This window comes from Bacillus sp. AFS041924, from assembly GCF_002577195.1.
GTDB lineage: Bacteria > Bacillota > Bacilli > Bacillales > Bacillaceae_G > Gottfriedia.
In genome coordinates, this window is sequence record NZ_NULG01000098.1 from 1 (window position 1) to 57,671 (window position 57,671).

The following is a 57,671-nucleotide window of genomic DNA, read 5'->3' on the forward strand; positions in this document are numbered from 1 at the left end:
ACTCCCTCCTACTCGATTTATTAATTCATAACGATACTTTCGCTTTTTAAAGTTATGAAAATCCCAGTCGAAAATAGGGAATGACAACAAATCCGTAAGACCTACTTTTTCCGGACTGTATTTACTTTCTCTAATTAATATAGATGCCATAGACCCACGAAGACCAATAAGGAACGAATATTCCGAAAGTGAAAAAGAGCACCCAAAAACGTAAAGGCATCCATCTATGATTGGTTATTGAGCTTCCTTTTGTTTCGTTTTTTATGATTTTGTTTCAAAATAAAATCAAACATCTCTTGATAACAGTATTCAGAAGAGGCTTGATCATAATAAGGAGTTGATTGATCCGTAAAGCCGTGAACTCCTTCCACTTGAATGATTTGTGTCATATTTTTTGTATTCAATTTATTTATGATAATGTCAGGATCAAATGATTTTTCTTTCATTGGAAAAAATAATAAGGTTTCACATTGAGGAATAACCTCTAAGTAGTCCCTAATTCGCGAACCATAAAATCCAATTACTCCATCAAATAACCTATTATATTTACTGCATAACCATGCGATTGTTGCACCTATACTAAAACCCAGAATATAGAAATTAGAACTACTTGATCGTAGTTCTTTCGCAAGGGTAATTATTTGATCAGCTGCAAACTCGAATCCAATCATATCAACAAAATGCCTATAAGCCTTGTTTTCATCTTCATAGCAAAAGTTCTCAGTTTTACCTAGTAAATTTGGACATATGACCGTAAAACCCGACTCTTTCAAATTGTTGCAAATATCTTTTATATGATTGTTAATTCCATAAATTTCGTGAATAACTAGAATAGTAGTATTTTGAACTTCGCAATTGTTCAATTTTTAATCATCCTTAACTTATTTTTTTAAATAGTTAATGGTGTTTTATGGTAAAATTGGTAATAATAACCTGCATAAATTATCACTACATATATTACATTAAAAATCAACTGTATATCCATGAGGATAAAGTATGAAGTTTTTTTGTTAATATCGCACTATACATGGAAGAAAGCTCCTAGGTCGCTTAGTCTACCAGTTGAACTATGATTCATTTTCGATGTTGACAGTAGCTTTAGTGTGTAATAGTATAGTAGTTAATTTTTAAATATTAAGTATTTTCGGATAATAGTTTTTGAACATTATATCCCTGATTTCGATAAGAAAGATTGATCAGTTGTTTTCATTAAAAGGCTGTAGCTATACATATAACTGTTTACTTAAAAATAGTTTGCTAGTTTAGGAGGAATAAAAATGAAAGCGGTTACTGAAGGTGCTTTATTATGGGAACCAACTAGTCGGCAAATTGAAAATGCTGGAGTTAGCCATTTTATGAATTGGCTCGAAAATGAAAAAAGACTATATTTTAATTCTCAAAGTGAACTATGGGAATGGTCAGTCGAGGAATTAGAATCTTTTTGGGAAAGTGTTTGGAAATATTGCAATGTAATTTCTCATGCACCATATGAACAAGTTTTGGAAGCACGAAAAATGCCAGGTGCGAAATGGTTTACTGGATCAAAAATTAATTATGCTGAACATGTATTTCGTAACAATAAAGGAAATCAACCTGCATTATTTTTTCAATCAGAAATCAATTTAAAAACTGAAATAAGTTGGCAAGAGCTTAAGGAAGAAACGGGCCAAGTTGCAAATTATTTAAGAAAATTAGGTGTTAAATCTGGGGATCGAGTGGTAGCATATATGCCAAATATCCCTGAAACTATTATTGCTTTCTTAGCATGCGCAAGTATCGGAGCAATTTGGTCAAGCTGTTCACCAGATTTTGGAACGAATAGTGTCATCGACCGATTTAAACAAATTGAACCGACTATTTTATTTGCTGTTGATGGATATTCATATAATGGTAAAGTTCAAAACAAGTTATCTAGCGTTGAAGAGCTTCAGTCTGAATTATCTACATTAAAGAAAACTATTTTAATACCATATATGAATTTTGATCATTACAAAATAGAAAACGAAATAATTTTTTGGAATGAATTATTAGTAGGAAGCAGTGAGCTTACGTATGAAAGTGTTTCATTTGATCATCCACTATGGATTTTATTTTCTTCAGGGACTACAGGGTTACCTAAACCAATTGTACAAAGTCAGGGCGGAATATTAATTGAACAACTAAAGACAATAGTGATTGAACAAGGAATTAATCATGATGATGTAATTTTTTGGTTCACTACTACAGGCTGGATGATGTGGAATCAATTAGTTGGAGGATTGTTATCGGGTAGTACGATTTTAGTGTACGATGGAAGTCCTTCTTATCCTAATTTAAATGTATTGTGGGATCTTGCAGAAGAAGTAGGTGTAACATTTTTTGGAACAAGTGCAGGCTTCTTAAGCGTGTGCGAGAAGTATGAAATAAAACCTAAAGAAAAAAATAGTTTTTCTAAATTAAAAGCTATTTGTTCGACTGGTTCACCATTATCAGTAGAAGGCTTTTCATGGGTATATGAAAATATAAGAGACGACATCTGGCTTGTTTCAACTAGTGGAGGTACCGATGTTTGTACTGCATTTGTTGGAGGGTCACCGATTCTTCCTGTTTATGCCGGAGAGATACAAGCCCGTTCATTAGGTGCGCATGTACAATCCTTTGATGATGAGGGGAATGCAATCATTAATGAAGTAGGTGAATTAGTCATAACAGCTCCGATGCCATCAATGCCGCTTTATTTCTGGGGAGACAAGAATAATGAACGATATCTTGAAAGCTATTTTGAAGTTTATCCAGGAATTTGGAGACATGGAGATTGGATTAAAATTGATGAAAAAGGTAGCTGTGTTATTTATGGACGGTCTGATTCAACGATCAATCGATTTGGAGTACGTCTAGGAACAAGTGAAATCTATCGAGTAGTTGAATCACTTGATGAAGTAATGGAAGGTTTTGTAATTGATTTGGAACTACTTGGTCGTCAATCATTTATGCCATTATTTGTTGTACTTAAACACGGGATTGCTCTGACGAATGAATTAAAGGAAAAAATTAAATCAGAAATAAAGCATAAGGTTTCTCCTCGTTTTGTCCCTAATGAAATTTATGAAGTAGAGCAAATTCCAAAAACATTGAGTGGAAAAAAATTAGAAGTTCCAATACGTAAAATATTATTAGGTTTTTCTCCTGAAAAAGTAGTTAACCAAGGTTCAATGACAAATCCAGATTCATTAAAGTTTTTTATCGAGTTGGCACAAGATTTAAATGAGCAAGCATGAAAATCGATTTTCTAAAGCGCTATCTTTTTTATGAGATGGCGTTTTATTTTTTTACTAAAATTATGCGATTTCATCATAATAGTTTTAGTATGTTGATTTTTGATTCTTTCAATCAATTTATGAGTGATACGTGAACTTATTTGCAGCTTTATTGATTTGGATTGCAGATTAACAAAAATTAATTGCAGTTAATGTTTTTTAATTGCAATTCCACAGACAGCCTATTATAAGAACGTCAATAACGATGTTCTCTATCTTCATTTAATATGAATTTTAAACAACAAAAACCCTTAATGTAGACGTTTTGGTACAATGCAACATCTACTTTAAAGGTAAAAAAATATATAAAGGGGGTTTTTAACAATTATTACTGCTGCAAGTGTTTTCAATTTGAATTAACACTCGTTGTTAATAACTTTTCCTTGATCAGTTAGTTTAACGAGTGCAGCATATCCGATACCTTTTTTTATAACTGTCGCCATACCTTCACTGACAAGTAAATTTAATGTTTTAAGTTCATCTTTGTTCAATTTTGTATAGCGATAATAACCATCGCCAATTTTGTGCATTAATTTGCCTTCTTTAGTCATTCCTAAAACAGTAGTCATGATGTTCCCTTCTTTCGAAAGTTGTTTGATTAATGTTTACATAATCATCGTATAACGTTAGTGGAAATTTGTCTGTGGATAATTTGTGAAAAGTTTAACAAATCTACTTGTAAGAAATTGGAAGAATAAACAGAATTTCGTATGCCATACTATTTTTGTGTCTAAAAAATGGAGGTATTGGTATGTCATTTCAAAATCGCGGTATCGGACATCCAGAACATCAAGATGATCCAAATAAATTACACATTGTCGCAGTGAGAAAAAATGGCGATGGTGATATTACAGATGTGAAATTTCAAAATGGTGAAATCGTTGGTATTGAGCAAGCCATTGCAATGGCAGAACTTGAACAAATTGAAGATGTAAACACAGGATTAACTCGTGGAGAAAATCCACATAAAACACTTCGTTCGTATCCTGACGGAGATCCTACGAATAACTTGAGTAATTTACCTACGTTTTAACAGTAAAGATGTATGGGTTTTCCCGTACATCTTTTTTGTGGAAATGAAAACCCTAGGCTAGGTCTAGAGTTCCAAAAAACTTACAGCGTGGTATTAAAAAAATTCCCCCGAGGTGCTAAACTATTTTTGGTTCGCCAACCAAAATAGCAGCATACGGAGGAATTTTTATGTCAAAAGACAGAATAATTTAGCACATACAACATGGAATTGTAAGTATCACATTGTATTCGCCGGAGAAGGATGTTTCATGATTTTCAGTTGATGGACAAAGCTTCAATTATAAGTAAGCAGGCAAACGCTAAAATTGCACAATTTATAAAACAACAATTAATAGATATCTGAATTAGAAAAACAGTTCAGACTATAAAGTAAAAAGTAAGGCCGATTATTGTGCCTTACTTTTTTATGAGGGAATTGAACTAATAAAATTTGAAATTTGATTTATATCTCTGTCCGTTAGTACTGGATCAATGGTAATTACAGGGTGGATGATTTCCTCTTCAAGCTGGAAATCAGAAATAATAAAATCTATTTTTAGTTCATTAATGCTTTCTGATTCAAGTTCAATTTGATAAGGATGAATAAAATCAACTTTATGACCAAGAGCTTCTTTTAATTTAGTTTCTACATATCGTTGAACGGCTGGTCCATTACTCGTTAGTAACAATACTTTTTTCTTTGAAAATGAGTAGTTAATTTTAGAAGATTGGACATTTAATGTAAGTTTCGCGATCCTATCTTTCGTCATAACTGGATATGAATATTTTTTGGCCCAAATTTGTAAAGCATTTTTTACTTTATTAAATAACTCAGGATAATGCTCTATTACGTACCGATCTAAAGAATATGATGGTTCCTTTTTATCGATTGAATTGATTAAAGAATATCTTTTATATTGATCTTGAAGGGTATAAAGAAATTCCTCGTCTTCATTTAATGGAAGGCCAGTCTTTTCCTCTAGTATCTCAACTAAGTGATAGAGTTTCTTGTAATTTGATGTGGTAGGATTTCGATATAATGAAGAAAATTCATTTTTGTCCATTTCGTCAAAAGCATAATAAGGAAGAGTTGAAATTAATAAGGTAAATGCAACTCGTTCATTTACATAGATATGTTGTTGATATAGTTCCTCTAATTTTTCACAAATTTCGTTAGCGATACTATAAAAATCGGAATGTAATATTTTCGTTATACTTTGTTCATTTAAGTCTAATTGAATCTTTTTATTGATTCGGTACAACATTGTTCCGAGCAAATACACGTAATTTTTAGTAGTTGAAGGATATAGGAATAATTTATATTTCTTTGTAGTTGAAACAACAATGTTTTTTATGTCCGTAAATGAAAATTCACTAATTGGCCAGTCTTCATTTGAATGGGAGTATAAAGCATCTAGAATATCGCTACATAATAATCGAATTTCAAATTCTCTTCCTACGATTTCAAGCGGACCTCGTTTTAATGTTAAATGATAAGAATTTAATAAATCTTCAACCCGATCAAGAATTGTATAAACAGCAGGTTGTTGTGTATAAAGAGCTTTTGCAAGCTCTGCTATGCTTTTAATTTGTTTGAATTGTATGAGCATAATAGCCTGAAATCTCAATGAATTTTTCACAAATATAGAGCGAATTTCATTAATTGATGAAGAAATTGGTTTATTTATATAGATTCCTTTACCCTTTATTGTTTCAATTTGCCAACCTTCAGGTAAGTTTGAATTAATTGTTTGTAAATCATTTCGAATTGTTTTTTCCGTACACAATAACTCGCTTGCTAATTCTTCAGTTTTAAACCACTTATCTTGTTTACTTAAAATATCAATTATTTGAAGTTTCCTCTTAGTTGATTTATCCATCGAAATCCCCACAAACTTTTTTCTTATTATTGCTTTTAAGTATAGTTCTTAATGCAGAAATAAATCTATCCGAGAAACATCTTATTTATATTTTGGCCAAATGTGAATTTTTTTTGAAACAAAGATATTTTTTTTACCTAAATCAAAGGTAAAAAACATCATGGGCAATCACTTTACTTCAACGATATAATGACAACGTTGAAACAAAAAAATAATTTTTTTAGGAGTAAAGTGAAATGAAATTTACTAAAATCGCACTTGTTAGTGTAATTGGAATGACATCATTAGTAGGTGCTACACACTCAACGTTTGCGGAGGTATCAACTGTCGGAAATTCGAAAGCAGCAATAACATTTCTAGCTGGATCAGGTCCAGTTACACCTGTCGATCCTACAAATCCAACCAAACCACTAGTTCCCTCAGGACCTACTGATCCAACAGATCCCCCTACAGGAAATGCTGGTTCATTAACACTAGATTATGTTTCATCAGTAGAGTTTGGGGCAAATGAGATTTCAAATAAAACAGAAGTTTATTCAGCTAAATCCAAAAAGCCATTTATCCAAGTTACAGATCGCCGAGGTACTGGGGAAGGTTGGTCTATAGTTGCTAAATCAAGTAAATTTACAAATGGAACAGTGGACACTTTACCAGGTGCAATCATTTCTTTTAAAAATGGTACGACTGTATCTTTGAGCACAGGGGGGTCACCAGTAATCAATAAAACAATCTCATTAAATACAGATGGAAGCATAGCATCAACAGTAGTAGCTGCATCAGCTGGTACCGGTTTTGGTACATGGGTAACTAGATGGCTTGGTCCAACTCCAGAAGAAAACGATGGAGCACTTAATGATAATGTCACTTTGACAATCCCAGCAGGTTCAGCAACGGTCGGTAATCATGAAGCAACAATTACATGGACATTAACGGATGCTCCTGGTTTATAGAACATAATCCATAATAAAGAACAGTGTATAAATAGAGACTTTATATTATTTGGGACTGCTTAGTACAGTGAAATTGATATAAAGTCTCTAAATTTAAAGGGGGAAATAGTAATGGCTATCAAATTTCAAAAAGTATTATTATTTTTTTCGGCAATATTGTTAACATTATCGTTCATCCCTTTTTCAGTAAAGGCTGAGAATACTATCGATTTTTCAGTAAGAGCAATCATTCCAACTAATCAAATCGATCATTTGAAATCTTACTTTGATTTAAAAATGAACCCTAGTCAAAAACAAGACCTTAAAATCGAAGTGTTTAACAATAGTAAAAAAGAAGAAACAATTGAAGCGAATATCACATTTGCTACAACAAACGACAATGGACTGATTGATTACTCAAAAACGAATAGTAAAGAAGCAGACAATAGCTTAAAGTATCCATTAACGGAACTTATTCATGAGCCTCGAAAAGAGGTTGTTATTCCTGCTGGTAAATCAAAGGTAGTTTCATTTTCAATAACAATGCCTAAAAGTGAATATGATGGTGTCATTTTAGGGGCTGTACACGTTAAGAAAAAGATGGATGGGTCTGAAAAAGATTCAACAAGCAAGAGTATTCAAATAAAGAATGAATACGCATACGTTGTTGGGATCAAATTGACTGAAAATATGAAGGTAGTCAATCCAGATTTACACTTGAACGCTATTAAACCAAAATTAGTAAATTATCATACTGCAATTGCGGCTACTATTCAAAATAGTGAATCCTCCATTGTGAAAGATATGAGTATAGATGCCCAAATCTTTAAAAAAGGATCAAATGACATCCTATATAGTTCAAAAAAATCTGATATGAGCATGGCACCTAACTCAAATTTTGATTATGCAATTGATTTAAATAATAATCCAATCGAGCCTGGAACATATCGATTAAAGATGAAAGCGATCATAGGAGCTCAAGTTTGGGAATGGGACGAATTATTTACAATTGGAAAAGAAGCAAAAGAATTGAATAATAAAGCAGTTGAATTAAAACAAAATTATAATTGGATGTATTTAGTGAGTGGTTTATTGCTTTTGATTGGATTTATAAGTTTTATTTTTTTCAAAAAAAGAAAGAAAAGTACAATTGATAAATAATAAAAGTTTGAAAGGGTGAAAAGTAATGGTCCGTTGCCTAAAGAAACTAATCTTAGTCATTTCTATAACAGTTATATTATCTAATCAATTTAGCCTAATTACGCTTGCTGAAGACAACGGAAATGACACGCCTGTCATTACTTCAAATGAGTTAACAATAAATGATGCTCAAACTCCTACTGATGAATCTTCTGATCAAAGCACTTCAAGTCAATCAGAAACACGGGCTTTTGCGGTAGATGTTTCTAGTTTTGCTCAATTTAGAGATGCAATTCGGAACGTAAATATTTCAGAAATAAATATTGTGAAGGATATTACAGATGCTCCTGAAGGCCATGAAATTCTAGTACCAGGACATGATATTAAAATTTACGGAAATAATTATAAAATTGATTTAAATAAAAGTTGGATTCGCCTTCAAAATATTACGAATGCAACTCAATATAAATTTTCTGTAGAAGATGCTACCTTAATTAATAAAACAGCATTTGCTTTTGTTCAAACACATTTCAACGATTATAGGAGTGAATATTGGTCACTCTCTTTTAAAAACATTACGACGAATCCTGAAATGGTCCGATTAGCTGCTGCTTCAAGAAGTAATTTTACATTCGATGGAACGAATAAAATTTATACGAGAGCAGAAAATGTTTACACTGGTGGTATGACATTTTTACCAAACTCCACTTACGAGGGCTTTATTAGTTATTTCGATTATTCGATCATTTGGTTTCAAGATCGAGTGAGTTCAACTGGAATAACTAGTCATCAATTTAATGTAAAAGAAAATGCTAGAGTTATATTAAGAGGTACAACAAATGGTGCCACTTACCCTGGGATCTTTCAATATTATGATTCGATTAATATTGCACCTGGTGGAGTGTTAGATGTCGAAAAACAAGGCGTATCAGTTGCATTTCATCAAGATAATTCTTCTTTAAACATTGAAAAAGGAGCGACATTTAAAGCTTCAACTTTAAGTACTGGAACAAATGTCATCGGAATCGATGCAAGACGTGTAGCTAAAGATATATTAATCAATGTGAAGGAAGGATCGAACTTTTTTGTAGTAGGTAATAGCACCTCTCCGATTGTAAATTTAGCAACTACTGGATCAAAATTATTATTATCGAAACCAGCTAATTACGATATTCGAAATAACAATAATTTATCTAGTAATAACGGCTACGCAGTACAACTCGGAACAGGAGCAACTTTTGAAATAGTCAATTCAAAAGTAAATACTTGGACAAAAGGAATGGATTTGGATGGTACATCTGCATATAGCTGGGACAATGCAAGCTTAATTACTAATTCAAGTGGTATACCAATATATGCTAGTAATGCTACAATTCAATCAAACTACAATGGGAAAACTTTTTCTAGAATTTCAGGAACAAATATGAATCCGATGATCATGTTAAATGAACTGACAAATGCAGATATGAAGATATCGGGTAAAATAACTGTGGATGGTATTACAGCATGGGATAAACAAGCTGTCTTGAAAATCTCGAATAATGAAGATGATCAAACATGGAATGCTACAACGAATCAAAATGGTGAATTTGGTATTAACTTAGAAAAATTCTATAAAGAGAATACTGTATTTACAGCTGTATTACTTAAGGATGATGCTCCAATTGAAGGTACTCAAACTTTAGTCACAGTCAAAGACGTTACTCCACCTACTCCTGTAACAATAAATGAACCAGTTACCGTTAATAGTCAAAAAATAACAGGGTTAAGTGATGAACCGGGTTCAAAAGTAACTGCTACACTGAATGGTCTGGTGTTAGTATTATTTGAAGAAATAAACGTAGATCAAGAAGGAAAGTGGGAAATTCCTTTAAATAGTTCACTTGAAGAAGGGGATATTATACAAGTCTTCTTAACAGATAATAATCATAATAAGAATCCAGAATCCGATACTGTTTATCATGATGCTACATTTAAAGAGGCAACAAAAACTAAAATTGTAAAGCAAGAAAGCCCGATTTTAAAATTTGATAAAATCCCAAAATCGATTAATTTTAAAACGACTTCAATTTCTAGTTCGGAAACTTATGTATTAAGAAATGATACTAGTTTAGGATTGTCGGTATTTGATTCAAGAGGAACTGGAAGTGAATGGACTATTAGAGCATCGATTGACGAACCGCTAACATCTACAACAAATCCCGATCATAAAATGATAGATGCTTTAGTTTTTGTAGATCGTTTAGGCAATTCAACACCTTTAAATAATAATGAGCTTTTAATTTTTCAACAGACGACTCAGAATGATCCAATTACTCATGTAAATTGGGCTGATGATAGAGGAATATTAGTAAAAACAGACTTTGGTGATGTATATTCAGAGAGCTACTCAACGACAATAAACTGGACACTTTCAGATGCTCCATAAAACTCTATATTTTATATCAACCACTCTTAAAAAGTGGTTTTTTATTTTGTGATTCAGGAAATTACTATATGAAACTAAAACAATTAGTATATAAGAAAAATAAAAAAGGCTTATTTCTTCACTTGAAATTTGCCTTTTCTTATTAAAATGATGTTATTTGAAATCTTAAAAAATTGATAAATTGTTTTTCAATCTTTGATAAAATCTTCTTTTTTGAAGTGATCACGCCAAGAGTTGAGTTTACTGGTTCGTAATTTACGATATCGACTTCAACGAGTTCACCGTTTATTAGATATGGATGATTTTTTAAAGAAAAATTTGGTCCCAAAGTGATTGCACTACCATTTAATATAGCTCGTAATAATTCCTCTGTATGATTGGAGGAAAATAAAATAGTTAATTCTCCAATGTTACGTTGGAAGTTACTTGTAAACCATCGTATATAATCTCCGTTATACAGTACAAATTTTTGCTGAAGTAATTCTTCAGGCGTTATTTTTTTCGAAATAGCAAAAGGCGAGTCTTTTTTTACATAGACTTTCATCTTACCGTCTTCTAATACTTCACAATTAAAATCGTCTAACTCTTTTGATATCCCTTCGTAAAAACAGATAATCCCAATATCTGCTTGATTTTTTTTTACAATTTCAATTGTACGCTCAGTAGTGCTTTCTAAAATGTCAATATGCAAATTTGAGTGTTGGTCCTTAAATTCTACTAATGGTGTTAATAGGTAATTAACAAATGCAGGCACCATTGAAACTCTAAGTTCACTAATTTGAGTATCTAAACTTTTCTGGGCTATTTCTTTTATCTCTGTGTATTTTAGGAGGATTTCTTGTGATTTTTCCACAATTTTCGCCCCATCTACTGTTAAACTAGCGCCTAATCTAGAGCGGTTGAAGATTTTGATTCCAAGTTCTTCCTCTATTTTAGTGATTGCTTGACTTATACCGGACTGACTTACATGCAGATTTTCTGCAGTGATTGAAATCGACCCTGTTTTCGCCACTTCTACTAAAATCTCTAGTTTTTCTATATGCATTAACTTGACCACCTTTATCCTTTCATACACGAATAGAACTTTTCTAATATAGAAATTTTGTTTCTTATTTATACTTCACAAATCGTGAAGTTATATTTAAAAAATGTAAATTTACTTAATCATTTTACAATTATAGAATTGGTTTTAATAAATAGTATTCTTCTAAATTTTCAATTGAGTACATGTGATTTGCAAAATTAATATGTACTAATGTTGAATCAATTCATTCGATTTATCAAGCGCTTTCTTACAATTTAGAAAAATTTCTCACTAAACAATATTTTATTGTTCAATTTAAACGTTGTCTTAACTAAGGAGGCAAAACATGTTAGTAGGGGAAATCATCAAATATTATCGAGAGAAAAAAGGGATCAGTCAATCTAAATTGGGTGAAGGTATTTGTGGTAAAGCGTATATTAGTAGGTTTGAAAGTGGAAAAGTTACATTATCACCTGAAATTATATACAAATTAGCCAATAAATTAGAAATTGATATAAATAAAGAAATAGAATCTTTATATCTTATTGAAAAGCACTTATATGATTGGAATCAGGCAATCGTTATGCAAAGAACAGTGCAGATTGAAGGAATAAAATTGGAATTAGATCAAAATCCGTTTATTATGGCCTCTAAACATGCGGCAAACTATATGCTGTTAACTGGGAGATATTATCTTCACAAAAATATGTTTAAAGAAGCCAAAAATATCATCGAATACGTAGAAAAAGAGTTTCAAGCATTATCTAGTTATGAAAAAAATCTTCTTCTCCACATTAAAGGAATGTATTGTATTAGTACGTTTAGAACGATAGAGAGTGAAGAATGTCAAACGGCTGTGAGCCTTTTAAAACAAATTAACATAGCTGATTATAACAACGAAGAGTACTACTATCACTTAGCTATAGCATATCACCATGCAAGGGCAAAGGTATCCGCATTTACATATGCCAAGAAGGCACTTCAATTCTTTAATAGATCCTATAATCATGTGAGTGCTATGAATGCTCAAATCTTAATGCTAATGCAATTCGATAGTGAAAGAGATATTGAATTTTTAGAGTTAGTCGAAAACTATAAGAATTTAATTCATAATTGTACGATTTTAGGTGCTCAAGAAAGTAAAATAAATATTTTATATAATCTTGGAAAAGAGTTCTATAAAAGAGGTAAATATGATCAAGCTGTTAAATATTTTGAAGAAGCATTTTTACTAACTGATAAATCGTCAATAAAGTATTTAAGACGATTGTTCCATTTTACAGAGGCATGTTTAGATGGAAAGTTATTAAAAAAAGAACATATTCTAGAAAAAATAGAAACTGGTACGAAATTAGCTAAAAAGGCATGCCCACTCTATTTTAATCTTTATAAACTCTTAGCATTGAAATGTAAAAAAGATCAAGGTCAGTATTATCAATTTTTAGCTGATATAGTGATCCCGCAGCTTATTGCAACAAATAATACTTCATTTTTCGAGCAATATGGAAGAATCTTATATAATTACTATATCGAGCAAAAAAAATATGAAAAGGCTATTGAAGTAGATCAAAACTTCAAATTGATGCATAAAGCTTTAATTTAAAAGTCTATAGATAACGAGTACTCGTTATTTATAGACTTTTTTATTTGAAGAGAATGATATTTCTTTTAAAATATCAAAATTTAGAACAAATGTTTATAAACTTTAGTCGAGAAATTTGTCGAACTTTGCTCTGGTTATTCTATAATCCCTTTGATATAGGTTCTCTATAACCCGATTGATTAAAGATTGAAAATTCTCAATAATAGGGTTGAATAAACAGACAAATTGTTTGTGTATTTTTTGGGAAATAATCCATATTTTTGTCAAAGTAAGAATATTTTTGTACTTCAATGTAGAAATCTACCTTGTCGTAAATTGTCTGGAGGAAGAGAAATGGGGAAAAAGGCAGAGAAAAAGTTTTTAAAAAGCTTTACCGTTTTAGCTTTAACGTCGAGTTTTATTTTGGGCTCACTTGGACAAGTAACCAATAATACTAAAGCAGCAAGTCCAAGGAATGTGGAAGATATTCTAGCGAATTTATCTTCAGAGCAAAGAGCAGCACTTGAACAACTTTCGACTAATGAAGAATCAGGTCTTAAAATTTCTTCAGATATTAATTTAAACTCTACTGACCAAACTAGTGTCATTGTAGAGTTTGCAAATAAACCTGCAAAAGTTGCTCAAATTGAAGCGAGTGTTGAGGGGAAATCATTAACTGCATCAGAGGCAGCAAACTTAGTCGATCAAGATCATGAGACATTTGCTAAAGATATTGGTCAAGTATTAGAAAGTGGAAAAACGAAAAAAGTAGATTATACGATTAATCGTTCATATAAAAATGCCTTTAATGGTGTTTCAATGAGACTACCAGCAAACCAAATTAAAAACCTATTAAAATCAAAAGCTGTAAAAACAGTTTGGAGTAACGAATCATTTTCAATTGATCCTCCTAAGGAAAACGATCAATTAAAAGCAGACGAAGTAAATGTTGGAAACTATACACCTTATGACGCTTTAGATCGATTACATGCAGAAGGCTTGACCGGTAAAGGAATTAAAATAGGGATCTTAGATACAGGGATTGACTATAACCACCCAGATTTGAAAGATGCATATAAAGGTGGATATGATTTTGTAAACAATGATAATGATCCAATGGAGACAACGTATGCAGATTGGAAAAAATCTGGCCAAGCAGAAATTGTGAGTGGCAGTGCGTACTATACTGAGCATGGAACACATGTAGCGGGAATCATTGGCGGTCGTGGGAAAGCGAATAGTGAATATAAAACTGTTGGTGCGGCACCAGAGTCAGATATTTATTCTTACAAAGTACTTGGTCCATATGGTGGTGGAACAACTGATGCAATTCTTGCCGGGATTGACAGAGCTGTAAAAGACGGTATGAATGTTATTAATATGTCATTAGGTGCAACGTTAAATGATCCATTATATGCGACTTCAATTGCGGTAAACAATGCAGTATTAAGTGGAGTAACGACAGTTATTGCAGCGGGTAATAGCGGGGATAAAATGTACACGGTTGGTTCACCTGGTACAGCAGCATTAGCTTTAACAGTTGGTGCATCATCTATTGCACTTGATATCTATCAATACGCAGGTGTACAAGAAGGTAAAAATTATTCATTAAGACAATTAGCAAGAAATTATAAAGATGACTTAACAACATTAAAAGGACAAACATATCAACTTGTTGATGTAGGCCTAGCTAATCCAGCAGATTTTAATGGAAAGGATTTAAACGGTAAGATTGCGTTCATTAAACGTGGTTCAATTGCATTCATTGACAAAATCAAAAATGCAAAAGCAAAAGGCGCAGCTGGCGTGTTAATGTATAACGATGAAGCGAATAAAGCAGAAGGTGCAATTCAATCATTCCTTGGTGAATCAGTCGATGCGATTCCTGCATTCTCTGTTTCAAATGATGAAGGTAATACAATCTTAGCAGCAATTAAAGCTGGTAAAACTGACTTCACATTCGGTGATTTCACAAAACTAAAAACTGCTTCTGATGAATTAGCGTCATTCAGTTCTAGAGGGCCATCTCGAGTGAATTACGATATTAAACCTGAAGTAACAGCACCTGGCGTCTCAATTCTTTCAACAGTACCATTTTATGTAAACGATAAAACCGTTGATGGATCAAAACCAGAAGACTATAAATATGCATATGAAAGATTATCTGGAACTTCAATGGCAACACCTTATGTAGCTGGTGTATCTGCTTTATTACTTCAATCAAATAAAGATTTAAAACCAGAAGATATCAAATCAATCCTAATGAACACAGCAGACCCACTTTCAAAAGCATATAGTGTATTTGAAGCAGGAAGTGGCCGAGTAGATGCTTATGAAGCAATTCACTCAAATGTAGAATTAGAGGTAGTAGACAAGACACCTACGATTATTAATGGACAGCAAAAATCAATTCAAGAATTAACTGGTGGAATGAGCTTTGGTTCATTTGGATTTGATGATCAAGATATCGCTGATTCACGTACTGTTACATTAAAGAACCGTAGTGAGAAAGCAAAAACATTTAGTGTAGATGTGAAATTCCAAACTGGATTAAGAGGATCTTTAGATGCAGCTAAAAACAATGTAACGCTAACAGGCCCTACATCTGTAAAATTAAATGGAATTGGTCAAAAATCAATCAAATTTAACTTAAACATTCCAAAAACAGCAGATAAAGGAACATATGAAGGATTTATCACTTTTACGAATACTAAAGATTCAACTGAAACCTATCAAATTCCATTTGGTGGACGTGTAATAAATGAAGGCATTGATTCAGTTGACGCCTTACCGATGTTTTCAATGGATACAGCATGGCCGGAAAATGCATGGCCTTTCGAATCATTTACATTCTCATTAAAATCACATATGAAAACATTGGATGTTATTTTACAAGATGCGATTACAGGTGAAGACCTAGGATTATTAGGATCATTAAGTCCAATATTATTGAATGAAAACCAAACTTACTATGTTACAAAAGGATTTACAGGAACCTATTATCCATTTACTGGTGACACAAAGAATCCGGTTAGCTATCAACCAGAATTTGCACAACCAGGACGATATAAAATAAAGATGGTTGGAACAAATGAACAAGGTAAAACATTTACAAAATCTTCTGAGTTCATTTATGATCAAGGTGCACCAACTATGACTTCTAGCTTTGATTCATTAGATCAAAAAGTAATTGAAACGAATGATAGTCAATTTGATTCAAATGGACAATTCTTATATGATTTTAACATTAACTTAAATGATCCTGAAACAGAGGAAGCAAATAAACTAGGCTTCCCAGTTAATCAATCAAACAATTCAGTAGTTACATTTTTTAATAGTCCATGGCCAAAAGCACCAATTTATACAGATAAAAATGGAAATTACACTGATAAACTTGTCGTTAGAAAACAAGCTGCACCTTTACAAGTACAGTTTTATGGAATGGATTATGCAAGAAACACTATAGGAAATGCTTTTAATATGTTAAGAGTTGTTTTTGTGGATCACAATTTACCTTACTACTATTTAAAGGCAAATAAACAAATCGTATCAAATGGAGACACAGTAAATTATAGTGTTCGTTCAAATAATGTTATAAACTTAAAAACATCTAAAATTACAATACCAGTTGATTCTAACATTGCTTCAATTGAGAATGTAGTAGTAAGTGATGCAGTTAAGCAGTATGGTGATGCGCAAGTTTCTGTAGCTGATGTTCAAACAAGTCCGTCTAATACGAACTATACATTTACATTTACTTATTTAGGGGATAAAGCATTACCAGAAGACTTACAATTATTTAATTTCGACCTTAAAACGGCTAAAAAGTTTACGGATGGACTTTATGGAGGATCTGCTTTTGGATGGAATTTAATTACAGCATCTTCGACCGACCAATCAAATGTAGTAACTAATAATGTCTACTCATACATGGAAAGTATCAAATATAAACTAACGTATTCAAGATTAGATGGGACAGTACAAGTTGAAGGGGCAAAAGATTCCTCAGGTCAACCTATTTACGCAATGGATCTAAGTAAAGTTGGAGCAAATGTAACGGTTACCTCTTATGACGGCAAAACAACTGCTACTCCGTCAAGTTTAAACAAGAGTGGTCAATATATCATTGAAGGCCTAAAAGCTGACGTAACTCCTTATACGCTAAAAGTGGATGTGCCAGGTCATTTCACTATGAACAAACAAGTTGTACTATCCAATAATGTACGTGGTGAAATAGTTGGAAAAAGATTGGCGTTTAATTTACCAACTGCAGCAGCAGGAGATGTAAACAAAGATAATGTCATCGATATTCTAGATGCATTAGCAGTACAAACATATTGGGGTACAAATAAAGCAACTGCCGATTTTAATTTTGATAAAGTAGTAGATAAAAAGGATATGGATTATATTGTTGAAAACTTTGGATTGAAAAACCCAACTGTATCCAATACACCAAAAGCGAAAACTGCTTATAAAGGCGTTACGTTAGGTGATGTATTAAGTCAGTTAGGATTACAATAATCATAGAAAAAGAGAAGTCGTTTATCGACTTCTCTTTTTCTATGTGTCCCAAGCATAAACACAATCTATAAGGTGCAAGTCCTGAACTAAGAAAGATAATAGAAAGGGTTAGGTTAAGATAAGGGTGTCTGTGGTGATGCAGAAACTGAAGGAAGTCGGCGGCAAATTTCCAACATTGCCGAAAAGATGAGAGCAATGATAATGGATATAATGGTCGAATTAAATTTTAGGTCAAAAACTGTTGAAGATTATTAAGTATTTTATGAAAAGATATTCAAAAGTATATAAGAAATTCCATGGGATTTTTATAATATAAGAATTTCTTATTTAGTTATCAATATTTCGAATTTCATTAGAATATTCTGATTATGTATACTGTATATAACAAATGGGGAAGGAGTTCGAATAGGGTCGAAATTTGATAAATTATCCGTATCTAGAGCACATCTTGTAATAGGACCTGATCGAATTCTATCAAAATATTATATTTTGTTTTCGGGATAACTGGATAAATGGGGAAGAAGTATTTAAAGAAAAAAATAGTGAAAAATGCGGTAAGGTTGACCTAATTCAAAGAAGGGGCAATATTTTAAGTAAACCTTACAGTGTGTTTGAAGTCGGTGCGGGAGTAGCTGATCTATACAATGCGCCCAACAATTGTTTAACAAAAAAAAATTAGTGAAAGAAAATACTGAACTAATCAGCTTTGGAAATAAAGCTTTTGATTGAAAATTGTAGGTTGATTAAAACACACAGCAACAGAGGCTTAGAGTAGTAAAAACAAACAATACAAAACAACAATGGATGAGGAGAACTAGAGAATGAAGAAAAAGCAAACAAGCAAACTGCTAGTAGGCGCACTAACTGCTAGTTTCGTATTTTCACAAACTCAAATGCTTAATGTATTTGCACAAGGCCCAACTAAATTAGATCGTGCTGTAGAAAACCTTAAATCTAATGTAGAAAGCAAATTGAATCTAACTGCAGAACAACGTCAAGCTCTTAAGAACATTGACAAGTTCAATGCACGAGGACTCCATTTAACGGACGACGTGGACTTAGATAGTTCAAAAACTGTATCAGTTATCGTTGAGTTCAACAACAAACCAAAGAAAGTCGCTATGATTGAAGCGGCTGTAAATGGACAAGCCTTATCTTCTTCAAAAGCACAAAGCGATGTAGACAACGACCATGCAACATTTAAAACTGATTTAGAAAATGCATTTACATCAAAATCTGACGGAACATACAAAGTGAAACGTGAATTCAAAACTGCATTCAACGGGGTATCATTACAAGTTCCTGCAAACAAACTACAAGCGTTAGTTCAATCAGGAGCTGTTAAAGCAATCTATAGTAACCAAACTGTACAGTTAGACGAGCCTAAGTCTCCTAAGTCAGAATCACTTAATACTGAAGGAAGCACACATGGAATGGCAGCTGAGCGTTCTTACCTTAAAATAGACCAACTTCACAAAGAAGGTTTTACTGGTAAAGGCGTTAAAGTCGGTGTCCTTGATACAGGAATTGATTACAATCATCCAGACTTAAAAGACGCATACAAAGGTGGTTATGACTTTGTTGATAATGACAACGATCCAATGGAAACAACATACGCTGATTGGGTAAAAGCTGGTAAACCACTTATTAATGGTGGCGCAACACCTTACTACACTGAACATGGAACTCACGTAGCTGGTACAATTGCAGGTCGTGCAAAAGCTGACAATAACCTTTCTACTCTAGGGGTTGCTCCTGACGCAGATATCTATGCTTATCGTGTACTTGGCCCAGGCGGTGGCGGTACGTTTGAAGGGATTATCGCTGGTATTGATCGAGCTGTATCAGATGGCATGGATGTTATCAACCTATCTTTAGGTGCAGTTTACAATGATCCATTAACACCTCAAAGTATGGCACTTAACTATGCTGTATTAAGTGGTGTAACATCTATCGTTGCTGCAGGTAACTCTGGCGATGCAATGTACACTGTAGGAAATCCTGGTAATGCAGCTTTAGCACTAACAGTAGGTGCAAGTGATGTCCCAACAGCGATTCCAACAATGAAAGGTCATGATGATACTGTAAATTTCGATATGCAATTATTAGCAAGAGGATTCGATGACAATATCGCATCATTAGCAAATAAGACATATCAAATTGTACGTATTCCTGGATTTGGTGCATCTTACAACTATACTAACTTAGATGTTACTGGCAAAGTAGTACTAGTTGCTCGTGGTTCAACTACAATCAACGATAAAATCTTACAAGCTAAATTAAAAGGTGCAGCGGCAATCCTGATCTACAATAATGACACAAATGGTTTAATGCCATTCTATTTTGCAGAAGGTGCAGACTTTATCCCTTCATTTAACTTAACAAATGCTGATGGTCTTGCATTACAATCTAAAATCTTAAGCGGCAAAACAGAATTTACTTTTAGCGACTTAGCTCAAATCACAACAAAAGGCGATGAGTTAGCATCTTTCAGTTCACGTGGACCATCTCGAGTAACTTATGATATCAAACCAGAAGTTACAGCTCCAGGTGTAAGCGTACTATCAACTGTTCCTGGATTTATTCATAGCCCAGATAATCCAACTGACTATAAATACGCATATGATCATATGTCAGGAACATCAATGGCAACTCCGTTTGTAGCAGGTGTTGCAGCATTATTAAAAGAAGCTAATCCTAACTTACAACCAGAAGATATCAAAGCGCTATTAATGAATACAGCTGATCCATTAAGCAAGACTTACTCTGTATATGAAGTTGGTGCAGGACGAGTTGATCCTTTCCAAGCATTACATTCTTCAATTGAGATTAAGGTGAAAGACACAACACCAGTTGTTGTTAATGGAGAAACAACTGATATCAAAGAAATTACAAGTGCACTAAGTTTTGGTAACGTAGCTTTCACTGGTAAGGATTTAAGTGAATCTCGTTCTATAAAATTTGAGAACAACGGTACTAAATCTAAAACGTTTGATGTAAAAGTTTCTTATCAAACAAACGCAAGAGGCTCAAAGGATGCAGAAAAGAATGGAGTAACAGTAACGACAGACAAAACTGTTAAGGTTCCTGTAAATAGTAATGTAACAAGAAAAGTAGACCTTTCAATTCCAACGACAGCTGAAAAAGGTATTTACGAAGGATATGTAACTTACACCAACCAAGATGATCCAACTGAAACATATCGTGTTCCGTTCGGAGTCCATTATGTTGAAGAAGGAATTACAGACTTTACTCTTTCTCGTAACTCAATCACGAATGACCGTACTGCATTAACAAGTCCGATCATGGATCCAAATTTACTTGCAACATTCACATTAAATTCTCATATGAGGTATGTTTACTCAATTCTTTCTGATGCAAAAACTGGTGAAGATTTAGGTATGGCGAATTCGTTTGATGGAATGAGTTTCGAAGAAGGTAAACAAAATTTATTCCAACCATTCAGCGGATATATCTATCCATTCACAGATAGTACACACCAATCTATTAAGAAAGTAGCAACTTTACCTAGAGAAGGTCATTACAAACTAAAACTTGTCGGCGTGAATGATGCTGGTAAAGAATTTGTTAATACACAAGACTTATTTATCGACAATACTTCTCCTAATAAGTTCGATGTGAAAGTACAAGGGGAAAGAGAAGGAAGTCCTTTCGTTGAATTCAAGAAAGGCGAAACTTCAATTCCTGTAACTGCTTCAATCCACGACCAAACGGTTGAACAAATGAAAGCAGCTGGTATCAACATTAATCAAGGTACAAACGGAATTCCTTATTCTTGGAACAGCAATAAAATCACTGGAAAGCTTAAAGCAGATGAAAACGGAAACGCTTCAGACAGAGTTGCAGTATCTGGACCAATAACACAAGTGTTCTTCGTTGGTGGTGACCAAGCAACTAATGCAAATGCTCAAAAGACGTACTACCTTGTTCAAGATGATTACTCATATGTATATGGCGAACCACAAGGTCCGACTCGTTACAATCAAATGGTATCACATATTGGAGACACAAAAACAAACACATTAACTGCTAATAATGTAAAGAATGTAAAATCAGCTCTTTTCAAGTTCTCAGCTAATTCACTTGATACAAGCATTGAAAGTGTTAAGTTAAACCCTGCAGCTGCGGCTTTAGGTGGAACATTATCTACAACAACAACTACAACACAAACATCAAATGGTCCTGTCGTTACAGTACAAGCAACAGTTACATTTGATGGTTCTCAAGATGTATCAGGTGACATTCAAATGGTTGATGTAACAGTTAAGATTCCGGATATGAAAAAACCTGTATCAGGATCTTCTTTAAATCTTGCATCTACTAAGATTACAAATGTTAACGGAACAGTAACAAGTCCTTGGGGAACTTTCTCGGGAATCGTTATTTTACCGAAGTTCGCTGCTTTAGGTGGATATGTTTATGCTCAAGGCTTATTAACAGCTAATGGAAACTTCAATGACAGTCCTACTAGAGATTACACAACAATGGGAATTAAGGCTTACGTTCAAGATAAAGATGGCAAAACATACGATGGAACAATGGCTAAGAACGGTCAATATTATGTAACTGGATTACCTGTTACTCATGATGATATGTCAATTGTGTTTGATGTTCCTGGACATTTTAATACGTACACTAATTTCCATGGTGCATACGGAAATCTAGATGGTGAAGATTATGGAAAGTATTTTTACATTGGCGCTGATGTTTCAACAGCAGTTGGTGGCGACGTAAACAAAGACAACGTAATCGATATCATGGATGCAATTGAAATGCAAAAATATTGGGGAACAAACAACCGTAGTACAGACATCAACTTTGACGGCACAACAGATGTAAATGACTTGGCATATGTTTACTACAACTTTGGAATGGGTAACCCAACAAATCCAAATGCAAATCCAAAAGCTAAGAAAACTTATAAAGGTCAAACGTTAGACAGCATCATCGCAGAATTAGGTTTAAATTAATTTAACTGGTAACCTAAACAGCTTCAGAGTTGTTTAGGTTACTCATTTTTTTAACGAATGGAGCTAAGAACTAAAAAGTATCGGTGAAATTATATCAGCACAATCTAGAGAATAGTAAACCCTGAAAAAATATATTTTTAGAACTTTGTCTTCAATATGTTAGCCTGTTCTCAATACGCGAGAACAGGCTTTTTAAATTTATACCAAACATTTTGTAAAGTGTTAAAGTACCTAATATAGAAAAATATAGTTTGTAGTATACTAATAACGTTGATAGAAGGAGAAGAAGATGAATATCGAAAAATTAGTATATCTTATCGAAGTGGCCAAAACAGGTTCCTTTTCGATTGCTTCACAAAATCTTTTTGTGAGTCAGTCTGCCATTAGTCAATCGATTATTAGTATCGAAAAGAAATTTGGTATAAAATTATTCGAGCGTAAAAGAGGTAATCGTGCTGTTCTAACGAGCGATGGAGAAGAAATTATTACGAATGTGAAAGAGATTTTTATAAAATATCAAGAACTTATGGAAAAAGTACAAATTATTAATAATAATGTGAATGGTAAGTTAAAAATATCTACCACACCAGGTTTTTTTGCAGTCCTTTTAAGCCCAATTTCAGCGATTAGAGATGACTATCCTAAAATCAATATCGAGATTTTTCAAAAGCCTGGACAGGATATTATTGAAGATATTTTGGAAGAACGAAGTGATATAGGTGTGTTACCATTAATAAAACATTTACTTGAAAATGATGATCGCCTAGTCTATCATAATTTATTTGAAGCAAAAATGAAATTAATGGTAAATAAAAACTCTCCATTAGCAGAAAAAACATTTGTTACACCGCAACAAATCGTCAATGAAACACTGATTACCTATGATGGGGAATTCATTCATTCGTTTAAAAAACTGTTCTATACGGAGTTTGGCATAATGAATGAGTTATTTACCACTACAAATACGGATACATTAAAAAAAGCGGTCGAAGAGAACTTAGGTGTGTCATTTGTACCTGCCTTCAACGGAGTTAATTACAATTTGAGTGATGCTGTTATATTACTAGATATTGTTGATTACGATGCTGTCAATCTTCAATATGTATGGATCATGTCTAGTAAAAAGCATTGTTCAAGTATGATAACTGATTATATATTGAAATTAAAGGAAGAATTAAATTCTTAATTTAAAAAAGGGGCTGTCCCATAAGTTAGAGTAACTAGCTTATGGGTGGCTCTTTTTAATTTTAAACTGTTTTATTTAGATTGTTTGAAGTTCGAACGCTTCGTGAATGTGCACACTGTTTCTTAAAATATATTCAAAATGACATAGTAGTATTTAATATAGTTCGGCAGCATTCGATGGATCGCTGTATTGGTTGGGGGTGTTTTTGTATTAGCACTAGGATTACAATAAACTAAGAAGGAAGAGAAGCTGAATTTCGGCTTCTCTTTTTCTATAAATCTATAAGGTAAAGGAAATATTGAGACCTTAATGAGTAAGTAGTAACAAATAGTTTTTTATGTTTTTGAGTGATTTAATTTAATAAATATAAGAAAAACTTATAAAGTTATTAGAAGTTTATAAACTTTACACTCGAATATTGTCGAAATAGATCAATTTAGTGAGTGAACATTGGATTAATCCACTATATATAACCCGATTGAGTATTTTTAGAATATTTTCAATAATTAGATTAAGGGAGTGGCAATGAAGAGCGATGAATGAACGAATTTAAAGACTCATAGTATTTTAGATTCAAAATTCCTCTACTATTCAAACATCATTTTCTGTGTATCTTACTACAATGGGGGAAGAGTATGTTAAAGAGAACGAGTAAAAGTAAAATTGCAAAAGGTCTTACAGTAGCTGCTTTATCAACTAGTTTTATCTTAAGTTCTTTAAGTCATGTTTCAAATGTAACAAAGGCTGAGAATGCTTCAACTGCAGAAGCAATTTTAGCAAAACTAACTCAACAGCAAAGAGAGGCGTTACAAAAGCTTTCAACAACTGATCAATCAGGGCTTTTTCTTGATTCAAAAGTGAATATAAACAGTGCAGAAACTGTTTCAGTAATCGTTTCTTTCAAACAGAAGCCTAAGAAGATTGCTGTATTAGAAGCGGCATTAAAAGGACAAGCTTTATCGGGTGAAAAAGCAGCAAGCAATGCAAATGCAGATCATGTAAAGTTTAAATCAGATTTAGGTTCATTATTTAAATCAAAATCTAATGGTGTTTATAAAATCAAACGCGAATATAAACATGCATTTAACGGGGTAGCGATAGAAGTCCCCGCAAATAAATTACAAGAACTGATGAGATCAACAGCTGTACAAGCGATCTATAGCGATGTAACTGTTAAATCTGAGCTTCCTGTAGAGGGGAAGGAAACATCTACAGCTTCAGCGGGTAAAGGAATGGCAGATGAGCGTTCATACCTACAAATTGATAAATTACACCAAGAAGGTTATACAGGTAAAGGTGTAAAGGTTGCGGTACTAGATACAGGTGTTGATTACAATCATCCAGATATTAAAGGTGCATTTAAAGGCGGATACGATTTTGTAAATAATGACAACGATCCGATGGAAACAACTTATGCTGATTGGGTAAAAGCTGGTAAACCAGGTGGAACATCAGGAGCTGGAAACTATGTTACAGAGCATGGAACTCACGTATCAGGGACAATAGTAGGACAAGGAAAAAATGAAAGTGAAGACGCAACAACTGGTATTGCACCAGATGCGGACCTTTACGTATACCGTGTATTAGGACCAGGTGGAAGTGGAAGGACTGACAATATCATCGCCGGTATTGATCAAGCAGTTGCAGACGGTGTGGATGTTATGAACCTTTCATTAGGTGCTAATTATAATGACCCGCTAATTCCTGAAAGTATCGCAATTAATAATGCGGTTTTAAATGGTGTAACAGCAGTAGTTGCTGCTGGAAACGCAGGAAATAAGATGTACACACTAGGATCACCAGGAACGGCAGCTTTAGCATTAACAGTAGGCGCTAGCAGTGTTCCAATTACGACACTTGGAGGAAAAGGATCAATCGACAATGTAACGGCATCTTTACTTTTGATGGCAAAGAGCGCAGGGGATGATGTTTCTAGATTAAAAGGTGTAACGAATTCGGTTGTAGATGTAAATCTAGGAGAGGCATATTCTGGTAAAGATGTAAAAGGTAAAATTGTTCTAATGAGTCGTGGAACATATACATTAGATTCTAAAATAGCGGTTGCTAAATCACAAGGCGCTGCAGCAGTTCTTATGTATAATGACAATCCAACTGAAGGACAAATCCCAACCTTTTTAGGGGATGGTGTAAATTTCATCCCAACGTTTTCGTTATCTAACGCAGATGGACTTGTTTTGAAGCAAAAGCTACAATCAGGATCTGTTAACTTTACATTTACTGACATAGGTGAAGCGAAAACACAGGGCGATACATTAGCTGACTTCAGTTCAAGAGGACCTGCTAGATTAACATATGATATTAAACCAGAAATTACAGCTCCAGGTGTAAGTGTATTATCAACGGTACCAGGTTTTATTAACAACCCAGATAATCCAACTGATTATAAAAATGCATATCAGCGTATGTCAGGTACATCAATGGCTACTCCATTTACAACAGGTGTTGCAGCATTATTAAAACAAGCTAATCATAATTTACAACCGGAAGATATCAAAGCGATTTTAATGAATACTGCAGATTCTTTAAGTAAGTCATACAGTGTATTTGAACAAGGTGCAGGTCGTATTGATCCATATAGTGCTATCCATTCAACGATTGAAATTAAAGTGCAAGAAAAAACACCAATGATTGTTAATGGAAGAGAAAAACAAATTAATGAAGAAACAGGGGCACTAAGCTTTGGTAACGTATCATTTAATGGAAATGACTATTCAGATAACCGCACAATCACTTTAATGAACAGAGGAGAAAAGTCAAAAACATTTAATGTAAAAGTTAATTTCCAATCAAACTTACGTGGTTCAAAAGATGCTCAAGCAAATGGGGTAACTGTTCAAACTCCATCATCCGTTACATTAAAAGGAATTAGCCAAAAGAAAACAACTATTACATTAAACATTCCAAAAACAGCCGAAAAAGGAATTTACGAAGGGTATGTTGTTTATACAAACAAAGATAATCCTTCTGAAACATATCGAGTACCATTTGGTGTACATTTTGTAGAAAAAGGATTCCAAAGTATGAATCTTGTTCGTCAGTCATTTTCAACTGACCGAAATAACTTAAATAGCGGATTATTTTATCCATACTTGCTAGCTAATTTCTCACTAAAATCACATATGAAATCAATCGATGTCGTATTGACTGATGCGGTGACAGGTCAAGATTTGGGCGTAATGAATTCATTCGATGGTGTCGCTTATGATGAAGGCACAGAGTACCAAATCGCAGCTACTGTAGGAGCGTATTATCCTTTTACAAATGACCCAACAAACCCGGTGAGCAAAAAGCCTCTATTACCAAAAGAAGGTTTATACAAAGTTAAATTAATTGGATATGATGATCAAGGTAAATCATATTCAATCTCTCAAGATATGTTAGTAGATAATACAATGCCAAATAAATTTGACGTTCAAGTTGAAGGTGAAAAAGAAGGAAATCCGTTTATAGAGTATAAGGCAGACCAACAGACAGTTCCGTTTACTGCTTCGATCAATGATAAGTCAGTTGAGCTTATGAAAGCAGCAGGTATGAAAGCAGATCAGTCTCAAAACATATTGGCATATTACTATAATAGCCCATGGTTATCAGGAACAATTAAATTAGATGAAAACGGGTTTGTTAAAGATGAAATTGAAATGAGTCCAACTACACAATTCCTATCATTTAGATTCCTAGGAGGAGACCAAGCAACAAATGCATTTGGTGATAAGCAATATATTTTCACAAAAGAAGGAACTCCATATGTATACGGTCAACCACAAGCAAAAACAAGAAATAATCGACTTATTACACATCCAGGTGATACAAATACAATTACATTAACTGCTAATAACGTTGCTAAACTGAAACAAGCAGGATACAGTTTTACAACGAACACAGCTGATACGAATATCGTGAATATTGCATTAAATCCAGCGGCCGTAAAACTAGGTGGACAATTAAACGTAACAACAACAAATCCAACGAGTACAACTGTTAAATCAGACGTGAATGTAACATTTGATGGATCTACAGAGGTATCTGGTGATATCCCAATGGTAGATGTAACATTTAAAATTCCACAATTAAATGATATTGTAAACTCAAGCTTTTACAATGTAACGACTACTCTTACAAGTGTAGATAATTCAGTAACAAAACCATTGACTTATATCGTACCAATTGCGATTCTACCGGATATTTCAGCGGTGGCTAGTTACATTCATCCAGAAAGTTTCCAAAATGCAGATGGCACTTTGAAATCGATTGATTTTACAAAACTTGGAGCAAATGTAACGATTGTAGACAGCAAAGGAAAATCATACACAGGAACAATGAATACAAAAGGACAATTCCGTATTACTGGATTACCGGTTACTAAGGATGAATTTACTGTGATTACAGATATTCCAGGTCACTTTACAACATCAGGTAAGTTCGACAATGTATTTAATACAATTGATGGTTTCATGAGTGGTATTAATAAAACAATCGGTACAGAAGCTGTTGATGTTGCAACTGCGGGAGATATTAATAAAGATAATGTAATTGATCTAAATGATGCATTAGCAGTTGAGACATACTGGGGAACAAACAAACGTTCAGCTGATATCAACTTTGATGGCACAGTTGATGCAAAAGATTTTGCATATGTAGAGAAGAACTTCTTAATGCAAAATCCAGCTGTAGACAACGCTCCAAAACCAGTGAAGAAATCACAGGGTAAGACACTTGCTGATATTAAGAGTGATTTAGGTATCCAATAATCGAGCAAGTTATGAGTAGAGTAAGAAATTTATAGAATAATTGATAAAGGTTGTCTCATTAGTCATAGTACTTTTGAGGCGGCCTTTTTTATTTAATATGAAAGCCTAAGAGGCGAACACTGAGTGAACTTTANNTAAAGTTCACTCAGTGTTCGTTATTTTCCCAACCAATAGCTTTCTTGGAGCGTCCAGTTTGCCCAAAAGGAAAAATAAAGGGATGTCCACAAGTTAGAAACATAACTTATGGGACATCCCTTTTATTTGTTAATTAATAATTAAAAGGCGAAGGAAAAAACAAATACTGTAGTTAATCAATCGTTGTCCAATCTTGAGACCATTTCATTAATTCTTTAATAACTGGTTCTAAAGCCATCCCTTTTTCTGTCAATGAGTATTCGATTCGAACCGGAGTTTCAGGATATACATCTCGTTTAACAATACCTGCTTGTTCTAAATCCTTTAATCTTTCTGAAAGGACACGGCCACTGATTGGTAAAGTTGATTCGATTGTACAAAATCGTTGTGATCCAGAAAGAAGTTGAAAAATAATTAGAATTGCCCAGCGTTTACTAATTATTTCTACGCTTTTTTCAAACCGAGGGCATAATAAAGAAAAATTCATATAAAACCACCTCACCTATAACCATATTATAACGAAATTAATATGAATAACAAGATTACCATACATAATTTTATTACTTGACGTAAATAGTTTACTAAATTAAACTTACTTACATAAAGTAACTGAATAATTTTTTACTAAAACAATATTAGGTGAAAAAACATGATAATGAATACAGAAGTATGTATTGTAGGTGCTGGACCTGGGGGTGCACTATTAGCATATTTACTTGCAAAAAATAATATTTCCACAGTTCTAGTAGAACGCCATAGTGGAATCGATAAGGAATTTAGAGGTGAACATCTAAATTCTGAAGGTGAACAACTATTAAAAAAGCACAACCTTTATGAAAAGGTAAAAGAATACGGTCTACTGCTTATGGAGCGCGTTGAATATTGGAGTGGAAACAAGATAATTAAAAGTATTTTACCACAACCAGATTCTGAGCATGTTGGTATTCACGTTCCACAAAATCATTTATTAAATGTAATTTTAAAAGAAGCAAATAAATATGATAACTTTAAACTTTTAATGGGGACACGTGTTTCCAATTTAATTGAAGATCAAAAAGGTCGCTATGTAGGTGTTAAGGCAATACAGGATCGTACTGAAATCACAATTCATAGCTCGATTATCATAGGTGCAGATGGTCGATTTTCAACGATTCGCAAATTAGCAAATATACCGACGGATATAATCAAACACGGCTATGATTTACTTTGGGCTAAAGTACCGAAACCAATTAGTTGGGATCCTACAGTTAGGCTAACATTAATAAATAAACAACAGCTAGCTTTATTTACTCAAGCTGGTGGATTTATTCAAATTGGCTGGAACATTGAAGAAGGTTCATTTTCAAAATTAAGAAGTAAATCTTTTAAACCATTTGTAAACCAGTTAATTGGAGCATTTCCAGAACTGACTGAGACTGTACAGCAAAATATAAAATCTTGGAGTGATTTTGTATTATTAAATGTCCAAAGTAGCCGTAGCAAAACATGGGTTAAGGATGGCTTAATTATTATGGGAGACGCAGCCCATACGATGAGTCCAACAGCTGCACTCGGTGTAAACATTGCAATGAAAGATGCTGATGTGTTAGCAGAAGTCATACAAGAAGCTATTTATAATCGTGATTCTAGTATAGTAATGTTAAAGAAATTTGAAAATGCTAGGCGTGAAGAAGTTGAGAACTTACAAGAGCACCAGCTAATTCAGGAAACCTCTTTTAAACATCATTTCGATGTGACTTTATAAAGTAATATGTGAGTAAATAGAAAATTGGACAAGCAAGAATCAGTAAATGTATTATCAAATAAGATGAAGCGTAAGAATTCAGGAGGACCTTTGCATGATCAACGAAAAAGTAGTTTCTTTATTAAAAGAGAAAATTAATGTCATAAAAAATAACGATAAATCAATTTATTTAGTTGGACCAATTAAACTGCCAGTAAACTTAGATGGAGAAACAGTCATTTTTCAATGGTATTGTTGGCTTCGCTGCGAGGATATTGAAGGAGATTTTTGTAGCGATGGTTCATACAACACAGAGAAAATTATTAGTAAATTAGCTTCTTCAAATTTAGCAGAAATGCAACAATCAAGTGTATTAGTTTACGGTGATTTTGAGAATTCTGAGGATGCGCTAATTCGAATGCATAGCATATGTCATACAGGTGATATTTTTGGAAGTAAACGTTGTGATTGTGGATTCCAATTAAAAGAAGCGATGAAAATGATTTCTTCAAATGAATCCGGTGCATTATTTTATTTAGCAAATCATGAAGGAAGAGGAATCGGTTTATTTAGTAAAGCAATGGCATATGTTCTTCAAGAGCAAGGATTTGACACTGTTGAAGCAAATGAAGAACTTGGGTTTGTAGATGATGCGCGAAACTACGAGGATGCTATTCGAGTGCTAAAAACACTTCGTTCAAAACCAGTTACATTAATTACTAACAACCCAAGAAAATTGGATGCACTTCAAACCTCTGGAGCTAATGTGTCTGGAAGAATTCAATTATGGGGAGACAAATCAAAGTATAACGAAAAATACTTAGAAACTAAAATTGTTCGTTCGGGTCATTTTAAGGGAGGTCGTTCACATGAGTAATCATGAATTTTATATGAATCTAGCTATTCAAAATGCATTGGCGACGAAAGGTCAGACTGATCCGAACCCATTAGTTGGTTCTGTTATTGTAAACGATAATCGAATAGTTGGAATTGGAACTCACTTAAAAGCTGGTGAACCACATGCTGAAATTCATGCACTTAGAATGGCAGGAGATAAAGCTGAAGGTGGAACAATTTATGTAACACTTGAGCCTTGCTCTCATCATGGACGAACGGGTCCTTGTGCCGAAGCAATTGTAAAAGCTGGTTTAAAAAAAGTTGTTGTCGCAACACTTGACCCGAATCCACTAGTAGCGGGAAGAGGAATAAAAATCCTTCAAGATGCTGGAATCGAAGTAATCGTCGGAGTTTGCCAAGAGCAATCGATAAAAATGAATGAAGTATTTAATAAATATATATCTGAAAATATTCCTTTTGTTGTAATGAAATCTGCTTCTACATTAGATGGGAAAATTGCTACACATTCATCTGATAGTAAATGGATTACTTCCCCAGAAGCTCGAAATGATGTACATCAATTAAGAAATGAAATTGGCGCGATATTAGTCGGTGTTAACACAGTATTAAAAGATAATCCTGAATTAACAACTAGAATTCCAAACGGACGTAATCCAGTTCGAGTGATACTAGATTCAACTTTAAAAATTCCTTTAGATTCAAAAGTTGTTATCGATCAACAAGCTGAAACATGGATCTTTACAAGTCAAAAGCATTCTGAACAGAAAAAAATAGAATTAGAACACTTAGGTGTAAAAGTATTTGTTACGAATGATTTAAGTCGAGTTGATTTACACGAAATGCTTAAAATTCTAGGCGAACTTTCAATATCTTCACTATTAGTAGAAGGTGGCGGAGAAGTGAATGCTTCCTTTATAAATCAAAAATTAGTTGATAAAGTGATCGTCTACTTAGCTCCTAAATTAATAGGTGGAAAAAATGCACCTACTTTTTTAGAAGGTACTGGGATCGATAAAATGGGACAAGCAATTGAACTTGAAAATATTGAATTAACGAAAATTGGTCCTGATTATAAATTTATCGGCTATCCAAAATTTGTAACAACATGAGGAAGGACTTTTAGAATGAGATTTGGATTTGATATTGACGATACTTTAATTGACTTAAGGCAACATGCTTTTCATATTTACAATAAAAAACTAAATAAAAATGTTCCGATAGTAGTTTACAATGAATTAAAGACAGTTGAAATTCATGAAGCTTTTGGCTTAACGGCAGAAGAAGGAAGCCATATGTGGAATAGTAACCTAGAAGAAACATACTTTACTACTTGTCCTCCATTTCCTTATGCAGTCGAAACGCTACAAGAATTAGAAAAGCAAGGACACGAAATCTATTACGTGACAGCTAGAAATAAAGAATATGGTGAACGAACAAAAGAATGGTTAATAAAAAATGGATTTCCAGTTCATCAAGATCGCTTTTACTGTGGAATGAAAGATTCTGAAAAAATTCACATTATAAAAGAATTAGATTTAGATTACTATTTTGATGATAAACCAGCAATTTTGAATACACTTTCCGAACTCACTTTGAAAGTATATTTAAAAGATACATCTTATAATCGAGGATTGGACATTCCTCGTATTACTTGCTGGTCTGAGTTAAAAGATATTGTTGAAAATGATTAATGGAAGAGGGGTTCCTATTTTTTGGGCCTCTTTTTTTATGCGTAAATAAAGTCAGAAGAGTTGTAATTAAAAGAAGAGTAGTATCAGTCCAGAGTTGGACATAAAATCGGAGCACCTCAAATAGGGGCTGTATTAGTGCAAATAAAAGTGTAGAAGTAGCAAATAAACAGTGCGGTTTGCAAATAAAATCGGAGAGCACCGCAAATAAGGAGTGTATTTGTGCAAAGAAAGGTGCAGAAGCAGCAAATAAACAGTGGATTGCAAATAAAATTCCAGAATCGCAAATAAAATTGCAAAATAGCAATTAAAATTAGAGAATCGCAAATAAAATTAGCAAAATAGCAATTAAAACTGCATGAATCGCAAATAAGATAATATAATACCCATACCTGTTTGGGTATTGAAGCCTTAAATTGTACAATAATAGTTAGATTTAAAAGGAAAACTAATTGGTTTGCTCAGATACATACTGAATCGAATAAAAAAATGATTTAAATCTGCTAATTGTCTAATAAAATCATATTTGATAACCACAAATGAAATACTCCGTTTAGAAACCCAACGATATACATTATTAGATGAAAAATAATAGATTGATATATACTCTTTACTATAAGAAAATTGTTATTAAGAACACTAATATAATAAATGATAGAGTTTACGTATTCTTTCATACAACTCTTACATTGGAGGTGCTAACCAAATTGACACATTTTGAATTTGAGATTCAAAATCCACACATTTCAAAGCATACTGATTACAAAGGTTATAAAATTAGATTTTCGATCAATCAGCAGAACTATGTACTTTTAGTTGGTAAAACAAATAGTTTATTTCCTTTGAATTTAATTCACGTCTTTAATGAAAGAGGAACATGTGAGCTTTGTGGTAAATTAGTTTTTCCATCAAATATTAGTCAACAAGTTTGTCCAACACTATTTAATAGAAGGAAAGAATTATTAGCTTACTTCCAAGAAAAGTATTCTGAACAATTTTAAAGTTGTATTTGACAATCATCGACTAAGTGAAAATAATAAATTTTATAAGGAAATCGTAATAAAAAACTACTTTTTAGGTAGTTTTTATTTTTTTATGAAAATATTTAAGGATAATTAGACATAAAAATAGCATTTCATCATATATTTTGTTGAAAACGGAGGTGCTATTTTACATGAAAATTCAAGATTTAGATGTTCAAAACGTGGAAATTAGTAGGCTTGGAGGGTACGATGGTTTTAAAGTATGCTTCTCCATTAATCAACAAGGCTATATTTTATTAGCGGGTAAACAAGAAACTGTATTCCCTTTGTCTATTAAACATGCATTTATTGAAAAGGAAAAATGTCAGTTTTGCAATAAACTTGTATTTAAATCTGCTATTAGCCAACAAATTTGTTTAAATCTACTTCTTAAAAAGAGCGATTTTTTAGCTTATTTTCAGCAAAAGTATCCAGAACGGTTTGAGTAAATATTTATATATTATTTAAGGAAACTGTATAGGGAAATCCACTCAGAAGTGGTTTTTTGTTTGAAAAAATGTATACATAAAATAGGTAAACCCTCGATTATTGTAATAGTTAATGTCTTTTATGAATTATTAATGGAACTACGTTTATAATTGTTGTACTATTCTTATAATTCGATTTTTATTGGGGGATTTATCCATGACAAATTCTTTATTGCTAACTAATACAGTTTCTTTGGAATTTTATGATTCCAGATATGATGATCAATTAAAAAACTATTATCTTGCAGATGAGCACTTAAAATTTACTGGATTGCCTATAGAAAATATAGAACTATGTAAGTTAGAGGAAAATCGAAATGCAATTTTGATCTTAAGTAACAATGAAGTTGCTGGTTTTTTTGTATTACATGGATGGGAAGGCGTTCAGCAATATAGCGATAATGTAGATGCGATTCTATTAAGAGCCTATTCGATTGATTCAAAATTTCAAGGAAAAGGGATCGCTAAACAATCCTTAAAATTATTGCCTCCTTTTGTAAAAACACATTTCCCAAAGCGAAATGAAATTATACTTGGTGTGAATCATAAAAATATAGCTGCACAGCATGTTTATTTAAAAAGTGGATTTGTTGATAAAGGTCATAGAGTAATGGGGAGAAAAGGTGAACTTTTTATTATGCATATGGACCTAATAGAAGTTTAGAAAGAGGAAGAATTCTATGTACGGAGTTGTAGCATTATTTGATGAAAGAACTGAACAGATTATTAAAAACATTTGGACAGAACTAAGAGAAAAATCGATTTCTTTCTATGCTGATGAAGTAGTGGATCGTAAACCGCATCTTACTTTAGCTAGTTATCATAAATTAGATAAAGTAAGATTTACCGATCAATTAAATGAATTTTATGAGAATAAACCGGAAATAGATATTATGTTTAATTCAATTGGATCGTTCTTTAATACCGGGATATTGTTTTTTACACCAAATGTTACAAAAGAATTGATTGAGTTTCATGAGAATTTTCATCGTCACTTTAAACAATTTAATGATAATCCAAAATCTATGTATTTGCCTGGTAAGTGGGTACCACATTGTACTCTAGCAAATCGCTTGTCACCTGATAAGTTAGTGGAAGCATATAAACACTGTTTATATCGATATGATACGATTGTTGGGAAAATAAAGGAGATTGGTGTAATTGAAATAGTTAGTAAAAATAATGCACCTATGATCTATTCGAAGTCTTTAAAACCGAACCAATAAATAGAAAAAACGACAAAATGAATCGCATATGACTACTAATCAGTTTAAAAAAGTTCAAGTATTTAAGCCCTTGAACTTTTTAGTGTCTATTCCGATCTCGTTTAATTAACTGAATCAATTGCCTTTAATTCATAACCTAGATATGTAGTTTTATTTTTCCATTCGAGTTTCTGAATGATGGCAACGCCAAAAGGTTTTTCATCATTTTTTCTAGAGACATTGATTGGTGTGTCAATAGGATATAAGTGGTATCCGTTAAGTTCTAAAGAGAATAGATTGTTTTCTTGTCTGACTGCTTTTTCGTTCGTTACAATTAACCAATTAAATTCAAATGGCATACTCATATTTTGGAAACTCCTTAAGTTGAATTTAGTTTATATTAAAAGCACTTATAAATATCTTAATATATTTTTGTTGTGAACACAAAATAGAGCTAGGGAGGAACGTAAAATTTCCTGGTGAATGGAATAATACAATTTTATGGATCTGCTATTTTCATCCTTTCGTTTCTTTCCTTACTCTTGAACCCTCTATGGGTTAAAAACCTTCTTGATTTTGTTGTTATCTTAACTCATGGCCCCCTTATGAGTTAAAAAACTTCATAATTTTGCGTTTTCCATACTCATGAACCATTCTTTAGCGAGTAATGATTGATCTCATTCAATATTAACTATGTAATATAGTAACTTTTACATATACACATAAACGTATGGTCATTGATTCAGGAATTCGACTATATAATAAAATAAACGGTATTTTTTGTAGTTGTTTTTTCTGAAAGGGGCTGATGTTTATGCGAAGAAATAAAAATGCGGCTCTTATTGTAATATTATGGTTATTCATGGTGATTTTTATAGTTGTAAATGCAATTCGTCATATTCGAGTATATATGGTTTACAGTTCAGGGTTAATGCCTTTTATTGTTTGTGGAATGATTATTTTTGCGATTATTATTCTTTATGTAAGTGGTTCGAAACAGCGGAGATAATAGGATAAAAGCCTAAGATGAATTTATTGAAACATAACCTTTTGGGTTATGTTTTTTTCATTTTTTGCTAGTTACGTTTAAGTGTTGAACTGGGTGAGGCCGTTTAAGAATGAAAATCGAAACCACTACCTTATGAACAAAGTACATATTTTGTTCGCATTTTCTTCAGAGCTAAATACTCTAAAAGGGGCTAATCCACAAGGCGTTAAACAAATTTAAAGTAGCGTAAAGCAAATTAATTAAAAATATAATTGACACTGATAATCATTATCATATAAAATTACAATTGAAAATGATTATCAGTATCAAATTTCTAATTGATTCTCTTAATTAAAATAAAAGCTCGAGAAGGTAAAAAAGAGCCATTAAGGAGGCCATTGATGGATAAACATTTTATTATTTTAGAGCCATTTCATCAGCAAGTAACATGTTGTTGTCCAGGTCAAAAACATCAACACATGATTGAATTTAGTGAAGGTGATTTATGGACAATGACGAGTGAAAGAAAATATGTTGATTGCTTAGGGTGGCATTATTTAATTGATAATAACAGTGATTTTGAGTTTTATTTACATGTTGAAGACATAGAAAGTTTATACGAAAGTGGCGTACTTTGTTCTATATGGGATATTGATCTTAAAATAAATCACTTGAATTTTAAAATAAATGAAGCACTTGATGTGAATGATCGAGAGTCATTTCTTTCAATTGCTAATGATTTACGTAGTTTAAAAGAAATAAAGAATAAGTACTTTACGAACGAAAACGTTTTTTAATCTAAATAATTGCATAATTGAGGAGAGAAATAAATGTCTAAAATTTTAATCGCTTTTGCAAGTATGTCAGGTAACACAGAGGAAATAGCAGAGTTAATTAAATCTAGTATAGATACAATGGGCCATGATATTGAGATGAAAGAGATCGAAAATATTAATACTCAGAAATTATTAGAATTTGATGGAATCATATTAGGTGCCTATACGTGGGGGGACGGTGAGCTTCCATACGAAGTAGAAGATTTCTACGATGACATTGAAAACTTAAATTTAACAGGTAAAAAAGCTGCTGTCTTTGGATCAGGTGATCATGCTTATCCTAAGTTTTGCGCTGCAGTAGATATATTAGAAGAGAGATTAAAAGAATGTGGAGCTGACATAATCGAGGAAGGATTAAAGGTAGAATTAGCACCGGAAACGGAAGAAGACATTGAGCGTTGCGTTACGTTTGCAATTAGCTTTATTAGTCAATTCGAAGACCAATTAGAGGGAAGTGTATGAATACCATGTTCAGTTCTACAGCTGTAACAAGAACTGAAAATGGTAGTACGATTATCGCTACTGTCAATAATGGAATCATCATTGACAATGATGGAAACAGGACATTTAGTTTTCCGATAATAAAAAATCAAATCCGTGATTTAAAATGTGTAGGCAGAATCGTATATGGCGTTGGTGATAATGGACTGTTTATAAAGAGTTTAAATGAAGGGAAAGACTGGATTATAAAACAGTTTCCTACAAAAGCGAGCGTATGGAGTGTATGCTGTAATTCGAACGGTCTTGTCGTTGCACACGGAGATAAAGTAATTTACATATCAACAAACTATGGTGAAACTTGGAAGATTATTTCTCCTTTTAAAGTTAGTAAACCTCCTTCCATTCGCTCTTTATGCTTACATGACAATATGTTATTTATTGGTGCAAAAATACATCCGATTAATGGTGGCATTTGGATGCTAGACTTACAAACATATAAATTTACTAGAGTGAAAGCGGAGTCTGATAAAATGATTTCTTCAATGCTAGTAAATAATGGGCTATTAGTTGCGGTCAGTGGCTCTTGTAGAGGAAGAGACGGAGCGGTAGCATATTTACCAATCAAAAGTCTTTTTCTAGAGAATAGTCGTTGGAATCAATGCACCAGTACAATAAGTAACGGTAGCTATCTAGATATTAGTGCTCATAATGGAATCGTGTATACAACCTCTAGTCAAAATGATTCAGGTTATAGCACTGTTTCAAGAGTATATTTAGAAAATCAATTAGTTGTTCCGTGCGATTACGTAAAAGGCCATGGGTGGAGAATCTGCAACGAAAATGAAAATTACATCGTAGCAGGGCAATATGAAACTAGATTTTTTGAGAAAGACTCGAAAAGGGTTTGTTGAAAAGAACAAAATAGGTATAACATAAAAACAGGGGCTGTCTCATAGGTCAAACATACTGACATATGGGGGGCCCTTTTATAATTTGGAAAGACAAAATCGTTTAATTCAATGAAATTATTAAAAATAGGACGTTGAAGGGGGGATGTAAACAGGAGTTTCTTTTTTAGTAGTTGCAATCAGTCTATTTAATAAGATAAATAGTAGAAATGTATCCATTTTTTATTCGAATAAGAGTAATAGAGCGCTAGTTTCAACTACGAAATGAACAGACCCTCACTAAGAAAAAAAAGGGAAGCACAAAAGTCAGTGCTAGCTGACTTTTGAACATCCCCTAAGTCATCTAATTATTTCTCTAATCCGCCTCTTAACTTAGTTACACCAAATTCTAAATAACATTTTAAACAGCTAAGCATAAATACCCAGCCTTCTTTATTATCAATTAAATGATGAACATATTCTGCATTGCTTTCATTAAAGCCTTCTTCTACTACTTCAATGACCGTGTTATTTTGTTCTTGTTCATTTAATGTAATCGTTACAATATTTCCTTCTTCTGTAGGTCCCCAAGCAAATACAATCTTCTTATTGGCCTCAACCTCAATGATCTTTATTTTACCTTCTGCGTTGTAGAGATCGTATTTTAAAGTAATGACTTTACCTTTTTCCCATCTCTCAGAGCTTGAAGAAAACCAAAAATTACCGATTTTAGCAGGATCAACAAATGCTTCAAATATTTCATTAGCTGGTGTGTAAATTCTAAACTTTGTAACATTATTCATTTTAAGATCAACTCACTTTCAAATTAGATAATATGTATCATCTTTGTCCTTACAAACTTATTTTAAACTTTAATTAAATAATTGTGAATGTTAAGTCGTAATATTCAGTCAATTATTTACGATGTTTAACGCTCCTTACTGATTTTGATATCAACAAAAATTTGTAATATATCAATAAAAAACAGCATGATAAATAATTAGCACTCTACCAACAAAGTTCACAGCTTTATAATAAAATACATAATTTGTTCGTATTTCTTAATAATCACCTATCAAAACGATAAAAAGAGATAGGCATTCGCCTATCCCTATTTAAAACTCTGACTTTAATATCGATCCGATTCATGACCCATATTTTTAGCTTTATCAGAAGCCTCATCAGCTGCTTCAGTACTAGTGTGTTCAGTTCGATTACTGTTCGCTTTTTCTAAACCTTCACGCACGCGGCGTCCGTACTCTTCATCAGCTTTTGTAAAGTAACCAATCATTGTTTCTTGAATATGTGGTTTACATATTTTTAATGCATCTACTAAATTTGAAACTAATTCATTTTTCTCGGTTTCATCAAAAGCACGATATGTGTTACCAGCTTGGATAAAGTCATTTGGTCGATCAATTTTTTGACGTACAAGTTTATTATTGTAGGAAGGCTCATGATCCTTTCCAGTTTTCGGCGCTTCTTTTAATCCACCTAATGATGAAGGCTCATAGTTCACATGCGGATTCTGTCCTGGAGCCATGTCAACTTTATACTCCATTTGACCATCTCGTTGATTTGTTGCTACATGAGTTTTAGGTGAATTAACTGGTAGTTGTAAGTAATTTGTTCCAACACGATGACGTTGTGTATCTGAGTATGAAAATGTACGACCTTGAAGTAATTTATCATCTGAAAAATCAAGTCCGTCAACTAGTACACCTGTCCCAAATGCAACTTGTTCAACTTCGGCAAAATAGTTTTCTGGATTTTTGTTTAGTACCATTTTTCCAACAGGTAAAAAAGGGAACTTCTCTGGACACCAAAGCTTTGTAGGGTCAAGTGGATCGTAATCAAGCTCCGGATGTTCATCATCACTCATGATTTGAACACATAATTCCCATTCAGGATAATCGCCTTTCTCAATTGCCTCATAAAGGTCTTGCGTTGCGTGATTATAATTTGTCGATTGGATTTCATTTGCTTCTTGTTGTGTTAGATTTTTTATCCCTTGTTTTAGCGGTTCCCAGTGGTACTTTATTAGAACTGCCTCACCATCTTGGTTCACCCACTTATATGTATTAACCCCGGATCCTTGCATTTGTCGATAATTTGCTGGAATTCCCCAAGGTGAAAAAATAAATGTAACCATATGAAGAGACTCTGGTGTGAGATGAAGAAAGTCAAACATTCTTTCAGGGTCAGGGAGATTTGTTACTGGGTCCACTTTGAAGGAGTGAACCATATCCGGAAATTTCAATGGATCACGAATAAAAAAGATTTTTAAATTATTCCCGACTAAATCCCAGTTTCCATCTTCAGTATAAAACTTTGTAGCGAAACCCCGCGGATCACGTAAAGTTTCAGGGGAATGTCCACCACCCACAACAGTAGAAAACCGAACAAATACAGGCGTCTTTTTACCCTTTTCTTGAAATAATTTTGCTCTAGTGTATTTAGAAATTGCATGATTCCCTACTTTTCCATAGGCTTCAAAATACCCATGAGCACCAGCTCCACGAGCATGCACAACTCGTTCTGGAATTCGTTCACGGTCAAAATGAGAGATTTTTTCAAGAAAGTCATAGTTTTCTAAAGTTGTTGGTCCTCGATTCCCAACGGTTCTTACATTTTGATTATCAGTAACCGGATGGCCTTGTCGATTCGTCAATATTTCTTCATTGTTTGGTTGATTATCCATAATTTGCCCCCATTCATACAAATTCAAAATTTAGATTGTCCTTAAATTTGGAAAGATATGCAAATTTTTCCTGCAAATTGAATTTTTGATTCATCAAAAAAGCACACGCGAAAAGTTTTCAATTTTGATACATCTCATGACTAAGTTTGAAACATTGATTCAATATTATTGAGATGTAACATAAGAGGAGGGATTTAAAATGAAGAAAAAAATAGTAAAAGCATTTGTATCAACTATTGTCTTATCTGGGGCATTATTATTTTCGAATGGAATAGTAGCCCAACCAACACATGCTAGTGCAGCGGTTTTAAATGCTCCGATTAGTGTATATGAGGTAACTGCAAGTGTGTTAAACGTACGCAGTGCACCAAACACAAGCTCAAAAGTTGTAGATACATTAAGAAAGAAAGATCAAATTGAGATTGTAAAATTCTATAATGCAAGCTGGGCTCAAATTAAAACAACAACTACTAAAAATGGTATAGCATATGTAAGCACTAAGTACTTACAAAAGGTACCTTCAACTGTTACAACGAAAGCTAATTTAAATTTACGTAGCGGTCCGAGTACAAAATATAAAATTCTTACAGTCATTCCTAAAGGAGCAAAAGTTAGCTTCCTAGGCTATCAAACTGAAGGAAAAACCCAAATCGATTATAAATGGGCAATTGTTTCTTATAATGGGAAAAAAGGGTTTGCAAGTACTAGTTATTTAAATATGAAGTAAGTTAGTTAGGCAGATAATCGTACTGCTGAGGTTGATGAAGTGCAAATAAAAAAGCTGAAGCTGCCATTAAAATTGGTTGAAGTGCAATTAAACAAATTCAAATCTGCAAATAAAATCAGAGAAACTACAAATAATGGATTCCAATCAATAAAATTAGTAGTGGAACACCACAAAAAGTAAAAATTATCGGATTCATACCAAAATCCTATGTAATATCGTAAAAAAGAGAAGGAAAAATAATACCTTCACTCTGTGTTTTCTCATGATACTATTCCCCAAAAAACTGGAAGTGAGCTTAAAGCTCACTTTCTTTTTTTGACCTAATAAGGAAGAACTTCATAGGCTAACTTATTAATAATTTCTTTATGCTCAGGGTACTTTTTATGTAATTGGTCTTGTGTAAATAACTCAAAGTCTTTAAAATCAAAGCCAGGTGAAACCATACAGCCAACCAAAGAAAAAGTATTTTCATCCATAACCGATGAACCAAAGATTGAATTTTTCGGTACTAAATATTGAGGAACTTCTCCGTTGTCTAAATTTAGTCCTAGTTTTATTTCTTTGTATTGACCATCCTCATATATAACATGAATTGTTAATGAACTGCCTGCATGAAAATACCATAATTCATCGGACTTTAATCTGTGAAAATGTGAAATATCATGTGATTGTAGTAAAAAATAAATACTAGTGTAAAGTATTCTATGATCATCAAAATTTACGGATATTTCTCGATCAGATATTTGCTCCTTTGATTGATAGGTAGATTTGTAATATCCCCCTTCAGGATGTGCTTCTAGTTCAAGTTTAGAAATCCAATATTCAGGATTATTATTAAACATTTCATCAATCCTTTCAAAATAACTACTCTCATCATATTATCTTAGGGTGTTAATTTCTATGAAAAATATGATTCGTTATTTATTGTTAGAATTAAATGAATATTTAGAGATGAATAGAGAAATATATGAAAAAGTACAGAATTTTCCCAATATACAATTTAAGATAAATGGATTACATTAAACATATTAAATGAAAAAATATGGGGCGGAAGTTCGATGTTTAAAAAAGGAATATTATGCTTAGTGGCAATTTTTACGTTTTCGATCATTATTAATCAAACTATTTTATCTAAAGATGAAAAACCGCATGTTGAATTTGAGCTAGCAGATAAAACAATTCCATATAAAATAGCAAATTATTCTTGGGGAAAGATCTTACATAAAGATAAATCAACAAATTGTACATATAAAAATATAAATGATGAAGTAGCTATTCCGGTTTTGGAAGGGGAGCTTTTAAAAATACATTTCTCTGAACAACCTGAAAATGTAGAAATATTAGAACATATGGGGACTAAAAAGTCATATATTTATGACCAAAATCTTGATCATTATGGAAGTTATTCTTTCGAACTTGGTTCAAAAAAAGGTGAAAGAATATATGAAGTTAAAGGAATTTGGAAGGGAAATAATTATTTTACTTATTTAATTAAGGTGAAAGTTATATAATTTTAAAACATTACTTCAGAGGTAATGTTTTTTATATCCATTTAGTAACGATTAATTTCGAAAAAAAGTGGAAATGAGGTATAATATTAAATGATGAGTGTTTGGCTATCCTTTTAAAGATGAAGTCAAATACATAGAAAATTAAACTAGATTCAAAGTTGAAAGAGAGTGGAACAAGATGGGTCGCAAATGGAATAATATTAAAGAGAAGAAAGCTTCAAAAGATGCAAATACAAGTCGTATTTATGCAAAGTTTGGACGCGAAATATATGTGGCAGCGAAGCAAGGTGAACCGGATCCAGAATCAAACCAAGCTTTAAAAGTTGTACTTGAGCGTGCAAAAACTTATAGTGTGCCAAAACATATTGTTGACCGTGCGATCGAAAAAGCAAAAGGCGGTTCTGAAGAAAGCTTTGATGAACTTCGTTATGAAGGATTTGGCCCTAATGGATCAATGGTAATTGTTGACGCACTTACTAATAACGTAAACCGTACAGCTGCAGAAGTTCGTGCTGCATTTAGCAAAAACGGTGGAAATCTTGGGGTAACAGGGTCAGTATCATATATGTTTGATGCAACTGCTGTTATTGGACTTGAAGGTAAAACTTCTGATGAAGTACTTGAAATACTAATGGAAGCAGATGTTGATGTTCGTGATATTTTAGAAGAAGATGAGGCTGTTATTGTTTACGCTGAACAAGATCAATTCTATGCAATACAAGAAGCATTTAAAAACGTTGGTATTACAGAATTCACAGTAGCTGAATTAACAATGCTAGCTCAAAATGATGTAACATTACCAGAAGATGGACTAGCTAAGTTCGAAAAAATGTTAGATGTTCTTGAAGATATTGAAGATGTTCAACGAGTTTACCACAATGTGGACTTAGGTGAATAAGCTTTAAAAATGCTGATATAACAACATTTATAAGGGTTTACTAATCTAAAAGTTGAACTAAAATAGCTTTTATTAAGATGTTTTTGACAACATTAATCATAATCTCTTAAGATAAACGTCTTTTCATGAGTGAATTAAATTTAACTCATGAAAAGACGTTTTTTTGCTGTTAACTGACTTGTTAAAAGAATATTTTTTTCATGTTCAAATCAAAGGACACACCCAAAGAACTTTGAAAACAAGAACTTGGTTAATGCTTTCAAAATGACCACTTATACTGATGCACGAAACAAGTTCATTATTATGTTGTTAGTGGATTGTGGCATTAGAATTGAATGGCATTTGGGCTGTAAATGCTCCTTCAGATATTACAGCTGTATTAAATGTTAGTGGAAATCAAGGGTTTAAAGCTGAAGTTGGAGCAGATGGTCGTATCGGAACAGCTTTTGGATTACCTGTTAACGTGCAAGACATGGCAACAAAAGGAAACGTTGTATTAATGGACAGCAAAGCTTATGCAGTTTCAATTAGTGGAAACTAACGTTATTGATGGAAATACAGACACAGCTTTTGGTGGTTACACTTTAGTAAATGCTGAAATGTGGGATTGTGGTCGTGTTGTAAATCCAGCAGGTATTTTCATTATAGCGTATTTTAAGGAGTTCACTTCGGTGAGCTCCAATTTTTTTGTTTATATAAATATATTTTTGAGCTCTCCTGACAGGAAATTTGCTTCCATTAAAATAATATTAATAATAATAATAATTTTAAAGGAGCAAATTGAAGTGAATAAATATTTGAAAATTGGCTTGTTAATTGCAGGTTTGATTGCTGTTTCATTTTTATCTTGGAAAATAGTTGAAATTATTGTTTTTAAAAATGAATACCATGTTACTAATATAAAATATGATAGAGAAAAAATTCCTCCAGCTTCAAAAGAAGGAAAAGACATTGCAGCTACACACGATATTTTAAATAATTTAACTGGCTGGTTAAATTATCAACAATTCAAAAATCCAAATTCTTCAGCTTGGGAAGATGAAAAAGATGAATTAACAGCTGTATCTACATATTTTGAAAAATTGTTTAGCAAAGTAGATAAAAATGGCGATTTATACGATGACTTAGATTTAGCAAACAAGCTAATGAATTTAGCTATTGATAAAAAAGATGTGAAAGCTTTATTGTACACTCATCGAATAATGCACGATTTAGATAATAAGCTTAATTACTCTCAAGGGAAAATCGTTGTGTTTAATAGCGCAAAAGCTGGTAATGGCAACGCAGAAAGAATTGATAATTATATTGAATATTTGAGAAAACACCAATGAAGGTAGCTTAATACTATCTTTTTTTTAGTGTAAAACAGCTATTTTACCAAGAGCTTTTATCTTATTGCTATTGAGCAACGTAAATTCATCTATGTTTCAAATTTCAAAATTTATTTAGAAGGAAGTTTATCCAAAATCGAAGAATATTTAATAAAGAACGATGAAGAAAGTAGATGGTAGTAGAACAGTATCTACTAGTCTATTTGCTTACGCTTGTTATACCATTAACCTTCGTATATAGGTTTTTGAGTATTAATATTCTATAATGACCTGTCGTTCTCATACTTAAAGCAAAGGGAGTTATGGTTATTTAAGAAGAAACTAGTAAATAAAATTATCAAAAACAGGAAATTTCAAGGATTTGCGATGTTTTGTGGCGTGATGGGGTTATTTTTAGCAATTCCAATTGGTAGTGTAGCGGTAGCTAAAACACAAAATCACCAATGGAAAGAAATAACGTTAGAAATTGCTGGACTTAGCCTCGTTTTAACAAGATGACGAACTATTGGACTTAGGTGAATAATAAAGCAAATAGTTAAGAGAAACGCTTTCGAAACGGTGAATTATTTTCATCTGTATGGAGAGGCGTTTTTTGTTTTTTGTATGAGGATTAGATTGTCATTACTCTTGATTTTCTATGATCTATAGGGGGTAGACAGGAAAATATGAATAGAACAGAGAATAGTATTGTTAGCCAAGATTGCCAAGAAATTATCATTATATTCAATTTGAGGAGAGCTATACATATGAAAAAATTACTAAAAATCGTGTACAAAACATTTAAGTACGCGGCTCTAAGAATTAGTGTATTTTTGTTAGTTTTAGCAACTCCAGTAGGTATTTTAATGAGTTTTAATGCTAACGCTGATGATCGACAAGAACAGCAAATAAACTATTATGAACAATTCATTGGCGAAAAAGGATTGAAATTAGACGAGCAACGTCGTAATGCAGTATTACAATTTGAAAAGGTTTCATTTGAATCTGAAAACGTGGCTAACTGTGATGCTGAGTCAGACACGGCATGTGAATAAAATTTTGTTGCATTTTTAGAAATTAAGAAAAGTACATCTTATGATCTTTATGATGGAGGTAAAATAATGGAAGAGACTGTTGAAAAAAATAGCTTTACTCATAAAGAGCTTGCTGCTACATGTTTTAATAAAGTGTGGGATTTACTTGAATTAGAAAACAGATCGCCAAGTCAGTCCGAAGAGATGGTTCATTTATGCCATAGCTCTTTTTGGCATTGGACAAAGGTAGAGAACCATACACCAAGAAACCTATCAATAGGGTATTGGCAATTATCAAGAGTATACGCTGTTATAGGGCAAGGAGCAACAGCCCTAGACTACGCTGGAAAATGTATCCAGATTAGCTTGAAAGCTGAGTTAGAACCATTCTACATAGCATATGCATACGAGGCTTCATCAAGAGCATATGCAAAGTTAAATCAACCTACGGAAAGCTTAGCAGCTAAAACGAAAGCAATCGAATATACAAACCTTGTTAAGGTTGAAGAAAGTAAAGGTTGGTTGCTGAAGGATTTGGAAACAATTTAATCAGTATTTGTAGTTGACTTATTTGTTTGGGAAAACTTAAAAAGGAGGTCTCAAAGTCAGAGTACTTTCGAGATCCCTTTTTTGTTTTATTTAAATTGATTTCGGAAATGCGAACATAATATGGACATTATGCATAAAGTTGTGAACTTCGTTGATAAAATATTGCTTCTCGTTGATATATTGATAAGTCTCGTTGATATAACAGTAAAATCCGTTGATAAAATACCAAATCTAATATGGATTAGAGTCCAGACGATGTACATAGCAAAAGAAGATAACAACATAAGGCAAAAACATAAAAAAACCACAAGGAAAATTAATTACCGAGTGGAAATTCTTCATTTTATGGAGGCCATTATTAAGAACGTTGTATTGTTACGAAACTATTTCAAATAATTTTTAAATCATAAATACTTGAAATGACCCATTTATTTTTTAATTTAACTAGATCCAGCGTTACATTACATACATTTCTGCCGTTTTTATAATTTCCTTCAGGTTTTATTCCGTCTTTAAAGGTTATTTCATATTTTATATGTATTGTAGCTTTATGATCTTGCTTTTTTAAATGAATAACGGACAAATTATCACCCATGAATCTCGCGTCAATTACATTGGACATTATTTTAGTAAAATAGTAAGAACGGTTGGATATTTTTAATGAATCTACGACGACGGAGTTATAGAACTCAACATCTTTCCACTTTAAAGCTGTAATGTAGTTTCTTACAGAATTTTGAACGTTTTGTTCAATCAATAACTCTATAGAAGCTTCATCGTCTAATCTCTTCTGTTTTTCTTTTTCAATAGATAGTTTTAATGTTAATATAATAATGAAGGTTATTCCAAAAATTACCAAATACGAAATGAATGATTTTTTAGCCATATTAGACACCTACAAAGTATAAATTAAATTGGAAGATTACTAGTTTGATTTTTTTAACTACTAGAAAGTATAAAATTATATTTAAATTATTTATCGAAATAAAATGGCTATAATCAAAAAAATCGCAAGATGTAATGATTACATCTTGCTTTAAACTGGTTATTAAATGGGGGTGCATTTAAATAATACTAATGAAGTTGGTCGTTAGTATCGTTTAATTGCTTGTATAAAAATCATACCACTCTATTAGACTTTTTTGTATTGGGAAAATTTTTTGAATATAATTTGTCTGAAAAAAATTGAAAAAGTATATGAATGTGTCGGGAAATCTAATAAAATTTAATTATTAATAGAAAATTAAAAATATTAGTATAAGAAATTATTAGGTATTTGTCATATAAATATATTTATTTTAAATATAGTTGAACAGGAGATTTTATTATGGATTATGGCATGCTGATCTTTCATCATCGAAAGAAATTAGGATGGACCCAAGAGAAATTATGTGAAGGAATATGCTCTGTTTCGCACTTAAGTAAAATTGAAAATGGTACAAAAGAGGCTGGTATAGAAACGATTGAATTGCTTTTAAGCAAAATGCAAGTTGAAATAGATGGAAATGATAATTTAGATGAAGTAACTGGTAAACTTAAACGATTATGGAATTTAATTGAACGCGCTGACTATGATTCTAGTAAAATATTGTTTGGAGAATTGATTAGTAAAGAGGAAAGTATAAATTATACTAAGATATCAAATGACTTTTGTATTACAATTTGGAGATATTATATTTTTATTGAAGATCTTAAAATGGCAAAGAAAAAATGGAAACAACTTGAGGCAAAAAAGAAGAAATTTTCCCAATATGAAACGATAAAATATTTGTTTACACTATCAATATATTACATAAAAGAAAAAAGATATAATGACTCATTGCAAGTAATGGATGAAGTGCAAGAGATTACCCCAAATCTAGAAATAGATTTTCAGGAATATTGTTTTTATAGGGCATTAGTATACAGTTTTATAAACCAGACTTCGTTATCAATGTATTTTTGTAATAAGGCAATCCCTATTTTTCTACAAAACAATAATATTAAACGAATTTTAGATGCAAAAATGCTACTCTCACTACAATTAATAAGAAGTAAACTTTTAGATCGGGCGGAGCAGTTTCTAATCGAAATTCTAGATGCTTCTGTCATATTAAGTGATAAAACGATTCAAATGAGTGCATTACATAATTTAGGTTATTTATACTATCATTCTAATCAACATAAGAAAGCAATTAAATATTATGAAGAATACTTATCTAACGTACAGGAGGGAACAGAAGAGTATTTTTTAGTCATCTCAAATATAGCGAACAATATGATGATCATAAATGAATATGAGACTGCTATTAAGTTGTTATGTAGGAATCTATCAAAAATAAAGGATAAAAATAGTGCATCATATATTAGAATGAAAGTTTTATTGCTTGAAGCAAAAAAAGACGAAGCCAATTTAGTGACGTATGTACGTGAAGCTGGATTACCGTTATGGATTCAAAATAATGATCATGAAAAAATAATTAAATACTATGGCGTTATCACAGATTACTATGAAAAACACGAATCATTAGAAGATCAAAACATGTTATATAAAGAATACAATAGCGCTCTATTAAAAATTATCGAAAGCAGGAAATAACATGATGAGAAGATTATCCAACATAATAACATTATTGTTACTGTTGACTGTATTATCTATTAATAATGGCCCGAATTTAGTTTCAGATAGTTCAGAGACTACACTTGTTTCAGATGATTGGGGTACCCCACTTGTTTCAGATGAGGCTGATCAAAGTGGATCTACAGATGAAGAGTTTCAGCCATATGATCGATCAAATCGTTCTTGTGCAGATGAGCCGATACACCCTAAAGTAGAAAAGTTATTATTAGTAAAAATCAAATAAAGCGATTTATAAGTATCATGCATTTTGTATGGTGCTTTTTTAATTAGGAGGGGGATAGCTTATGAGTTTTGAACAGTGTTTTAAAATTAGAGAAGTAATGAAAGATTTTAGTAAAGGATGGTATATAGCTGGTGGATGGGCTATTGACCTTTACTTAGAAAAGGAAAAGAGGAATCATCATGATATCGAGATTGCTATTGCAAGGAAGGATCAACTTAGTCTTAAAAAGTATTTAAATGAATGGACGTTTAATAAAGTCATTGAAGGGGAATTATCAATTTGGGAGAATGAATATTTAGAATTACCAATTCATGAATTGCATGGTAGGAATAATACCAGTAGTGAGTTAGAAGTCTTACTAAATGAAATTGAATTAAATGAGTGGAAATTTAGAAGAGATGAATCGATTACTTGTAAACTTGACTCATTTTATAGTGTTTCAAAGGAAGGCATTCCATTCTTAAATCCAGAAATAGTGCTATTATATAAAGTTAGAAATACTAGAGAAAAGGATCATCAGGATTTTAAAAATGTGATAAATTACTTGAATCATTCAAAGAAGGCTTGGTTACGTGAAGCAATCTTGTTACATCAGCCAAACCATGAATGGCTTGAAGAGTTAATATAAACTATTTGTAGGAGTGATCGTAGATGGAAGTATTAATAAGACCAGTAGAAGTAAATGATGCGAAAGCACTTCATCGGATATGCACTCAAGAAAATGTTTTTCCTTATATGATTTTTTTACCTAGTATGAGGGTAGACATGATGGAAAATAGAATTAGAAACTTACAAGCAAACGAATTTGAATTTGTCGCGGAGTGCAATGGAGACGTAGTCGGGTTAGTCGGTTTAGTGCAAAGAACTGGTCGGAGGTCTCATGTAGGAGATTTGTTTATTGCGACTGATGGAAATCATCACAATAAAGGAATCGGAAAGGCTTTGCTTACGAAAGTTTTAGATTTAGCTGATCATTGGCTAATGCTAGAAAGAGTGGAACTAGGAGTGTTAGAAACAAATCCTAAGGCACAAGCGTTATATGAAAAGTTTGGATTTAGGGTCGAGGGAGTAAAGAAGGGGAATATTAAAGCAAATGGCCGGTTTGTTGATGAAATTATGATGGGACGATTTAGACCAGATGGTGCGATTCAATCATAAAGTATTGGAGAAGAGTTGCTAAATCAACTCGTTTTTGTAAATTAGTTTTTCTTATTTCTAAAATAGAATTCTATAAAAAAACATATAGGATGGGAATTTCCCATCCAATTAACTGTTGATCCACACCATAAACTAATGGTTTAAACTGGCGAGTCATTAACCTCACTAGCAGCCCTTACCCCAGATTCAATAGCCCCTTGTATCCAAGCGTGAGAACGAGAAGTATGCTCACCTGCAAAGTGTAGCCTGCCTTCAGGAGAGGCTATATAAGAATTAAGTTCTTCTTCTTGCCCAGGCTCGAAAAATGTAAAAGCACCAACAGAAAATGAATTTTGACTCCAGTTAAAGGATGTTCCTGTTATAAATTCAGAATAAACTTGGTTCCCCCATATTTTAGACATATCCTTTAAAGTATATTGAATACGCTCTTCTTCTGTTAAACTACTCAATGTTAGAGCCTCATCTGCCCATGTATAACTTGCATTTACTACAGCTCGACCTGTTGTACCAATTCCGATACTTGGATAGAGTGTAAGTCTACTAGGAAAATCGGTTGTAGATTTCCCACCGAATTGACCGTATCTCTCCCAAAATCTACTTTTAAACTCAATTCCAATTTTTGTTGCAGACATGTAGTTAATTTCTCGAATTGCTTTACGTTTGTTGTATGAAATCGAGTGGAAGGGTTCGATATCTACAAATCTTAAGAGAGAAAATGGAATAGCTATAATGGCAAGATCAGCGCTGCGTGTGAATTGGTTTGAGGTTTTTTTGTCAGTCGATTGGATTGTTACAAATTTACCGTTTTGAATAATTTTCGTCAGCTTTTGGTTGAGTAAAATATGATCTTTTAAATGAGGAAGAAACGATTTTGGCAATAGATCCATGCCACCTGTTATTTCATAAAATTTAGTTGCAGATTTAAAAGCGACCTGTTCTCTTAGTACTTCTAAAAATGACATCCCCATAAATGCTTCAAAATCAAGGAGCACTCCAATCATATCAACTGCTCCGGTTGAAAAATACGAATTTAAAAAAGTGCCAAAAGAAATATGGCCGTATCTTTTTTCGACTATTTCCCAATTCGTTAATGGATTTTGATTAATAAAATCAATAAATGGCTGCAATGCTTGATCTAATAACTCATCTGATGTTTTTCCCTTTTCATTAAGTGTAACTGGATAATTCAGTATGTCGGGATTATTTTTATAGATTGATTGTTTAGTTATTATTCCATTTGCATAAATAATATCGTTTGGCGTTTCATTAATAAACTCATTTACTGGCAAATTAAACTTTCGAATATATGCTAAAGTCAAATGATGTATATTGGGGATTCGTAAAGGTCCTGCGTTTAGATATAGACCATCACTAAACGGTGAACGCAAAGTATAAGCACGACCTCCAATTCGATCATTAGCTTCAATAATTGTGACATGATGTCCAGCATCCTTTAGTAAAGAAACGGCAGTCAGACCTGCCATACCCGCTCCTACAATCACTACTTTTTTGGAGAATTGTGTTTTTCTAAGGCCATTTCGAATAATAGAAACCATTTGATCAGATGTTAGTGGGAAATTTGTCAAAGATTCTCCTCCTTTACAATTCATTCATTACATTTTATTCGCATAAAGGAATACGTATGAAATGTAAAAAGAGATTGTTGAAATATAAAACGGTAAGTAATGGATCGTAAATTAGGTTTTTAAAGTAGACTTTTTTTAATTGAATAAATTGATTGGAACGAAAGGGGTGACTCATATGGGAAATGAGGGAAGCCCTGAGACCCCGTAGGACGCTCAGAGGCTTAGGTCTCGCCACCTCGGAAAGCGAGAATCCTGTAGTGGAAATCAATATCACAGAACTTCCTTTTCAAAAAATTTGGTTTTTACATCAGTGTGAAAAGATTAATAATAATCTTTTTTCTAACAATTAAAGGAGAACGCTATCAAAAAATATAATAATTATAGTTAACCTGTTAATTATACTTTCAGACTTAAGTCGTAGTCGGATTGATACTGCAGGATGTTATCTAGATTTTTTAATTTCCATAAAATGAGAGTATTAGAAGTTTTTAATTGGAGGTTAAAAAAGTGAAAAAATTATTTATTTCTGCATTATTAATTATTACTTCGGTCTTTATTGTTTCCGGTTGTTCAATCTTTAACAATGGTGAGGTAAAGGAAGAGGCAATTTCAATCCATAAAGATAAAGCTAAAAAATTAGATGTTAACTTAGATTTAGGTGCCGGATCAATGAATGTTTCAAAGGGTACAAAACTGTGGGTAGATGGAATGATCGAATATAATAATAAATATTTTGATCCAAATGTATCCTATAAGCTTAATAAATCCACTGGAGAGGTACGAATTGATCAGTCCAAAAAACACTTGCCAAAAGTAAAGATAGGAAAATTAAAGAACGAATGGAATTTGAAGCTTTCGAATAAAGTACCGATTGAATTAGATGTGAATACAGGAGCCTCAAAAACAAATCTTGATTTACGTGGATTGAACCTAAAAGAATTGGATATCGAGGCAGGAGTCGGAGAGCTTAATGTCAATTTAGGAGGAAGCTGGAGCAAAAGCTTTGATGCGAATATAGAAACAGGGGTTGGTAAAACGACTGTTATATTACCTTCAGATGTAGGTGTAAAAGTAAACTTGAGTAAAGGGATTGGCAAGGCAAATGTAATTGATTTAATTTCGAAGGGGAATGGTGTTTATGTTAATGAAGCATATGAAAACGCCGATGTTAAAATAACAGTAAATATGGATATAGGTGTAGGAGAAGTAAATTTTAAATTAGATTAATCATAATAGAAATATAGTTTCAAAAAAATTTAAATCATAAGGAGGGGTTCAATGCTAAAAAGTGCAGTTGAATCAGTTATTGATTGTATGGCATCAAGTAAGGGGATGTCTGAAATACAAAAAATTCAAACCGAACATCGATTTAAATTAGCTGAGTTATGGAATATAAAAGAAGGTAGTAAAGTACTAGAAATAGGTTGTGGACAAGGAGATACGACTGCCGTTTTAGCTTATATTGTTGGTGAAAATGGATTCGTTCATGGAATCGATATTGGTTCACCTACTTATGGTAGTCCAATTTCACTAGGTGATTCAGCAGACTTTTTATTGCAATCAAATTTAGGCAATCAATTAAAGATGGAGTTTGAAATTGACATTTTATCGCCATTTATTGATTTTCCTGAAAATGAGTTCGATTGTATTGTAATGTCACATTGCTCCTGGTATTTAAAATCACATGAAGAGTTTTTATCAGTTTTAAAAAAGATTAGAAAATGGGGAAGAAAATTATGCTTTGCGGAGTGGGACACAAGAATTAGTTCTGTTGAGCAGTACCCACATCTGTTATCTATTTTAATCCAGGCTCAGTACGAGTCATTTAAACAAAATAGTGAATCAAACATTCGCACTCTTTTTACTCCAAATGATATAAAAAATATTTGTGAGAGTTCAGGATGGAAAGTAATTAATGAAACATCAATCCTGTCCCCACAACTACAAGATGGCCGGTGGGAAGTAAATAAAACATTAGCGGATCTCGATATTGAACTCAAAAATATTGAGAATATGCCAAGTAAATTAACTGGATTGATACGCTCCGAAGTAAAAATGCTTGAGGATTTTATTAAAATAAATGAAATTAAACCACTATCGGTATTTGTATTTGTAGCGAAATAAAATTTTCAAAAATCAAATTATATAAAAAAAGCATCTATTTTACTAGATGCTTTTAACTATTGAGGATGATAATTTCTATGATAAATATATGGATAGCTAGGGTAATAATATGGGGACAAATATACTGCTACAACTGAAGCAAGTGGTAAAGTAATCTTCTTATATTTTCTGTATCTAGGACGAAAAGTTTCTCCTCCGTTTTGTCTTACTTCAAAATAACGTGATTCTGGTGCAGCGAGGTCTTCTGGTACAAGTAAATTCGCACTATTTGAGTCATTATCTAATAAAACCCCTTCTAATAAAGCTCTTTCAGAAGTTTGAAATACGACATAACATAACTTATATTTTTTACATGTATCTTGTATATTTCGAATATGATGCTGGTCCATGGAATCCCTCCCATTTGTACTCATTATTTAATGTATGATTTCAGATAAACTACTAGAATATTGTCCAAACTAATTAAATGACAAGTACTAAAGATTAAAATAAGAACGAGATGTTTCGAAGTTGTAAATTTTTTGTATTTACATAAAAAACGTTTAGTAATTCAGTTATGAGCCATCTATAATTTTTCCTAAGGAAAGAATTATAAAGTTTAGGAAAAAGCGGTAAAAAACATAAATGATGAATTTAGGTGAGGTAATTGCAAGGAAAAGTTTTAATTGTAGATGATGAAAAAAGCATTGTAGATCCTTTAACATACGCATTTCGTAGAGAAGGGTTTATCGTAGAATACGCATTTAATGGAAAAGAAGCATTAGATAAAATTCCGGATTTTAATCCAGATATATTAATATCAGATATAATGATGCCAGTAATGAACGGTTTAGACCTTTGTAAAGAAATTGGAAATAAAGATGGACTTGGCATTATTTTACTTACAGCAAAGGATGATATTATCGATCGAGTTTTAGGATTAGAGTTTGGAGCCGATGACTATATAACAAAGCCGTTTGATATTCGAGAATTACTTGCTAGAACTAGATCTTTACTTCGAAGAATAAAAAAGCAAACATCACCTGATGGGAAAAAGAGTATTTCAATTAATAATCTAGAGGTAATTCCTTCTCATAGAAAAGTAACGATTGATGGAACAAATATTGAGTTAACTCCGAAAGAATTTGACTTATTAGTCTTATTAATTTCTAATATTGATCGAATTTTTAGCCGGGACGAATTGTTAGATTTAGTGTGGGGAATAGAATACATCGGTGGTACAAGGACAGTTGACATTCACATACAACGATTACGAAAAAAGTTAGGTCAATCATATCAACATGTCATTCAAACTGTCTTTGGAGTCGGATATAAAATATCGAGTGAAAATAAATGAAATTGAGTATAAAGCTTAAGTCTAGCTTATTTTTAGCCGTGCTATTAGTAGGAACTGTCATTGTATTAAGTATTTTAGTCCTTCAAGGAATCAAACAAAATCAGCAAAACCAAACGGAAGAAACACTTGCTAGGCAAAGTAAACTAGCAAACGTATATGTAAAGCAAGTTTATTTAAGTCAAACATTAGATAACCCTCAAGAATTTTTTAAACGATATGGTCGGGAAATCGCTAGACAGATTGGAATCATTAGTAGTCTTCATGTCACGATTTTTAATATGTCAGGTAAAGTTGTAGGAGATTCTCTTCCATTAGAATCTACAGATATTGGAGATACCTTGAGCTATGCGTTAAAAGGGAAAATTGCCTATCAGGAAAAAGGTGATACATTATCATATTTTGCGCCAATTTATAATGCAAATAAACAAATTGGCGTTGTACAATTCGATTATTCATTAATAAACAATCAGAAGTTTTATGATAATACAACTAACCTTTTTATAAAAATTGGTTTAGTTACTACAATTCTTAGTTTTATTATTGGATATTTCTTTTTTAATTCTCTCGTAATGAGTATTTTAAAGCTTAGAAAAGTAACGGAGGAAATTAAATTAGGAAACTATCCAGAACGGTCAATTTTAAGTCGAAAAGATGAATTAGGTTATTTAAGCCAAGCAATTTTCTACATGAGTAATGAAATCCAACATAATATAAAAGGCATTCAACAAGAAAAAGAAAATCTTCAACTAGCCGTTGAAAAGCTTAAAATATTAGAAAAACAACAAAAGCAATTTATAGGATCGATTACCCATGAATTTAAAACTCCATTGACTGTCATTAGAGCTTATATTGATTTATTAGACATG

General features: G+C 32.6%; 49 protein-coding genes and 1 pseudogene (1 of these 50 running past the window's edge). 38 read left to right on the forward strand and 12 right to left on the reverse strand.

Going from position 1 to position 57,671, the window contains the following annotated elements:
- Positions 1 to 224 precede the first annotated feature (224 nt).
- The gene (locus COC46_RS17060) at positions 225 to 863 is read right to left on the reverse strand and encodes a dienelactone hydrolase family protein (RefSeq protein ID WP_098811121.1); all 639 of its coding nucleotides are present in this window, start codon (positions 861 to 863) and stop codon (positions 225 to 227) included.
- Positions 864 to 1,277: 414 nt separating this feature from the next.
- On the opposite strand from COC46_RS17060, the gene COC46_RS17065 reads away from it, so the two are divergent.
- Positions 1,278 to 3,257, forward strand: coding sequence for an acetoacetate--CoA ligase (locus COC46_RS17065; protein ID WP_098811122.1), 1,980 nt, complete (start codon positions 1,278 to 1,280; stop codon positions 3,255 to 3,257).
- Positions 3,258 to 3,652: 395 nt separating this feature from the next.
- Here the strand turns inward: COC46_RS17065 and COC46_RS17070 are convergent, their stop codons facing one another.
- Positions 3,653 to 3,865: a hypothetical protein gene (locus COC46_RS17070; RefSeq protein WP_098811123.1), complete on the reverse strand. Its 213-nt coding sequence runs from the start codon at positions 3,863 to 3,865 to the stop codon at positions 3,653 to 3,655.
- Positions 3,866 to 4,047: 182 nt separating this feature from the next.
- Between COC46_RS17070 and COC46_RS17075 the strand changes: the two genes are divergently transcribed.
- Positions 4,048 to 4,329 carry a DUF3892 domain-containing protein gene (locus tag COC46_RS17075; RefSeq protein ID WP_056471613.1) on the forward strand — a complete coding sequence of 94 codons (282 nt, stop codon included), beginning with the start codon at positions 4,048 to 4,050 and terminating at the stop codon, positions 4,327 to 4,329.
- A 403-nt stretch (positions 4,330 to 4,732) separates the two neighbouring features.
- Here COC46_RS17075 and COC46_RS17080 read toward each other — a convergent pair whose 3' ends face one another.
- Positions 4,733 to 6,187 carry a BglG family transcription antiterminator gene (locus COC46_RS17080; RefSeq protein WP_098811124.1) on the reverse strand — a complete coding sequence of 485 codons (1,455 nt, stop codon included), beginning with the start codon at positions 6,185 to 6,187 and terminating at the stop codon, positions 4,733 to 4,735.
- Between the two features lie 236 nt (positions 6,188 to 6,423).
- Between COC46_RS17080 and COC46_RS17085 the strand changes: the two genes are divergently transcribed.
- From COC46_RS17085 to COC46_RS17095, 3 genes are all read left to right on the forward strand, one after another.
- Positions 6,424 to 7,137: a WxL domain-containing protein gene (locus tag COC46_RS17085; protein ID WP_098811125.1), complete on the forward strand. Its 714-nt coding sequence runs from the start codon at positions 6,424 to 6,426 to the stop codon at positions 7,135 to 7,137.
- Positions 7,138 to 7,248: 111 nt separating this feature from the next.
- On the forward strand, positions 7,249 to 8,277 hold the full coding sequence (locus COC46_RS17090) for a WxLIP family cell surface protein (protein WP_098811126.1): 1,029 nt from the start codon (positions 7,249 to 7,251) through the stop codon (positions 8,275 to 8,277).
- 25 nt (positions 8,278 to 8,302) lie between these two features.
- Positions 8,303 to 10,684: a pectate lyase-like adhesive domain-containing protein gene (locus COC46_RS17095; RefSeq protein ID WP_098811127.1), complete on the forward strand. Its 2,382-nt coding sequence runs from the start codon at positions 8,303 to 8,305 to the stop codon at positions 10,682 to 10,684.
- Positions 10,685 to 10,826: 142 nt separating this feature from the next.
- Here the strand turns inward: COC46_RS17095 and COC46_RS17100 are convergent, their stop codons facing one another.
- Positions 10,827 to 11,729, reverse strand: a complete 903-nt coding sequence (locus COC46_RS17100; RefSeq protein WP_098811128.1) for a LysR family transcriptional regulator — start codon at positions 11,727 to 11,729, stop codon at positions 10,827 to 10,829.
- A 325-nt stretch (positions 11,730 to 12,054) separates the two neighbouring features.
- On the opposite strand from COC46_RS17100, the gene COC46_RS17105 reads away from it, so the two are divergent.
- The 5 genes from COC46_RS17105 to COC46_RS17125 all read left to right on the forward strand — a co-directional run bounded on the left by COC46_RS17105 (position 12,055) and on the right by COC46_RS17125 (position 28,757).
- Positions 12,055 to 13,311, forward strand: coding sequence for a helix-turn-helix domain-containing protein (locus tag COC46_RS17105; protein WP_098811129.1), 1,257 nt, complete (start codon positions 12,055 to 12,057; stop codon positions 13,309 to 13,311).
- Positions 13,312 to 13,644: 333 nt separating this feature from the next.
- A complete protein-coding gene (locus tag COC46_RS17110; protein ID WP_098811130.1) occupies positions 13,645 to 17,811 on the forward strand; it encodes a S8 family serine peptidase in 4,167 nt (1,388 codons plus the stop codon).
- A gap of 821 nt (positions 17,812 to 18,632) precedes the next feature.
- The gene (locus COC46_RS17115) at positions 18,633 to 22,802 is read left to right on the forward strand and encodes a S8 family serine peptidase (RefSeq protein ID WP_098811131.1); all 4,170 of its coding nucleotides are present in this window, start codon (positions 18,633 to 18,635) and stop codon (positions 22,800 to 22,802) included.
- 289 nt (positions 22,803 to 23,091) lie between these two features.
- Positions 23,092 to 23,988, forward strand: coding sequence for a LysR family transcriptional regulator (locus COC46_RS17120; protein ID WP_098811132.1), 897 nt, complete (start codon positions 23,092 to 23,094; stop codon positions 23,986 to 23,988).
- Between the two features lie 635 nt (positions 23,989 to 24,623).
- On the forward strand, positions 24,624 to 28,757 hold the full coding sequence (locus tag COC46_RS17125) for a S8 family serine peptidase (RefSeq protein ID WP_098811133.1): 4,134 nt from the start codon (positions 24,624 to 24,626) through the stop codon (positions 28,755 to 28,757).
- Positions 28,758 to 29,064: 307 nt separating this feature from the next.
- Here COC46_RS17125 and COC46_RS17130 read toward each other — a convergent pair whose 3' ends face one another.
- A complete protein-coding gene (locus COC46_RS17130) occupies positions 29,065 to 29,379 on the reverse strand; it encodes a winged helix-turn-helix transcriptional regulator (RefSeq protein ID WP_098811134.1) in 315 nt (104 codons plus the stop codon).
- Between the two features lie 162 nt (positions 29,380 to 29,541).
- Between COC46_RS17130 and COC46_RS17135 the strand changes: the two genes are divergently transcribed.
- The 8 genes from COC46_RS17135 (at position 29,542) to COC46_RS17170 (ending at position 35,897) form a co-directional block, all read left to right on the forward strand.
- Positions 29,542 to 30,636, forward strand: coding sequence for an FAD-dependent monooxygenase (locus COC46_RS17135; RefSeq protein WP_098811135.1), 1,095 nt, complete (start codon positions 29,542 to 29,544; stop codon positions 30,634 to 30,636).
- Positions 30,637 to 30,730: 94 nt separating this feature from the next.
- Positions 30,731 to 31,492, forward strand: a complete 762-nt coding sequence (locus COC46_RS17140) for a GTP cyclohydrolase II (RefSeq protein ID WP_098811136.1) — start codon at positions 30,731 to 30,733, stop codon at positions 31,490 to 31,492.
- Entirely contained in the window at positions 31,485 to 32,582 is a 1,098-nt protein-coding gene (ribD, locus tag COC46_RS17145) for a bifunctional diaminohydroxyphosphoribosylaminopyrimidine deaminase/5-amino-6-(5-phosphoribosylamino)uracil reductase RibD (protein WP_098811137.1), read from the forward strand. Before COC46_RS17140 ends, ribD begins: the two co-directional genes overlap by 8 nt.
- A 15-nt stretch (positions 32,583 to 32,597) precedes the next feature.
- Complete coding sequence (locus COC46_RS17150; protein ID WP_098811138.1) at positions 32,598 to 33,164, forward strand: 5' nucleotidase, NT5C type; 567 nt, start codon at positions 32,598 to 32,600, stop codon at positions 33,162 to 33,164.
- Positions 33,165 to 33,868: 704 nt separating this feature from the next.
- Positions 33,869 to 34,162, forward strand: a complete 294-nt coding sequence (locus COC46_RS17155; RefSeq protein ID WP_098811139.1) for a hypothetical protein — start codon at positions 33,869 to 33,871, stop codon at positions 34,160 to 34,162.
- A gap of 173 nt (positions 34,163 to 34,335) precedes the next feature.
- On the forward strand, positions 34,336 to 34,632 hold the full coding sequence (locus tag COC46_RS17160; protein WP_098811140.1) for a hypothetical protein: 297 nt from the start codon (positions 34,336 to 34,338) through the stop codon (positions 34,630 to 34,632).
- 196 nt (positions 34,633 to 34,828) lie between these two features.
- Entirely contained in the window at positions 34,829 to 35,335 is a 507-nt protein-coding gene (locus tag COC46_RS17165) for a GNAT family N-acetyltransferase (RefSeq protein WP_098811141.1), read from the forward strand.
- Between the two features lie 16 nt (positions 35,336 to 35,351).
- Positions 35,352 to 35,897, forward strand: a complete 546-nt coding sequence (locus COC46_RS17170) for a 2'-5' RNA ligase family protein (protein WP_098811142.1) — start codon at positions 35,352 to 35,354, stop codon at positions 35,895 to 35,897.
- A gap of 101 nt (positions 35,898 to 35,998) precedes the next feature.
- On the opposite strand, the gene COC46_RS17175 is transcribed toward COC46_RS17170, so the two are convergent.
- Positions 35,999 to 36,241 carry a DUF2584 family protein gene (locus COC46_RS17175; RefSeq protein ID WP_098811143.1) on the reverse strand — a complete coding sequence of 81 codons (243 nt, stop codon included), beginning with the start codon at positions 36,239 to 36,241 and terminating at the stop codon, positions 35,999 to 36,001.
- Between the two features lie 449 nt (positions 36,242 to 36,690).
- Here COC46_RS17175 and COC46_RS17180 point away from each other — a divergent pair, with 449 nt between their 5' ends.
- From COC46_RS17180 to COC46_RS17195, 4 genes are all read left to right on the forward strand, one after another.
- Complete coding sequence (locus COC46_RS17180) at positions 36,691 to 36,885, forward strand: hypothetical protein (RefSeq protein WP_098811144.1); 195 nt, start codon at positions 36,691 to 36,693, stop codon at positions 36,883 to 36,885.
- 380 nt (positions 36,886 to 37,265) lie between these two features.
- Positions 37,266 to 37,661: a hypothetical protein gene (locus tag COC46_RS17185; protein WP_098811145.1), complete on the forward strand. Its 396-nt coding sequence runs from the start codon at positions 37,266 to 37,268 to the stop codon at positions 37,659 to 37,661.
- A gap of 33 nt (positions 37,662 to 37,694) precedes the next feature.
- Entirely contained in the window at positions 37,695 to 38,162 is a 468-nt protein-coding gene (locus COC46_RS17190) for a flavodoxin (RefSeq protein WP_098811146.1), read from the forward strand.
- Entirely contained in the window at positions 38,159 to 39,052 is an 894-nt protein-coding gene (locus COC46_RS17195) for a WD40/YVTN/BNR-like repeat-containing protein (RefSeq protein WP_098811147.1), read from the forward strand. Before COC46_RS17190 ends, COC46_RS17195 begins: the two co-directional genes overlap by 4 nt.
- A gap of 344 nt (positions 39,053 to 39,396) precedes the next feature.
- On the opposite strand, the gene COC46_RS17200 is transcribed toward COC46_RS17195, so the two are convergent.
- Positions 39,397 to 39,831: an SRPBCC domain-containing protein gene (locus COC46_RS17200; RefSeq protein ID WP_098811148.1), complete on the reverse strand. Its 435-nt coding sequence runs from the start codon at positions 39,829 to 39,831 to the stop codon at positions 39,397 to 39,399.
- A gap of 326 nt (positions 39,832 to 40,157) precedes the next feature.
- Positions 40,158 to 41,711: pseudogene (locus tag COC46_RS17205) on the reverse strand (catalase); the annotation flags it as partial.
- A gap of 217 nt (positions 41,712 to 41,928) precedes the next feature.
- Between COC46_RS17205 and COC46_RS17210 the strand changes: the two are divergent.
- Positions 41,929 to 42,456 (forward strand): SH3 domain-containing protein, encoded by a 528-nt coding sequence (locus COC46_RS17210; RefSeq protein WP_098811150.1) that lies wholly within the window; start codon positions 41,929 to 41,931, stop codon positions 42,454 to 42,456.
- Positions 42,457 to 42,776: 320 nt separating this feature from the next.
- Here the strand turns inward: COC46_RS17210 and COC46_RS17215 are convergent, their stop codons facing one another.
- Positions 42,777 to 43,298, reverse strand: a complete 522-nt coding sequence (locus tag COC46_RS17215) for a cupin domain-containing protein (RefSeq protein ID WP_098811151.1) — start codon at positions 43,296 to 43,298, stop codon at positions 42,777 to 42,779.
- Between the two features lie 216 nt (positions 43,299 to 43,514).
- Between COC46_RS17215 and COC46_RS17220 the strand changes: the two genes are divergently transcribed.
- The 7 genes from COC46_RS17220 (at position 43,515) to COC46_RS17245 (ending at position 47,758) form a co-directional block, all read left to right on the forward strand.
- Positions 43,515 to 43,967 (forward strand): hypothetical protein, encoded by a 453-nt coding sequence (locus COC46_RS17220; RefSeq protein WP_098811152.1) that lies wholly within the window; start codon positions 43,515 to 43,517, stop codon positions 43,965 to 43,967.
- Positions 43,968 to 44,145: 178 nt separating this feature from the next.
- The gene (locus COC46_RS17225; protein ID WP_098811153.1) at positions 44,146 to 44,865 is read left to right on the forward strand and encodes a YebC/PmpR family DNA-binding transcriptional regulator; all 720 of its coding nucleotides are present in this window, start codon (positions 44,146 to 44,148) and stop codon (positions 44,863 to 44,865) included.
- 331 nt (positions 44,866 to 45,196) lie between these two features.
- A complete protein-coding gene (locus COC46_RS17230) occupies positions 45,197 to 45,406 on the forward strand; it encodes a hypothetical protein (RefSeq protein ID WP_141550930.1) in 210 nt (69 codons plus the stop codon).
- Positions 45,396 to 46,196, forward strand: coding sequence for a hypothetical protein (locus COC46_RS17235; RefSeq protein ID WP_176545203.1), 801 nt, complete (start codon positions 45,396 to 45,398; stop codon positions 46,194 to 46,196). The genes COC46_RS17230 and COC46_RS17235 overlap by 11 nt, the downstream gene beginning before the upstream one ends.
- A gap of 366 nt (positions 46,197 to 46,562) precedes the next feature.
- Positions 46,563 to 46,694: a hypothetical protein gene (locus tag COC46_RS22835; RefSeq protein ID WP_255294949.1), complete on the forward strand. Its 132-nt coding sequence runs from the start codon at positions 46,563 to 46,565 to the stop codon at positions 46,692 to 46,694.
- Positions 46,695 to 46,942: 248 nt separating this feature from the next.
- Positions 46,943 to 47,230, forward strand: a complete 288-nt coding sequence (locus tag COC46_RS17240) for a hypothetical protein (protein ID WP_098811156.1) — start codon at positions 46,943 to 46,945, stop codon at positions 47,228 to 47,230.
- Between the two features lie 66 nt (positions 47,231 to 47,296).
- Positions 47,297 to 47,758 (forward strand): hypothetical protein, encoded by a 462-nt coding sequence (locus tag COC46_RS17245; protein WP_098811157.1) that lies wholly within the window; start codon positions 47,297 to 47,299, stop codon positions 47,756 to 47,758.
- A gap of 388 nt (positions 47,759 to 48,146) precedes the next feature.
- Here the strand turns inward: COC46_RS17245 and COC46_RS17255 are convergent, their stop codons facing one another.
- Positions 48,147 to 48,644, reverse strand: a complete 498-nt coding sequence (locus COC46_RS17255; RefSeq protein WP_098811159.1) for a hypothetical protein — start codon at positions 48,642 to 48,644, stop codon at positions 48,147 to 48,149.
- A gap of 441 nt (positions 48,645 to 49,085) precedes the next feature.
- Here COC46_RS17255 and COC46_RS17260 point away from each other — a divergent pair, with 441 nt between their 5' ends.
- From COC46_RS17260 to COC46_RS17275, 4 genes are all read left to right on the forward strand, one after another.
- Positions 49,086 to 50,336 (forward strand): helix-turn-helix domain-containing protein, encoded by a 1,251-nt coding sequence (locus COC46_RS17260; protein WP_098811160.1) that lies wholly within the window; start codon positions 49,086 to 49,088, stop codon positions 50,334 to 50,336.
- Position 50,337: 1 nt separating this feature from the next.
- Positions 50,338 to 50,601: a hypothetical protein gene (locus tag COC46_RS17265; RefSeq protein WP_141550931.1), complete on the forward strand. Its 264-nt coding sequence runs from the start codon at positions 50,338 to 50,340 to the stop codon at positions 50,599 to 50,601.
- A gap of 61 nt (positions 50,602 to 50,662) precedes the next feature.
- On the forward strand, positions 50,663 to 51,229 hold the full coding sequence (locus COC46_RS17270; protein WP_098811162.1) for a nucleotidyltransferase domain-containing protein: 567 nt from the start codon (positions 50,663 to 50,665) through the stop codon (positions 51,227 to 51,229).
- Between the two features lie 23 nt (positions 51,230 to 51,252).
- Positions 51,253 to 51,759, forward strand: coding sequence for a GNAT family N-acetyltransferase (locus COC46_RS17275; protein ID WP_098811163.1), 507 nt, complete (start codon positions 51,253 to 51,255; stop codon positions 51,757 to 51,759).
- 140 nt (positions 51,760 to 51,899) lie between these two features.
- Here COC46_RS17275 and COC46_RS17280 read toward each other — a convergent pair whose 3' ends face one another.
- Positions 51,900 to 53,315, reverse strand: coding sequence for a flavin monoamine oxidase family protein (locus COC46_RS17280; protein ID WP_255294950.1), 1,416 nt, complete (start codon positions 53,313 to 53,315; stop codon positions 51,900 to 51,902).
- Between the two features lie 537 nt (positions 53,316 to 53,852).
- Here COC46_RS17280 and COC46_RS17285 point away from each other — a divergent pair.
- Together COC46_RS17285 and COC46_RS17290 are read left to right on the forward strand one after the other, a co-directional pair.
- Positions 53,853 to 54,572, forward strand: a complete 720-nt coding sequence (locus tag COC46_RS17285) for a toast rack family protein (protein ID WP_098811165.1) — start codon at positions 53,853 to 53,855, stop codon at positions 54,570 to 54,572.
- A gap of 51 nt (positions 54,573 to 54,623) precedes the next feature.
- The gene (locus COC46_RS17290; protein WP_098811166.1) at positions 54,624 to 55,469 is read left to right on the forward strand and encodes a class I SAM-dependent methyltransferase; all 846 of its coding nucleotides are present in this window, start codon (positions 54,624 to 54,626) and stop codon (positions 55,467 to 55,469) included.
- Positions 55,470 to 55,525: 56 nt separating this feature from the next.
- On the opposite strand, the gene COC46_RS17295 is transcribed toward COC46_RS17290, so the two are convergent.
- Positions 55,526 to 55,858: a hypothetical protein gene (locus COC46_RS17295; protein ID WP_098811167.1), complete on the reverse strand. Its 333-nt coding sequence runs from the start codon at positions 55,856 to 55,858 to the stop codon at positions 55,526 to 55,528.
- 257 nt (positions 55,859 to 56,115) lie between these two features.
- On the opposite strand from COC46_RS17295, the gene COC46_RS17300 reads away from it, so the two are divergent.
- Both COC46_RS17300 and COC46_RS17305 read left to right on the forward strand, forming a co-directional pair.
- Entirely contained in the window at positions 56,116 to 56,805 is a 690-nt protein-coding gene (locus tag COC46_RS17300; protein WP_098811168.1) for a response regulator transcription factor, read from the forward strand.
- Positions 56,802 to 57,671, forward strand: the 5' portion of a protein-coding gene (locus tag COC46_RS17305; RefSeq protein WP_098811169.1) for a sensor histidine kinase. Its footprint extends 585 nt past the window's final position; 870 of the gene's 1,455 nt are visible here — the first part of the coding sequence; the start codon lies at positions 56,802 to 56,804; its stop codon lies beyond the right edge, outside the window. The genes COC46_RS17300 and COC46_RS17305 overlap by 4 nt, the downstream gene beginning before the upstream one ends.

What these genes read in the sequence shown, in the direction of transcription:
- COC46_RS17100 (WP_098811128.1), bottom strand. Translation starts at nt 11,729, where the DNA reads ATGCATATAGAAAAACTAGAGATTTTAGTAGAAGTGGCGAAAACAGGG.
- COC46_RS17125 (WP_098811133.1), top strand. Translation starts at nt 24,624, where the DNA reads ATGTTAAAGAGAACGAGTAAAAGTAAAATTGCAAAAGGTCTTACAGTA.
- COC46_RS17195 (WP_098811147.1), top strand. Translation starts at nt 38,159, where the DNA reads ATGAATACCATGTTCAGTTCTACAGCTGTAACAAGAACTGAAAATGGT.
- COC46_RS17080 (WP_098811124.1), bottom strand. Translation starts at nt 6,187, where the DNA reads ATGGATAAATCAACTAAGAGGAAACTTCAAATAATTGATATTTTAAGT.
- COC46_RS17115 (WP_098811131.1), top strand. Translation starts at nt 18,633, where the DNA reads ATGAAGAAAAAGCAAACAAGCAAACTGCTAGTAGGCGCACTAACTGCT.
- COC46_RS17150 (WP_098811138.1), top strand. Translation starts at nt 32,598, where the DNA reads ATGAGATTTGGATTTGATATTGACGATACTTTAATTGACTTAAGGCAA.
- COC46_RS17200 (WP_098811148.1), bottom strand. Translation starts at nt 39,831, where the DNA reads ATGAATAATGTTACAAAGTTTAGAATTTACACACCAGCTAATGAAATA.
- COC46_RS17295 (WP_098811167.1), bottom strand. Translation starts at nt 55,858, where the DNA reads ATGGACCAGCATCATATTCGAAATATACAAGATACATGTAAAAAATAT.
- COC46_RS17265 (WP_141550931.1), top strand. Translation starts at nt 50,338, where the DNA reads ATGATGAGAAGATTATCCAACATAATAACATTATTGTTACTGTTGACT.
- COC46_RS17215 (WP_098811151.1), bottom strand. Translation starts at nt 43,298, where the DNA reads ATGTTTAATAATAATCCTGAATATTGGATTTCTAAACTTGAACTAGAA.
- COC46_RS17170 (WP_098811142.1), top strand. Translation starts at nt 35,352, where the DNA reads ATGTACGGAGTTGTAGCATTATTTGATGAAAGAACTGAACAGATTATT.
- COC46_RS17185 (WP_098811145.1), top strand. Translation starts at nt 37,266, where the DNA reads ATGGATAAACATTTTATTATTTTAGAGCCATTTCATCAGCAAGTAACA.
- COC46_RS17180 (WP_098811144.1), top strand. Translation starts at nt 36,691, where the DNA reads ATGCGAAGAAATAAAAATGCGGCTCTTATTGTAATATTATGGTTATTC.
- COC46_RS17130 (WP_098811134.1), bottom strand. Translation starts at nt 29,379, where the DNA reads ATGAATTTTTCTTTATTATGCCCTCGGTTTGAAAAAAGCGTAGAAATA.
- COC46_RS17275 (WP_098811163.1), top strand. Translation starts at nt 51,253, where the DNA reads ATGGAAGTATTAATAAGACCAGTAGAAGTAAATGATGCGAAAGCACTT.
- COC46_RS17210 (WP_098811150.1), top strand. Translation starts at nt 41,929, where the DNA reads ATGAAGAAAAAAATAGTAAAAGCATTTGTATCAACTATTGTCTTATCT.
- COC46_RS17270 (WP_098811162.1), top strand. Translation starts at nt 50,663, where the DNA reads ATGAGTTTTGAACAGTGTTTTAAAATTAGAGAAGTAATGAAAGATTTT.
- COC46_RS17075 (WP_056471613.1), top strand. Translation starts at nt 4,048, where the DNA reads ATGTCATTTCAAAATCGCGGTATCGGACATCCAGAACATCAAGATGAT.
- COC46_RS17220 (WP_098811152.1), top strand. Translation starts at nt 43,515, where the DNA reads ATGTTTAAAAAAGGAATATTATGCTTAGTGGCAATTTTTACGTTTTCG.
- COC46_RS17245 (WP_098811157.1), top strand. Translation starts at nt 47,297, where the DNA reads ATGGAAGAGACTGTTGAAAAAAATAGCTTTACTCATAAAGAGCTTGCT.
- COC46_RS17085 (WP_098811125.1), top strand. Translation starts at nt 6,424, where the DNA reads ATGAAATTTACTAAAATCGCACTTGTTAGTGTAATTGGAATGACATCA.
- COC46_RS17190 (WP_098811146.1), top strand. Translation starts at nt 37,695, where the DNA reads ATGTCTAAAATTTTAATCGCTTTTGCAAGTATGTCAGGTAACACAGAG.
- COC46_RS17065 (WP_098811122.1), top strand. Translation starts at nt 1,278, where the DNA reads ATGAAAGCGGTTACTGAAGGTGCTTTATTATGGGAACCAACTAGTCGG.
- COC46_RS17165 (WP_098811141.1), top strand. Translation starts at nt 34,829, where the DNA reads ATGACAAATTCTTTATTGCTAACTAATACAGTTTCTTTGGAATTTTAT.
- COC46_RS17110 (WP_098811130.1), top strand. Translation starts at nt 13,645, where the DNA reads ATGGGGAAAAAGGCAGAGAAAAAGTTTTTAAAAAGCTTTACCGTTTTA.
- COC46_RS17135 (WP_098811135.1), top strand. Translation starts at nt 29,542, where the DNA reads ATGATAATGAATACAGAAGTATGTATTGTAGGTGCTGGACCTGGGGGT.
- COC46_RS17090 (WP_098811126.1), top strand. Translation starts at nt 7,249, where the DNA reads ATGGCTATCAAATTTCAAAAAGTATTATTATTTTTTTCGGCAATATTG.
- COC46_RS17240 (WP_098811156.1), top strand. Translation starts at nt 46,943, where the DNA reads ATGAAAAAATTACTAAAAATCGTGTACAAAACATTTAAGTACGCGGCT.
- COC46_RS17175 (WP_098811143.1), bottom strand. Translation starts at nt 36,241, where the DNA reads ATGAGTATGCCATTTGAATTTAATTGGTTAATTGTAACGAACGAAAAA.
- COC46_RS17280 (WP_255294950.1), bottom strand. Translation starts at nt 53,315, where the DNA reads ATGGTTTCTATTATTCGAAATGGCCTTAGAAAAACACAATTCTCCAAA.
- COC46_RS17260 (WP_098811160.1), top strand. Translation starts at nt 49,086, where the DNA reads ATGGATTATGGCATGCTGATCTTTCATCATCGAAAGAAATTAGGATGG.
- COC46_RS17070 (WP_098811123.1), bottom strand. Translation starts at nt 3,865, where the DNA reads ATGACTACTGTTTTAGGAATGACTAAAGAAGGCAAATTAATGCACAAA.
- COC46_RS22835 (WP_255294949.1), top strand. Translation starts at nt 46,563, where the DNA reads ATGTTTTGTGGCGTGATGGGGTTATTTTTAGCAATTCCAATTGGTAGT.
- COC46_RS17160 (WP_098811140.1), top strand. Translation starts at nt 34,336, where the DNA reads ATGAAAATTCAAGATTTAGATGTTCAAAACGTGGAAATTAGTAGGCTT.
- COC46_RS17290 (WP_098811166.1), top strand. Translation starts at nt 54,624, where the DNA reads ATGCTAAAAAGTGCAGTTGAATCAGTTATTGATTGTATGGCATCAAGT.
- COC46_RS17255 (WP_098811159.1), bottom strand. Translation starts at nt 48,644, where the DNA reads ATGGCTAAAAAATCATTCATTTCGTATTTGGTAATTTTTGGAATAACC.
- COC46_RS17105 (WP_098811129.1), top strand. Translation starts at nt 12,055, where the DNA reads ATGTTAGTAGGGGAAATCATCAAATATTATCGAGAGAAAAAAGGGATC.
- COC46_RS17120 (WP_098811132.1), top strand. Translation starts at nt 23,092, where the DNA reads ATGAATATCGAAAAATTAGTATATCTTATCGAAGTGGCCAAAACAGGT.
- COC46_RS17225 (WP_098811153.1), top strand. Translation starts at nt 44,146, where the DNA reads ATGGGTCGCAAATGGAATAATATTAAAGAGAAGAAAGCTTCAAAAGAT.
- COC46_RS17095 (WP_098811127.1), top strand. Translation starts at nt 8,303, where the DNA reads ATGGTCCGTTGCCTAAAGAAACTAATCTTAGTCATTTCTATAACAGTT.
- ribD (WP_098811137.1), top strand. Translation starts at nt 31,485, where the DNA reads ATGAGTAATCATGAATTTTATATGAATCTAGCTATTCAAAATGCATTG.
- COC46_RS17140 (WP_098811136.1), top strand. Translation starts at nt 30,731, where the DNA reads ATGATCAACGAAAAAGTAGTTTCTTTATTAAAAGAGAAAATTAATGTC.